Origin of the sequence: Rathayibacter sp. AY2B5 (genome assembly GCF_002931645.1) — a bacterium.
Taxonomy (GTDB): Bacteria; Actinomycetota; Actinomycetes; order Actinomycetales; family Microbacteriaceae; genus Rathayibacter.
The window spans coordinates 1-54,392 of the sequence record NZ_PSUE01000021.1; the positions used below are offsets into that span (position 1 = coordinate 1).

Genomic DNA, 54,392 nt, shown 5'->3' on the forward strand with positions numbered 1-54,392 from the left:
GCGGTCGGGACCGGGGGCGGGGCCTCGCCGCGCCGCGGCCCCGCCCCCGGTCCCGACCGCTCGACGCTGGGAACCGGCCGAGCGCCGTTGCCGACCGTTACGATCGAGATATATCGTGACTCTCGTCCACTCGCGATGTATCGCGTTTCAGAAAGGCACCCCGGTGCAGGAGGAGGAGCTCATGTCCCTCGAAAAATGGCTCGTACAGGCCGGCGAGACGAAGGTCATCGACCTCGACGTCGTCCGCTCGGTCAAGGTCGCCCTCGTCGGCGGCCAGATCGACGTCATCGCCCACGACGAGCCGACCGCCCGCGTGGAGGTCCACAGCGTCGACGGCCGCCCGCTCAAGGTCTCGATGGACGGCGACCGCCTCGAGATCGACCACGTCCAGCTCCGCTGGGACACCATCGTCGACGTCGTGAAGGGCCTCGGCCGCCGCGGCGACCGCGCCGACATCAGCCTCCTCGTCCCCCGCGGCGTCGACCTCAAGTTCGACACCGTCTCGGCCGACGGCCTGGTCTCGGGTCTCCACAGCGACGCCCGCGTCTCGACGGTCGGCGGCGACATCGTCGTCGACGGCCTGCACGGCGACATCGAGGTGAACACCGTCCACGGCGAGCTCTCGGTCCGCAGCCACACCGGCCGCGTCACCGCGCGCACCGTCTCCGGCGACGTCACCGCGACCGGCGAGCTCACCCGCTTCACCGTCGACGGCGTCTCGGGCAGCGTGTTCGTCGACGCCGAGGGCACCCCCGACCGGATCCAGGCCAACACCGTCAGCGGCGACCTCACGATCCGCGTCGACGAGGGCCTCGGCGCCCGCTACCGCATCAACACCGTCTCGGGCACGCTCCAGCTCGACGGCTCCGTCGTCAAGGGCACCTTCGGCCGGGGCTTCACCTCGACCACGGGCTCGCTCGACTCGAAGTGGGTCGACGTCGCCGCCAACTCCGTCTCGGGAGACGTGGTCGTCGTCCGCCGGTCCGTCGCCGCGTCCTCCGCCTCGGTGGGCGAGGGCTGGGGCTCCCCCGGCGCCGGCCCCGCCGACGGCCGCCGCCCGATGGACGGGAGCTCGCTGTGAGCCCCGTCTTCGCGCACGGCCGCCTGCGCCTCTACCTGCTCAATCTCCTCGCCGAGTCGCCGCGTCACGGCTACGAGCTGATCCAGGCGCTCAGCGAGCGCTTCGGCGGCACCTACGCGCCCAGCGCCGGCACGGTCTACCCGCGCCTCGCGAAGCTCGAGGAGGAGGGACTCGTCACGAAGGAGGCCGACGGCCGCAAGACCGTCTACTCCATCACCGACGCCGGCCGCGCCGAGCTCGCGAACCGCGCGACCGACCTGGGCGACATCGAGGAGGAGCTCACCGACTCCGTCCGCCGGCTCGCCGACGAGGTCCGCCTCGGCGTCGCGGAGGCGATGAAGAGCCTCCGCGCCGACCTGGCCAGCGCCGCCCGCGACTCGCGGGAGCCCGGACGCCGACCGGAGCACTCCGCCGAGGAGCCGCGCCCGCAGGACACGTCCGGCACCCCCTCCGAGCAGCCCGCGCCGGAGCAGACCGCGCCGGAGCAGACCGCGCCGGTCTCGCCCGACGCGCGCACCGCCTCGCGGATCGCCCTGCGCGACGCCGAGGTGCTGCTCACCGAGTTCCGCGACGAGCTGCGCGCGGAGCTGCGCACCGCCGCCTCCTCGGGATCCGTGACGACCGCGAGCGTCGACGCCCTGCGCGCCGCGCTCGACGAGGCCCGCGCCTCGGTCCGCTCCACCCTGGGCTGAGCCCGGACACCTCAGCGCCGGGAGGGCGGGGATCCCGCCCGGGGTCCCCGCCCTCCTGGCGCTACTGCCGCCCGACCGCCAGCGCCTCCTCCTCCACGTCTAGGAACGCCAGAGCGCTCACCACCGCCGGCTCCTGGTACCGCCCCTCGGAGCGCGCGCGGAGCACCGCCTCCCGCTCGGCCGCGATCATCACGCGCCGGAGCCGGTTGTAGGCCTGCGGGAGTGGCTCCACGCCCTCGCCCTCCGGCGGGTTCTCCAGGGCGTCGGCGAGGAACGTCGCGTTCCGCCGCAGCCGGTCGAGAACGCGGTCCTCCACTCCGTCCTGCGGCTCCGCGTCGAGCCGGGCGAGCCCGGCGGCCTGCGCCTCGGCGAGCAGCATCTGCTTCTCGACGTGCTCCTGCATCTCGTTCGGGGCCGGCAGCTTCAGGGCGCGGACGAGCCGCGGGAGCGCGAGCCCCTCGACGAGCGTCCCCGCCACCACGATGAAGGCGAGGAACTGCAGGAACGCGCGCTGCGGCGTCTCCGCGGGCAGGAGGAACGCGGCGGCGAGGGTGACCACGCCGCGGATGCCCGCGAACGACACCCCGATCGCGGTCGGCCAGGTCCACCCGCGCTGCTGCAGCCGGCGCGGACCGTGCCGGAACAGCAGCGTCGTCATGCACATCCAGGCCACGCGGCTCCCGACCAGCGCCGCGAGCACGGCCGCGCCGATGCCGACCGTCTGCCAGACCCCGATGCCCGAGTCGGCCGTCGCCTCCACCACCGACGACAGGCTCAGCCCGATGAAGAGGAACACCGCGTTCTCGAGCAGGAACTGGATCGTCCGCCAGTTGAGCGACTCCGCGATCCGCGCCTGCGCCGACTGGATGACCGGCGCCCGGTAGCCCAGGTAGAGCCCCGCGACCACGACCGCCAGCACCCCGGAGCCGTGCAGCAGCTGCGCCGGGATGAACGCGACGTAGGGCGTCACCAGCGAGAGGCTCGTGTCCAGGACGGACGACTGCACCTGCTTGCGCACGAACCCGAGCAGCACGGCGATGCCGATCCCGACCCCGCCGCCCACCGCCACGGCCAGCACGAAGTCGAGCGCGATGCGCCCGGGAGTGACCGTGCTGACGATCGCCAGGAGGGAGGCGTTCAGCGCCACCAGCGCGGTCGCGTCGTTGAGGAGGCTCTCGCCCTCGAGCACCGTGAGCATGCGCCGCGGCAGGCGGAGCCGCCCCGCGATCGCCGTGACCGCCACCGCGTCCGTGGGCGCCACGATCGCGCCGAACGCGAGGGCCGCGGCGACCGTGATCGCCGGGACGACCATCCAGGCCACCGCGCCGACCACCGCGACCGTGAAGACGACGAGCCCGACCGACAGCAGGAGGATGCTGTCGCCACGAGCGCGGACGTCGAGGACGGAGGTGCGGATCGCCGCCGCGTAGAGCAGCGGCGGCAGGATCCCGAACAGCACCACGTCCGGCTCGACCACCACCTCCGGGATCCCGGGGACGAAGGAGGCGAGAGCCCCGACGGCGACGAGCGCCACGGGAGCGGACCAGTTCACCCGCCCCGACACCCCGGTGACCAGGACGGTCACCACCACGAACGAGACGATCCAGACGATCGCGACGACGGGCTCCTCCATCGCGTCACTCCTCCCGGGCGTCCGCGCGCCACGGCCCCATTGTGGCCGCCCGGAGAGCAGCCCGGACAGCCGCCGGGAGGGTGCGGCTAGCGGCCGGCCTCGTGGATGTCGCGCGCCTTGGTGACCTTCGCCGGGTCCACCGGGTTCATGCCGAGGACGATCTTGCCGCGCGAGTGGCGCTTCTCGAGGTCGTCGAAGGCGTCCTGCACCTGGTCGAAGGGGTAGAAGCCCGAGACGAGCACCCGCAGCTTCTGCTCGCCGACGAGGCCGACCAGCTCGCCGAGGATCTCGGTGTCGCGCTGGGCGGTCTCGGCGTCGGGCCAGACGGCGCGCAGCTCGATCTCCTTGCGGTCGTCGCTGGAGTGGAAGCGGCCCGCCGCGATGCCGAGCTCGTCGGCGAGGGCGTCGTTCTCCCCGCCGAAGTTGTCGAGGAACACCGTGACCCCGCCGGGCGCCGCGGCCCGGATGCGGTCGGCGATCCCGTCGCCGTAGACCACCGGCTTCACGCCGATCTGGCGGAGGTAGTCGAAGTTGCGCTCGCCGCAGGTGCCGATCACCGTCGCGCCGCGGAGCTTCGCCAGCTGGATCTCGAGACTGCCCACTCCTCCGGCCGCCGCGGAGACGAGGACGGTGTCGTCGGGTCCCACATGCGTGGCCTCCAGCGCGCGCCACGCGGTCACTCCGGCGAGGAACAGCGCGCCGCCGACCTCCCAGCTCACGGAGGCGGGCTTGGCGACGAGGTTGCGGCGCGGCACCACGACGTGGGTCGCGTGGGAGCCGACGAGCGCGTGGCCGACCACGTCGCTGCGGAGCTTGATGTCGGTGACGCCCTCACCGAGGGCGACGACGACGCCCGAGAAGTCGGTGCCCTGGCGCATCGGGAAGGCCGCGGAGTGGTCGGAGTCGAACTGGCCCTGCCGGATGAACGCCTCCATGTGGTTCACCCCGGCGGAGAGCACCTCGACCAGCACCTCGCCCGCCCCGGGCTTCGGCCGCTCGACCTCGGCGATCTCGAGGACGTCCGCGTCGCCGAAACGGCTGTACTGGACGACGCGGGCGGCGGTGGGGCTCAGACGGGACATGCGCTCATCATCCGCCCCCGCCGCCCGAAGCCCCTGACCCCCGAACGGGGGCGTGCGACTCAGGAGGGGTCGCTCGGGCAGTACAGCTGGGTGCGCGGACCGGAGCGGTCGATGACGTGCTCGGACATCGGCCGGCCGCAGAGCGGGCACGCCTGCCCCGCCGGCGCCTCCTGCTCGGGCTGGTCGTACGGGCCGAGCGGCGGCGGGCCGATCCAGGGGAACAGCCGCGCGTTGAAGCGCTGGTAGAGGGAGCCGGTCTTCTTCCGCGTCATATCCTTAGTGTACTAACCATCAGGGCACGATGAGAGGATGACGTCGTGGAATCCGACCCGCTCGCCCTCCAGAACCAGGTCTGCTTCTCCCTCGCCGTCGCGGCGCGCACCGTCATCGGGCTGTACCGCCCCGTGCTCGAACCGCTCGGACTCACGCACCCGCAGTACCTCGTGATGCTCGCGCTCTGGGAGCGCAGCCCCCGCTCGCTCGCCGACCTCGGCTCCGCCCTCCGCCTCGAGCCGGCCACGCTCAGCCCGCTCGTGAAGCGCCTGGAGGCGAGCGGCCACGTCACGCGCGCCCGGAGCAGCGACGACGAGCGCCGACTCGACGTCGCGCTGACCCCCTCCGGAGCGGCCCTCCGCGAGCAGGCCCTGCAGGTTCCTCCTCAGATCGTGGAGCGGCTCGACGTCCCCCTCGAGGAGCTCATCGCGCTCCGCGACAGCCTCACCGGCCTGATCGGAGCCGCGACCCGCGACGGCCGCTGACCCCCCGCTCGGGGCGCCGGCCGCGAGCACGCCGGCCGACGCTCCCCGCCGCACCGGGAAACTCCCGGTCACAGCGCGGGATCAGCCTCCGCTCGGCCCGCTCCCGGCCGTCTTGACTGCCCCCTCGCACGGAGTAGTGTCATCGCTCGTGACACACGAGGGCCCCCCGTCCGCCGCGGACGGATCATCGGCCGACGCGACCGAGCTGCGCACCGCCAAGCACTTCTTCATCGGCGAGCCGCTCCCCAGCGACAAGCTCGAGGGACAGCTGCTGCAGAAGCGGCTCGCGCTCCCCATCTTCGCCAGCGACCCGCTCTCCTCCGTGGCCTACGCGCCGCAGGAGCTGCTGATGATCCTGCTGCTCGGCGGGCTCTCCTTCCTCACCTTCGCCCCCTGGGTGGCCGCATGCGTGGTCGTCCTCCTCGTCGTGGTGGTGCTGAGCTACCGCCAGCTGATCCGGGCGTACCCGTCCGGCGGCGGCGACTACGAGGTCGCCCGCACCAATCTGGGCGAGACGGCGGGCCTCACGGTCGCCGCCGCCCTCCTCGTGGACTACGTGCTCACCGTGGCCGTGTCGGTCGCCTCCGGAGTCGACAACATCATCTCCGCAGTACCCGAGCTGGCGCCGCTGCGGGTCGAGCTGGCCATCCTCTTCGTGGTGCTGCTGGCGGCCGTGAACCTCCGCGGCGTCTCGGAGTCGAGCCGCGCCTTCGCCGTCCCGACGTACCTCTTCGTCGCGAGCGTCTTCGTCATGGTCGTCGTCGGCCTGGTCCGCACCGCCTTCGGCGACACCCCGGTCGCGGAGTCGGCGGGCTTCACCGTGCAGGGCGAGCAGCTCACGCAGGCGGCCGTCGTCCTCCTGCTGCTGCGCTCCTTCGCGAGCGGCTGCGCGGCGCTCACGGGTGTCGAGGCCATCTCGAACGGTGTGCCCGCGTTCCGCGCCCCGAAGGTCAAGAACGCCCAGCGCACCCTCGTCGCGATGGGCACGATCGCGATCGTGCTCTTCGTCGGCCTGACCGCCCTCGCCCTGCTCTCGAACGTGCACTACGCCGAGAACGCCTGCCATCTGGTGGGCTTCGCCGACTGCGCCACGACCCCGCAGCGCTCGGTGATCGCGCAGGTCGCCGCCGCCACGTTCGGCAACAACACGATCCTGTTCTTCATCATCCAGGCCGCGACGGCCGCCGTCCTGCTCCTCGCGGCGAACACCGCGTTCAACGGCTTCCCGCTGCTGGGCTCCGTGCTGGCCCGCGACGGCTACGCGCCCAAGTCGCTGAACACCCGCGGCGACCGCCTCATCTACTCCAACGGAGTGATCATCCTGGCGCTCGTCGCCGCGATCATCCTGCTCGTCTACCAGGCCTCGCTCACGAGCCTCGTGCAGCTGTACATCATCGGCGTCTTCGTCTCGTTCACGCTCGGGCAGTCGGGCATGGTCAAGCACTGGGTGCGGATGATCCGCAACGGCGAGGGCTCGCGCACCGTCTACACGAGCCTGGCCATCAACCTGTTCGGCGCGACGCTGACGTTCGCGGTGCTCGTCGTCGTCACGATCACGAAGTTCACCCACGGCGCCTGGCTCGTCTACCTGGTGATGCCGATCCTCGGCGTCCTGATGGCCGGCGTCTACCGCTACTACCGCGACGTCGAGAAGGAGATCGAGGTCGACCCGACCACGACCTTCGGCGCCAACGGCGACCACGCGATCGTGCTGGTGGGCCGGATGAACAAGCCCACGCTGAAGGCGCTCGACTACGCCATCGCGGCGCGGCACGAGACGCTGGAGGCGGTGCACTCCTCCATCGACGACGCGCAGACCGCGCAGCTCAAGGCCGACTGGGCGCAGATGGACATCGAGGTGCCGCTGCGCTGCGTGGCCTCTCCCTATCGCGACATCTCGTACCCGCTGATCAAGTACATCAAGGCCCACCGCCTCGAGCACGGCTCCGAGATCACGACGGTCTACATGCCGCAGTACATCGTCGGGCACTGGTGGGAGGCGTTCCTCCACAACCACAAGTCGCGGCGGATCCGCCAGAAGCTCCTGCTGGTGCACGGAGTGACGGTGGCGCTGGTGCCGTGGCTGCTCGACTCGTCCGAGCTGATCTACGGACGCCGCTCCCGGCCGATCCCCGGCCAGACGCGCCGCGGCGAGCCGGTGCGCCCGGTGACCCGCCGCCCGATCCCGCCCGCGTCCTCGCTCCCCCAGGGAGCCGCCGGCGAGGGCGCTCCGCGCATCCCGCAGCGCCCGGCCGCGCAGAACCGGCCGCGCTCGAAGCGGCGCTGAGGCGGCGGGAGCTGCCGGCAGCGGCCCGGAAACGGGTAGAGGGCCCGCGGCGTGTGCCGCGAGCCCCCGATTTCCCCTTAGTGCCTTCCCCCGAAGGCGGCCCGCCCCAACGGGCCGTGTCCGACGCTATCGGTGGGCTATGCACCGGCGCATCCTCCTCGCGACGGATGCCCGTGCTCCCTTGAGACGACAGGCTCGTCCTCCGCCGTCTCAGACGACGGCCCCGCGCACCCCTCGGCCGGTGAGCCACCAGACCGCCGCGACGGCGACCGCGGCCGCCGCGCCGCCGCCCACGAGCAGGATCGCCGCCCGCACCACGTGCGCCCGGTAGGCGGCGTCGAGCGGATCGATGCTCGCCCCCGCCAGCACGATCCCGGCGGGAACCACCGCGGCCGCGAGCACCACGGCCGCGGCCGCGATGCGCACCGGCTGCCGGCCGTCGGAGCGGAGCTTCCGGGGACGGCGACCGACGTACCAGACCACCGCGCCGATCCCGAGCCCGAGCAGCCCGAGCACACCGCTCGCGTACTGCGCCCACCGGAAGCCGGGGAAGGGCCCGAGCTCCTGTTGCAGCAGCGGGATCGCCGAGACGAAGAGGCCGCCCCGGTGGGTGAAGCCGTCCCACATCACGTGGCTGGCGGCTCCGATGGCGATGCCGGCGGCCGCGAAGACGAGCACGCGGATCCACGCGGCGGCCCCGCGGGGCGGCGAGCGCCGGGGACGCAGGCGCGAGCGGACCAGCGCGGGCGCGAGGTCGCGCCAGGCCGGAGCGACGACCGCGCTCCACAGCGCGAGGCCGAGCATCCCGAGCAGCAGGTCGACGGTGACGACGCCGAGGATGGAGTGGGTGGACTCGCGGGCGACGGCGATCGGGAGGTACATGCCGATGTCCGGGACCATCGCGCCGATGGCCACGGCCGCGGCGGGGATCCGGCCGTTCGAGAACGCGAGCGCGACGACGGCGTGGCTCGGCGTGAAGGGCATGACACGCACGCTATCCCGGCAACGCGACCGGCGAGTGTCCGCGTCGCGAAGCGCGCGTCACCGATCGCGGTCCGGCTCCTGCGCTCCGCTCCGGCTCGTCGGCCTCCCGGGGCCGGCGGTCAGCCCGAGGAACGTGATCCCCAGGACGAGGAACACCGGCCAGACCGGATTCCCGAGGACCGCGAAGACCGCTCCCGCCGCGAGGAACAGCGGACCCGTGACCGCGTTCCAGCGCCGGGACGCCTCCTCCGACGACATCCGACCCGAACCCTTCCCGTCCTGTGCGCGCGCCATCCCTCCACGCTAGATCGCCTCCGCGGAGCCCGCCTCCCCCGTCCGGCGGAGCCGCGCGCTCGGGGAGCTCCGAGCGCGGCGACCGTAGAATCGTCCGGAAGTCCGGCCCTCCGGGCCCAGCGGCGACGGATCGGAGCGGGTGTGCGGAAGGCGTTCGCGATCCTCCGCCTGGCCCTCGCCGGGCTGGGCGCGGTCGGACTCGTCGGCGACTTCTTCTACACCCTGGGCTTCCGCGCGTTCCAGATCGACAACTTCTTCGCCTACTTCACGACGCAGTCGAACATGGCCGGGGTCGTGGTGCTGGGCCTGTCCGGCCTGGTCGCCCTCACGCGCGAGCGGGAGCCGCGCTGGCTCAGCACCGTGCGGGCGCTCGTGCTCACCTACATGGTCGTGTCGGGGATCGTCTTCGGGCTGATCGCGGTCGAGGCCAACAACCGCGGCGTGCGGGTCGACGTGCCCTGGTCGAGCGCGCTCCTGCACTTCGTGATCCCCACGCTCGCGATCCTCGACTGGATCCTCGGACCCGGCCGCCGCCCGGTCGCCTGGCGCGGGGCGCTGACCGTGCTCGGCTTCCCGATCGTCTGGGGCGTCATCACCCTGGTCCGCGGGGCCCTCATCGGCTGGTACCCGTACTTCTTCCTCGACCCCGGCCAGGTCGACGGACCCGTGATGTTCGTGCTCTACGACGTGATCGTGCTGAGCCTGATCTCCGGCATCGCCGCGTTCGTCCTCGCGCTCAGCCGAGTGCGGCCGCTCGGGGCGGCGCACGCGTCGGAGTGGAGGGGCCCGCTGGCGCGGCTCCGCGAGCTCGTCAGCCGGGGACGACGGCGAACGGCTCGAGCGCCGTCTGCGCGAGGGTGACCAGCTCGTCGTCGCTGAGGTCCTGCAGCGAGAGGGCCTGATCCGCTCCGACCAGCCCGACGAGCACCGCCTCGCCGGTCGACGGCTGGAGGTTGAGCCACTCGGTGATGCCCGCCTCGGAGCCGACGAGCGACCAGCGCGCGGGGGCGTCGGCCTCCCAGAACGCCTCGTCGAAGCGCAGCCACAGCGTCTCGACGACACCGGAGCCGAGGGCCGCGACGGCCGCGCGCTGCGCGAACGGGAGCGGCGGGTCGAAGGCGATCGCGTCCGTCTGGAGCACCCCGATCGGCACGGTGACCAGCACCCGGTCGGCTGTGAACGACTCGCCGGTGCCCAGCCGGATGCTGACCCCGGTGTCCGTGTAGCCGATCCCGCTCACCACGGCGCGCAGCGAGACCTCGACGTCGGCGAGCAAGGTGTCGACCAGGGGCGCGAGCCCGTCGGTCAGCAGCGCGTCGCCGGAGTCGTCGCTCAGCTCCTCCGCGGTCGTGGCGGCGGAGGCGTCGCCCAGTCCGTACCAGGAGGAGAGCTCCTCGGGAGCGGCGCCGGTGCGCAGCGCGGTCGTCCCGGCGAGGTGCGCCGCCACGCGGGCGGCGTCGCCGTCGCCGGAGCCCGGTTCGGCCTCGGCGGGATCGGGCGCTCCGGAGCCGGCGAACGACTCGGCGAGCGCCAGATCCTCCGGCTGCTCCGCTCCCCACTCGAGAGCACGGGTCAGGGCGTCGGCACCCGTGGTGCCGGTGTCGAGAGCCGCTCCGTCGGCGTCGCTCGAGCGGACGTCGGCGAGGTCGACCGCGGTTGTGACCACGCCCGCGTCCGCGATGCTCTCGCGCAGGGCGGCTCCCGCGCCGGTGAGGGCCCAGGCTCCGGTCTCGACGGCGATCGGCCAGCCGTCCGGAGTCGCGGTGGCGATGCGGCCGCCGGTGCGCTCGCGTGCCTCGACCACGGTGACGTCGAAGCCCGCGTCGGACAGGCGCCGCGCGGCGACCGCTCCGGCGAGACCGGCCCCGACGATCGCGATCCGCTCGCCCTCGTCGGCGACGGCGCTGATCTCGGCGGCCGCGCGGACCCCGGAGCTCCAGGCGCCCTGGAGCGTGCCGGGCGCCTCCGTGTCGGTGGCCTCGCCCGCGAGGAAGACGCGGTCGAGGACCGCGGTGCCCAGGTCGGTGCGGTGCTGCGGCGTCGCGCCGACGGGCAGGTAGGAGACGGAGCCGAGCGCGTACGGATCCTCGGCCCAGGCGGAGCGCACGAAGGCGGCCGGCGCGGGGACGGCGGTGGTGCTCGGCGTGGGCACGGGGGCCTTCGTGACCGAGCGGGTCGGCGTCGGACGCGACGGCGTGCAGCCCGCGAGGGCCAGGAGCCCGACTCCCGTGGCGGCTCCCGAGAGGAAGAGGCGGCGTCCGATCGTCATCCCGGACATCCTACGTTCTCGGCGTTCGGCCGGGGCGGCGCGGGCGGCGTGGCTGACGCCACCGGGCACGCGGCCCGCTCGGAGGTGCGGGGTGACGGCGGGACGGCGAGCGGATAGCGTCGGGGCAGCGCGGACCGGACCGCGGCGACGGGGGACGCGGCATGGACACGACACGGACGCGGACCGCGACGACGACGGCCGGGGCCCCTCCCCGCAGTCACCTCCACGCGGTGCTGCTCGGCGCACTGGGGATGATCGTGGCCCCGCTGCTCATCGTCCTCGCGACCACGGCCTGGTCCTCCCCCGGTCCCGAGGAGTACGTCCGCATGGCGCTCGGCTCGGTGGTCGCGGCGTGCGTCTCGGTGGTCGGCGCCTGGTGGCTCGCCTTCGAGCGGCGCAGCGCCGGGGCACCCGGTCGCACCTGGTTCTGGGGAATCGCCTGCCTCGTCACGGTCAATGCGGTCTCGACCGTCGGAGCCGCCGCCGACCTCCTCACCGGCCTGATCACGGGCTGAGCGGGTGGACGTCCAGGCGCGGTCACCGCGCTCGCCTCACTCCTCGGCGACCGCGCCGGTGGTCGCGAGTCCCCCCTCGAGCGAGCGGCGGCAGCATCGGCGCCGGTGATCGCCCCGACGAGACGACCGAGCGGCTCCGGCTGTTCCGTCCCGCCGAGAGCGATCTGGACGAGCTGTGGCGGCTGTACTCCGACGAGCGGATCGCGGCGGGCGACCCCCTCCTCCGGCACGGCTCCGTCGAGCAGACCCGGGCGGTGCTCGCCCGCCGGACGGCGCAGTGGGCACGGGACGACCTCAGCAGCTGGGTCGTCCGGCTGCGGAGTCCCGAGGGCGGCGGGGACGGCCCGATCGGGATCGGCGGCTGCACCCTCCTCGCCGACACGGCCTGGAACGTCGCGTTCACCGTCCATCCGGACCACTGGGGCAGGGGGTACGCCCAGGAGGTCGCCTCCGCAGGGATCGCGCGGGCGCGGCGGCTCCGGCCGGAGCTCCCCGTGACCGCGGTCGTCGCGGAACACAACGAGCGATCACACCGCACGGTCGCTCGACTCGGTCTCGACCGGAGGTGGGAGGGCCCTGACGCGCACAGCCCCGACCCCGCGGCTCGCATCGTGCTCTCCTCCGACCGCCTCCTCTCCGAGGACGAGATCGGCCGCCTCACGAGCTGAAGGCGCCGCGTGGCGCGGGTCGCCGCCGGCAGCAGCGGAGCCGAGACGCCTGCGCGAGACCGCGACGTCTCGTTCCGGTGCGCCTCCTGGCCCCATCTTTCTCCCCGGCGGGCGGCGCTGCGCACGAGTGGGTGGCTGGGCGGCGCGGCACTCGCGCCGACCCCTCTCGCGATCGCGCTCAGCGGCCGCCCGCGAGTCGGGGCAGGAAGGGCGCGGAGGTACTCGCCGGACGGAGCATTCGAAGCCCGTCACCGCGAGGGGCGTTAGCGTCGTCGGATGGCGAGCATCACGTACCCCGCGCCCCTCCGCGCCGGAGGCCGGGTGGAGGTGCCCGCGCCCTCGATGGGAGTCCCCGAGCACCTGCACGACCGGCTGCAGGACGCCGCGCGCCGACTCGGCTCGGCGGGATACGACGTCCGGGTCCGGCCGCACGCCCTCCTCGGCGGACTCGTTCCGGCGTCCGCCGCGGATCGGGCCGCCGACCTGCACGACGCCTTCCGGAGCGGGGACGCGGTCCTTCCTCCATGGGGCGGCGAGCTCGCCGTCGAGCTGCTGGAGAGGCTCGACTGGCACGCCCTCGCGGAGGCCCGGCCCTGGTTCGTCGGCTGGTCGGACGTCTCGACGCTGCTCCTGCCCCTGACGACGACGACCGGGCTCGCGACGATCCACGGCGCCAATCTGATGGACGAGCCGTGGGAGCTGCCGGTCGGGTTCCACCGCTGGACGGAGGTCGCCGGCCTCGAGCCCGGGGCCGCGTTCACGCAGCACGCCGCGCCGCGACGCCGGAGCCGTCCGTGGGGTGCGTGGGCGGACGAGCCGCTCGACCGCGATCGGGCCTACGAGGAGCCGACCCGCTGGCGCTCGCTCGACGGGGCAGCGGACGCGGCGATGTCCGGCCGCTTGATCGGCGGATGCCTCGAGACGGTGTCCCTGCTCGCGGGCACGCCCTACGGCGACATTCCGGGCTTCGCTCGCCGGCACGCGCCGGAGGGCACCGTCGTCTATCTGGAGGCGGCCGGGTCCGACTCCGTCTCGGTGCTCCGGATGCTCACCTCCCTCCGCCTCGCGGGCTGGTTCGAGCAGGCGACCGGCGTCCTGATCGGCCGGACCGCGGGCGCGTCCCTGCCGGAGCTGAGCCAGGAGGACGCGGTGCGGCGCGCTCTCGGCGATCTCGGCGTGCCGGTGATCCTCGACGTCGACACCGGGCACCAGCCGCCGCAGATGCCCCTGGTCAACGGCGCGCTCGCCGAGATCGCGCTGAGCGGGCCGACGGCCTCGATCACGCAGCGGCTCGTGCCCTGACGGCGCGTGCGGAGAGATCCCGTCGAGCAGTGCCGCCGCCTCGAGGCAAGGCCGCCGCCGCCCCGGCCCTCCTCCGCCCGCCGAGCGCAAGGCCGAGCGGCGGGGAGGCGCCGAGTGGTAGACCTGGGGGCATGAGCAACGACATCCGCGCACTCGCCGAGGGCGAGAGCTACCTCGCCTTCTTCCAGGGTGGGCCGTTCGACGGCCAGACCGAGAACCGCGTCAGCACCGAGGGGGGCTACGAGAAGGAGGTCGACGTCTACGCCGCCGTCGACGGCCAGGAGACGCACCTCGTCTACAACGCCGTCTCCGCCAAGGAGGTCGGCGAGGCGGTCCACGTGACCTACTCGATCGACACGCCCGACTCCGACCCGATCGAGGACCCGGAGGACCGCGGCGGCGGATTCCAGTAGTCCGCACCACTCTTCGGATGCCGCTCCGGCGTCGCGCTCAGCGCGGCCGGGGCGGCATCCGCATGTGAGGACGCGCCACTCCGGGGACGACGCCTCCCGCCGCTCCTAGGATGATGGTTCCTCACTGTCTCGGCCGATTCAGGTCCGCGTTCCTCGGGAGCCGCCGTGTCCGATCCGCTGATCCGCCCGATGCCCCTCCGCGGCGACTCCGCCCGGTACTGGCTGCGGGCCCGCCACGCCGAGGCCGGGCCCGACCCCGCCTTCGCCGTCACCGGTCAGGAGGCCGCCGCCGAGGGCGTGCTCCTCCGGCGGATCTGGCACACGGCCGGCACGATCGACTTCCGCCCGAGCCCCCGCGCCGACCCGGGGTCGGTGGTGCTCCTGCTCCCGCTCGAGGGCGCGTTCACCGTCACCAGTCGGGAGGAGCGCGAGTTCGTCGGCCGCGGCACCCTCGCGGTGCTGCCCGCCCGATCGGGAGCGACGATCAGCACGAGCGCACCCAGCTCCCGGCTCGTCCTGGTCGTGCGGCCCTCGGGCGACGCGGATCCGCCCGCCGGCCTCACCGTGGTCTCCTCCCCCGCGGCACCGGTGCTGGTCGCCGCCGCGAACGCGGTGCTCGACGCCGGGCTGCCCATGAGCCCCGGGCTGCACACCGCGCTGCGGGGCCTCGCCGCGGCCGTCGTCGCGGAGTGACGGGAGCTGTCAACCCTCCCCGCCCCGGCCATCCGCTCGCAGGGACGTCCTCGAACATCGAGTGACGCCGATCGTCGGCGCCGGAAGGAGCACTCGCCATGGCCGAGATCACCGCCCACCACGGACTCTTCAAGGACACGGACCTGCACGTCGACGACACCGGCGGATCGGGCCGCCCCGTGGTCCTCATCCACGGCTGGCCCCTCTCGGGCGAGTCGTGGAAGGAGCAGGTCCCCGCGTTCGCCGAGGCCGGCTACCGCGTCGTCACCTACGACCGCCGCGGCTTCGGGCGCAGCGACAAGCCGCTCACCGGCTACAGCTACGACACGCTCACCGAGGACCTGCACACCCTCCTCACCGAGCTCGACCTGCAGGACGTCACCCTGGTCGGCTTCTCGATGGGCGGCGGCGAGGTCGCCCGCTACTTCACGAAGTACGGCGCCGATCGCCTGCACAGCGTCGTCTTCGCCTCGGCCGTCCCGCCGTACCTGATGAAGACGGACGACAACCCGGACGGCCCGCTCGAGAAGGCGCAGGCCGCGCAGATGACCGCGGGCCTCACGAAGAGCGAGGACGACTTCTACGACCAGTTCACCACCGACTTCTTCTCGGTCGACGGCGTGCTGAAGGTGACGGAGGAGCAGCGCCAGGAGGCGATCGCTCTGGCGAAGCAGTCGGCCAAGCACGCGGCCCTCGCCTGCATGACCGCGTTCGCGACCACCGACTTCCGCGAGGACCTGCCCAACGTGTCGGTGCCCGCGCTCGTCATCCACGGCGACGGCGACGGCACGGTTCCGTTCGAGGGCTCCGGCGCCCGCACCCACGCGGCGATCCCCGGCTCCGAGCTGCACGTCGTCCACGGCGCCCCGCACGGAGTGACCGTGAGCCACCCGGAGGAGTGGAACCGCGTCGTCCTGGAGTTCCTCGCGAAGTAGCGGCGGCACTCCCGCATGCTGGTCGAGCAGCCCCGCAGGCGCGTATCGAGATCCGCTGAACACAAGCGGATCTCGATACGCGCGCTGCTCGCGCTGCTCGATCAGCGTGAGCGGCCTCTGCCGGTCGAGCAGCCCAGGAGGGGCGTCGGGGCACGGCGAGGTCCGGCGAACGGCCTGCCCAGGTCCGGCGGTAGGAGCGCGTCAGCCGAGGATCGTGTCCACGAGCCGGGTCGTCCGATCGATGAACGCGTCTCGATGCTCTCCTCCGGGGCTCCAGAACGCATCGCCGTGCAGCGTGCGGAAGGAGTTCGCCTCGTAGAGCGCCCGAGCGGCCGATCGCCCCGCCTCGGGGTCGGCGGTCGGGAGCACCTGCGCCACCCGGTCCGCGAAGCGGCGGGACTCCTGGGCGCCCCGCTCGAGCAGCGCGCGATCGCTCGACGAGGCGACCATCACCGCACGGAGGAAGGCCCGGTGCCTGTCGAAGACCGCGGTGACGGCGTCCACGACAGCACGAGCGGATCCGTCGACGGCTCGCAGCCGCTCGTCCTCCGACCGCGCCACGCCCGTCATGCCGTGCTCGTAGACGGCGTGGAACAGGCCGCTCGATCCAGTGGCGCAACGGCACGCTCGCGGAGGGTCCGATCGCGCTCTGCGAGGTGCAGGCCTACGCCCACGAGGCCATGGTCGGTGGAGCGGCGCTGCTCGAGCACCTCGGCCGTGACGGCTCGGAGTGGCGCGAGGCGGCGTCGACGCTGAAGGCGCGCTTCGCGGAGGCGTTCTGGATCGACGACGCCGACGGCGGCTACCCGGCGATCGCGCTCGACGCGGCCGGGCGCCCGGTCGACACGATCACCAGCAACCTCGGCCACCTCCTCGGCACCGGCATCCTCTCCCCCGAGCACGCCGCCCGGGTCGCCGAGCTGCTGGTCTCCCCCGGGCTCGACTCGGGCTTCGGCCTGCGCACCCTGGACACCGGCTCGGGCGGCTACTGGCCGCTGTCGTACCACGGCGGCTCCGTCTGGGCCCACGACACCGCGATCGCCGTCACCGGGCTCGCCCGGGAGGGCTTCGGGGCGGAGGCGACGACCCTCTCGCGCGGACTGATCGCCGCGGCCGAGGGCTTCGGCTACCGGATGCCCGAGCTGCACTCGGGCGACCCCGCCGCCGAGGTGCACGCGCCGGTGCCCTACCCGGCGGCCTGCCGACCGCAGGCCTGGTCGGCGGCCGCCTCCGTCGCCGTGCTGTCGGCGGCGCTGGGGCTCGCCCCCGGAGGCGACACCCTGGTCGTCGCGCCGCTCTCGCCCGCGCTCGCCGGGCCGATCCGCGTGGACGGAATCCGCTACCGCGGCTCTGTGGTGCCGGTGGACTGGGACGGCAGGATCTGAGGCGCCGCGCCGCTCAGGGCAGACCGGCTCAGATCAGGCCGGCTCAGGGCAGGCGCGCTCAGGGCAGGCGCGCCACGACCGCGCGCGCGATGCGCCGGCCCGAGCGGTTCGCCCCGATGGTCGAGGCCGTCGGGCCGTAGCCGGCGAAGAAGACGCGCGGATCCGTCAGCGAGGCTCCGTCGGCGACCGCGATGCCGCCCTCGCGCTCGCGCAGCCCGAGCGGAGCGAGGTGGCGCAGCTCCGGCCGGAAGCCCGTCGCCCAGATGATCGCGTCGGCGCGCGTGAAGGAGCCGTCCGGCCAGCGCACGCCCTCCTCCTCGATCGACGAGAACATCCCCCGCTCGTGCAGGAGCCCGCGCTCGATCCCGGCGACCACCCGGCGGGTGCGCTGCACGCCCGTGCCGCCGACGATGCTCGGGAGGGGCAGCCCGGCGCGGGCGGCGCGGTCCTGCTCGGCCACCGCCTCCACCGCCGACTCCATCGCCAGCTGCTCGCCGTCGTGGTAGACGACCGGTCGCCGCGTCGCCCACGTCAGCGAGCGCGCCACCCGCTCGAGCTCCAGCAGGAAGCCGATCGCCGAGGTGCCGCCGCCGACCACGAGCACCTGCTTCCCGGCGAAGTCCTCGGCGCGGACGTACTCTGTCGGGTCGATCTGCACGCCGCGGAAGCGGTCGCGCCCGGGGTAGTGCGGGACGAAGGGCGATCCCCAGGTGCCGGTCGCGTTGACGAGCAGGCTCGCGCGCTCGACCGCGCGGTCGGACTCGACGACGAGCGGCGACCCCGTGTCGTGCGGCGTCGCACTCGTGACGCGCCGCACCGACTCCGGACGGCGGATCTCGAGACCGAGCTCCTCCTCGTAGCGCCCGTAGTACTCGCGGACCACGTCCCGTGCCGGTCGCCGGTGATCGGCCGTGCGGAACGAGAACCCCATCCGCTCCATGCCCGGGAGATCGTGCACGCGGTGCGCGGAGCCGAGCCGCAGGGCCTCCCAGCGGAACTGCCAGGCCCCGCCGGGCTCCGGACCGCGGTCGAGGACGATCAGGTCGCGCCCGGGGACGAGGCCGAGACGGCGCAGGTAGTAGGCCACGGACAGACCCGCCTGGCCCGCGCCGATCACCACGACGGGACGCGGTGGGGCGACGCTGTCCACGGTGCTCCTGACGCGGTCGAGGATGGGCGGCCGTCCGGCAGATCGAGGCCCGGGGTGGCGTGTCCCCCGTCTGCTAAACTACCGCGTAGATTTCAACTTTCCCTGTCTGCTCTTTTCCCCAGCCGGCTCACTGCCCGTCTGGCCTGTCATCGTGAGGGGGTCACCCATGGGGCGCGGCCGTCAGAAGGCGAAGAACACCAAGATCGCCCGTGAGCTGAAGTCGTTCAGCCCGGCGGTCGATTACAGCGCGCTCGAGCGCGAGCTCAGCCACCCGGACGAGCCGGACTACTCGAAGTGGATCGACGCCGAGGACGACGGCGACGACACGGACCTCGTCGAGGAGCCGCACCAGAAGCGTGCGTGACTCCTCCCGTGAATCGGGGCCGCTCCCTCGGGGCGGCCCCGATTCGCGTGCGGACGGGGATCCGGCGGGTGAGGGACCCGACCTGGAGCGCGGGTCGCTCGGCTGAGCACGTTCTCCCGCTTTCCGCCACTGAGTGCAGAATGTCGGTGCCCCCTGGGACACTGACCGGATGAGCACTTCCCCGTCCGCACGGCTGCCCGTGTGGCAGTCGGAGCGTCGCGGGAACGACCTCGACGAGGCGCGCGACTTCTACGCCGGCTCGTACAACGGCTCCGGCTTCCGGGCCGAACGCTCGGTCGTGCCGTTCGCGTTCCGCTACACGACGACCGGGCCCGGGCCCGTCAGCCTCCACTCCGCCTCCTTCCTGGGCCGGGTGCGCGGCACGGTGGCCCCGAGCGACGTCTACGTCGCCCTCTGGCTGACCGCCGGGCGCGCCTCCCTCGATCTGGGGCGCGACGAGCACCGCCTCGTCGTCGGCCGCCCGGCCATGTTCCCGAGCGGCCGGCCCTTCGGCTTCGAGGCCCTCGAGTACCGCGACGCGCTCGTGCACTTCGAGGCCGCCCACCTCGAGGCGATCGCCGCGGAGCTGCACGGCACCGAGCCCGGCCCGCTGCGGTTCGCCCCTGTGGCGCGCGACACGACCGCCTGGTGGGCGGCGATCCGGCTCCTGCGCGACACCCTCGCCTCCGCGCACGCGCCCACCGTGCTGCAGCGCGACGGCGTCGCCCGCATCGCCGCGCTCGCCGCCCTGCAGACCTTCGCCCACCGCATCGCCCCGCTGCCGGCCGTGCCGCCCTCGGTCAGCGCGCGGCGCCTCCGACGGGCCGTGGAGTTCGTGCAGGCCAACGCCGATCTGCCCCTCGGAGTGGCCGACATCGCCGACGCGGCCGGGCTCACGGTCCGCGGCGTGCAGCTGGCGTTCCAGCGCGCCTTCGGCGAGACCCCGCGGCACTACCTGCGCGACGTCCGCCTCGAGCGCGCGCACGAGGAGCTCGTGTCCGGGTCGGCCGGCTCACTGGTGGTCGGCGACGTCGCCGCCCGCTGGGGGTTCATCAGCGGTGGCCGCTTCGCCCAGCACTACGCGACGCGCTTCGGCGAGCTCCCGAGCGAGACCCTTCGCCGCTAGTCCCGCCGATCCCCGACGGCGGTTCCGCCGAGGGGCGTTCGGGCGTACTGTCCGAGGACCGCCCGCTGCCCCGCGGGCCCGCGTCGATGGAGTCGCGAATGTTCGAACCCGGAGGATCCGCGCGGCCTGTCGCGCGGGTCGGCTACGTCACCGCCGCCCTGCTGGTCGGCGCGATCCTGGTGGGCGGCGCGGTCGGCGCCGCCGTCGCCCTGGTCCTCTACCTGCCCGGCGTCCTCGCCGCCGACGGCCCGCCCGGGCTGGTGAGCTTCGGCCTGCTCATGGGAGCGGCCTCCGGCGCGGGCATCGGAGTCGTCGGAGGCGCGGGAGCGGTCGCCGGCATGGTCGCGGTGCGCGTCGCGAGCCGCCGCGACGGCCCGTTCGTGCTCGGCACCAGCGCGGGCGCCGGTCTCGGCGTGCTGGTCGCCTCCGCGAACCTGCTCGTCAGCCGCGACGCCCCGACCTGGGCGACCGCCCTGCTCGCCACCGCGGCCGCCTGCGCCCTCTGCGCGGCGGGCTCGTGGCTGCTGACCCGGCACGAGCACTCCTGGGAGCGCGCGCACGCCGCACCGCGCTGATCCGCGGCGCCTCCGGGGATCAGCCCGCGTAGGACCCGACCAGGCGGACCGCTCCGCCGTCGACGCCCTTCGCGCCCTGCTCGAAGCCCTCGAACCCGCGCGCGGCGGTCGAGACGCGGCCCGCGACCCACGACGGGACGCCCGAGCGCTCGAGGCGCGCGATCACGCCGTCGGCCGCCTCCGCCGCGACCACGGCGAACATGCCGATGCCGAGGTTCCAGGTGCCCTCGGTGCTCTCGAGCGTCGCGCCGGACATCGCGGCGAGCGCGCGGAACACGTCGGACGGGCTCCAGCTCGCCCGCTCGACCTCGACCCAGGAGCCGCGCGGCAGCACCCGCGCGAGGTTCGCCGCGATCCCGCCGCCGGTGACGTGGCTGATGGAGTGGACGGCCGGGCCGAGCTCGACGTCGTCGAGCAGGTCGAGGAGGGGCCGGGTGTAGAGGCGGGTCGGCTCCAGCAGCACCTCGCCGACCACGCCGCCCAGCTCCTCGGAGCGGTCGGTGAAGCCGATGCCGCGCTCGGCGAGGATGTGGCGCACGAGCGAGTAGCCGTTCGAGTGCAGTCCGGAGGAGGCCATCGCCACCACGACGTCGCCGTCGCGCACGCGGTCGGCGCCGCGCACCTGGTCGGCCTCGATCGCGCCGACCGCCGCGCCCGCCACGTCGTAGTCGTCGGGTCCGAGCAGGCCCGGGTGCTCGGCCGTCTCGCCGCCGACGAGCGCGGTGCCCGTCTCGGAGCAGGCGCGCGCGATGCCGGCGACGATGTCGGCGATGCGGGCCGGGACGACCTTGCCGCACGCGATGTAGTCGGTCATGAAGAAGGGGCGGGCGCCGACCACGACGATGTCGTCGACGACCATGCCGACGAGGTCCTGCCCGATGGTGTCGTGCTTGTCGATCGCCTGGGCGAGCGCGACCTTGGTGCCGACGCCGTCGGTCGAGGTCGCGAGGAGGGGGGCTCGGAAGTCGCGGAGGAAGGAGACGTCGTAGAGGCCCGCGAAGCCGCCGACCCCGCCGAGGACCCGGCTGTCGTGCGTCGCCGACACCGCCGACTTCATCAGCTCGACGGCGAGGTCCCCCGCCGCCGTGTCGACTCCTGCGCGGGCGTAGCTGCTCGTCTCATCACTCACGCGACGACCCTACCGACTGCCCTCTCCCGCCGCGGCGCGGATCCGGATCCGCCGCACCGGCGGCTCCCGCTCCGCGCCCGCGGTCACGCGTCCCAGGCCACGTAGTGCAGCTCGGCGCGGTCGCGGCTGCGGTGGAGGTCGAGGTAGGACCGGGCGATGACCTCGGCCGCCGCGTCCGGGGGGCCGCCGTCGATGAGCGCGGTGATCGCCACGTGGGCGGCGTAGACGCCCCGGGGCTCGAGCGCGGAGTGGAGGTTGAGGACCCAGTTCCGCAGGCCCCCGACGCAGTCGCCCGCATCGACGCCTGCGACCGCTCGATCGAGCTCGGCCGGGATCTCGTCGAGGCCGCCCACCGCGACGGATCCCTCTCCCCCGACTTCACCCACGACGACCTGATGGCCCTGCTCTGGATGGCGGGCACGACCAGCCGCGAGTCCGCGGCTCCGCAGGGCTGGCGCCGCGTCCTGGACCGCAGCCTCGCCGGAGCCTGGACGGCTCCGAGCAGCTGAGCGGCCGCGCGGCTCCCCGACCGACCGCCCGGCCGATCCGCCGGTCGACGCCGCCCTGAGTACCCCCACGACCACGGATCCGCCCACGGCGAACCATTAGGGGATGAGTCCCCCGCGTGCCAGGATGGACCGTCAAACCCCCCTGCTATCCCCTTGGGAGCCCCTCCGGCATGTGCGGAATCGTTGGGATCGTGTCCTCCGGACCGGTCAACCAGTCCATCTACGACAGCCTCTCCCTCCTGCAGCACCGCGGCCAGGACTCGACCGGCATCGCGACCGCCGACGGCAGCACCCTGCACATCAAGAAGGCCGCGGGACAGGTCCGCGAGGCGTTCCGCACCCGCGACATGCGCTCCCTGCTGGGCTCCATGGGCCTCGGCCACGTGCGCTACGCGACGAAGGGCAACGCCGAGCGCGAGGAGGAGGCCCAGCCGTTCTACGTGAACGCGCCGTACGGCATCATCCTCGTCCACAACGGCAACCTCACGAACACGCGCGAGCTCACCGAGGAGCTCTTCCGCATCGACCGCCGCCACCTCAACACCACCTCCGACACGGAGCTGCTGGTCAACGTGCTGGCGAACGAGCTGCAGGCCTCGATGTCGGGCCGCGACCTCGACGCCGACGAGGTGTTCGACGCCGTCGCCCGCGTGCACGAGCGCGTCGAGGGCTCCTACGCCACCATCGCGCTGATCGCCGGCGTCGGGCTGCTGGCGTTCCGCGACCCCTTCGGCATCCGCCCGCTCATCGTCGGCCGCCGCAGCAACACCGGCGCGCCGGACGACTGGGTCGTCGCCTCCGAGTCGCTCGTGCTCGAGGCGCAGGGCTTCGAGATCGTCCGCGACGTCGCTCCCGGCGAGGCGGTCTTCATCACCCCCGACGGCCGGATGGCCAGCCGCCAGTGCGCGAAGGATCCGCGACTCATCCCGTGCTCGTTCGAGTACGTCTACCTCGCCCGCCCCGACTCCGTGATGTCCGGCATCTCGGTCTACGAGGCGCGCCTGCGCCTGGGCGACCGCCTCGCCGACACCATCGCGCAGTACACCCCGGGCGGAGCGATCGACGTCGTCATGCCGATCCCCGACTCCTCCCGCCCCGCCGCGATGCAGGTCGCGCAGAAGCTCGGGATCGAGTACCGCGAGGGCTTCTACAAGAACCGCTACGTCGGCCGGACGTTCATCATGCCCGGGCAGGCGGTCCGCAAGAAGTCGGTGCGTCAGAAGCTCAACGCGATGTCGAGCGAGTTCAAGGGCAAGAACGTCCTGATCGTCGACGACTCGATCGTCCGCGGCACCACCTCCAAGGAGATCGTCGACATGGCCCGCGCGGCCGGCGCGAACACGGTCACCTTCGCGTCCGCCGCGCCTCCCGTGCGCTACCCGCACGTGTACGGGATCAACATGCCCTCGCGCCAGGAGCTCGTGGCCCACAACCGCCGCATCCCCGAGATCTCGGAGGCGATCGGCGCCGACCAGCTGATCTACCAGGAGGTCGCCGACATGAAGGCGGCGATCCTCGAGGGCTCGGACGTCACCGACCTCGAGACCAGCTGCTTCACCGGCGAGTACGTCACGGGCACCGTCACCCCGGAGTACCTCGACTGGGTGGAGCGCACTCAGCTGAGCTGAGCTCTGCACAGCGCCGGGCGCGGCGCAACGGGTGCCGCGGATCCGTGCGCCGCTCCATGATCGGAGGGTGCGCGGCCCCGCGCGCATGCACCCGAGGAGTCCCCCGTGATCTACCGAATCCTGCCGTTCCTGCTCACCTTCGTGGCCAAGAAGATCTCGAAGTCGCAGAAGGCCAAGCGCGCCGCCGCCAAGCGCCCGACGTCCACCCCGAGCAGCAGCCGCCGCTCCTCGTCGCGCCGGGGACGCTGACGCCGCGGTCCCGTCCGCGAGCGCGAGCCGCGGGCGGGACCCTCAGCGCAGGGCGGAGTGCCGCGGCCGCAATGCGGCCCGCCTCCGCCTGCTAGATCCGGTCGGACCCCGTCCGCGGGTCGTCCTCGTCGGACGTCGTCCGCACGTCGGGCAGGGCCTCCTCGGCCACGGGCTCCTCGGCCGCGTCCTCGCGCTCGACGATCCGCTCGGCGGTGGTCCGGACGACCTTCCGGCCGACGACCCGGTCGAGCAGCACCACGACGAGCCCCGCGAGAGCGCCGAACAGCGTCACGAAGAGCAGCAGGCTGAAGCCGAAGACCTGCCCGCGGGAGAAGCCCTGCGTCTCGGGCAGCGCGAAGGTCAGCACGAAGGCCGCGATCGCTCCGAGCCCGACGCCGAGGGTCAGGATGCGCCAGACGCGCGGGGAGCGGCGGACGTCGACCTCTTCGCGGGTGACCTCGGGGCGGGCGGGATCGCTCATGCCTCCATTCTCCCCCGCGCGGGCGAGGGCGAGGCACCGTGATCGCTCAGAGCGCGTGCACGAGCCGGCCCGCCTGGGCGCGCAGCTCGCGGACGACGGTGCGGACCGAGAGCCGCTCCGCCCGGTCGGGCCGCATCAGCGCGACGATGTGCCGCACGGAGTTCACTCCACGGAGCGGCTTCACCACCACTCCCGCGCCGCCCGCCGTGTAGCGCGGGAGCACCGCGATCCCCAGGCCCGCCGCGACGAACGCCTCGGTCACGCGGGTCGACGCGAAGCGCTGCTCCACCCGCACCGCCTCGCCGGACGCGGTCTCGATGTCCTGCATCACGCGCTCGAACGGGAACCCGTCCGGGACGCCGATCCAGGTCTCGCCGACCAGGTCCGCCGCCGAGACCGTCGCCCGGTCCGCCAGGCGGTGCCCGACCGGCAGGCCGATGTCGAGGGGCTCGACCATCAGCTCCGCCATCGCGAGGCCGCGGCCGGCCCAGGCGCTTCTGCCGGTGGGCGAGTGGGCGAGCACGATGTCGAAGTCGGCGGTCAGGTCGGCGAACTCGTCGGTGCCGGGGTCCGCGTCCTCGCACTGCACGACGAGTCCCTCGACGCTGCGGAGCGCGACCAGCGCGTTCGGGAGGAGCATCTGGCCCGCAGTGGGGAAGGTCGCGATGGTGACCTCGCCGATCGGGTTGTTCTTGAACGTCTGCCAGACGGCGTCGGCCCGCTCGAGCGCGATCGCGATCTCGGTGGCGCTCCGGGCGAGCTCGCGTCCCGCCGCCGTGAGCACCACGCCGCGGCCGGAGCGCTCGATCAGCGGCACGCCGGCCTCGCGCTCGAGCACCTTGAGCTGCTGCGAGACCGCGGACGGCGTGCGGTGCGTCGCCTCCGCCACGGCCGTGATCGAGCGGCGCATCGAGAGCTCGCGGAGCAGTTCCAGCCGTCGCACGTCCATGTAGAGAAACTACACGTCAGGGCAAGAACAGTTCGATTGTCCTACGGAACACGGGGCCGGACACTGGACGTTGTACACAGCATCCCGGCGGATGGATCAGAAGCCGCCGCAACGAAAGGCAGAACACTCATGAGCATCGCAATCCTCGTCGTCCTCAGTGGCCTCGCCGCGTGGGGCACGGTGTCGACGGTGCTTGTCGCCAGCCGCGACGGCTACCGTCAGGTCCCCGCGCAGCACTGAGCCCCGCCGCTCCGCGACAGCACCTCATCGCGTTCCGACGCCGTCTCCCGACCGGGAGGCGGCGTTCTCGCGTCTCCGGGGGCTGCTGCCGCTCCTCGGGGAGCGCCCCCCGCCACGGCTCCCGGGGGTCGACCATCGGCTCGCCCGCACACGACGACGGGCCCCCGACCGGAGTCGAGGGCCCGTCGTGCGCGCGGTGCGGCTACTTCGCGGCGGTGCGGCGGCGCAGGCGCGCGACCGTCATGCCCAGACCGAGCAGCAGAGCGGCGATCCCGGCGGCGAACGCGGGGGTCGCGTCCACTCCGGTCTCGGCGAGGTGGTGCGAGCCGGCGACCGGAGCAGTGGTCGGCGTCGGCGCGGGGCCCGTGGTGGGCGGCGTGGTCGGCGCGGGCGTCGGCTCCGTGGTCGGTCCGGGAGTCGGGGTGCCCGCTCCGGCGCCGGCCGCGACGGCGAAGCCGACGCTGATCTCGGTGCCGGTGGTGTCGAGCACGAACGTCGCGGTGTGCGCGCCGCCCGCCAGGCTCTCGTCGATCGGGACCGAGAACGAGGCGCGACCGGTCGAGTCGTCGGTGACGGCCCGGGTCGGGTCGATCGTCGCGGTGCCGACGACGGTGCCGTCGACGCTCGCGGTCACGGTGGTGTCGGCCGCGGCTCCGGTGCTGAACAGGAGCGAGGAGAGGTCGACGGTCATCGTGTCGCCGACCGCGTACTCGCCCGAGTCCGGGACGTTGTCGGTCAGGCCGATCGTGCGCTGCACGGGGTCGGGGCTGACGGTGCCGAGGTCCTGGATGTAGCCGACGAAGGCGTCCAGGTCGATGCGGCCGGAGTCGGCCGTGCCGGTGCCCTCGGTGAAGGTGCTGAAGCCGTCGCCGCCGCTCGCGAGGAAGCTGCTGGTCACGACGGTGAAGGTCGCGGCCGGGTCGATCGGCTCGTTCTGGAAGAACACCTGCGAGATGCGCGAGCCCTCGGGCGCCGTGGCGTCGAAGACGTAGGTGAGGTCCTTCGAGGTGGAGAGGTTCAGCTGCGGGTGGCTGGAGCTGCCCACCCACTGCTCCTCGAGCAGGTCGGAGATCTGCTCGCCGGTCAGCTGCAGGGTCACCAGGGTGTTCGCGAAGGGCTGGGCGTCGGAGGCCTCGGCGTAGGTGACCACGCCGTCCGCGTCGCCGGGCTGGTCCGGAGTCGCGGTGTAGGAGAGGTCGTCGCGCAGGCCGCCCGCGTTCGAGAAGGCGATCTGCGTGCCGAGCTCACGGGTGGCCCAGAGCTGGGCGTCCGAGACGAGGTTGCCGAGGGTCGACTCCGAGCCGCGGTTGGTCGTGGTGCCGTCCGGACGGTAGGCGCGCGAGATGTCCTCGGTGATGGTGCCGACCTTCACGCTGCCCTCGCGGACGGCGACGGCCTGGGCGTCGGCGACGATGGTCTCGACCTCGGGGTCGGGCTCGAAGGCGCCGACGACGATCGTCTTGGCCGGGTCGTCGGAGGCCGGGTCGTCGACGACCTTCGTCAGCGGCACGACCTCGCTGGTGAGCGAGGTGAGCTGCTTGGTCGCCGGGTCGACGGTCAGGGACATGCGGCCGATGTTCTCGGCGTAGCTGCCGGTCTGCGACACGACGGTCGGGAAGGCCCGGCCCGCGTCGATGCCCGCGTCGTACTCCTGGTGGCTGTGGCCCGAGACGATCGCGTCGACGTTCGGGGCGACCGCGTTGACGATCGCGCCGAACTTGGGGTCCGCCTCCGGAGTGTTCAGCTCGGCCGCGTCGGCGTCGGCTCCCTCGTGCAGGAGCAGGACGACCACGTCGGCCTCGTCGTTGGCGGCGTCGCCGTCCTGGAGCTGCGCGGCGACCTCGTTGACGTTCTCGGCGATGGGCTCGATGGAGAGCGTCGAGATCGTGGCGGGGCTGACGAGCTTGCCGAGGTCCTCGGTGATCGCGCCGATGAAGGCGACGGAGACGCCGTCCTGCTCGGTGATCACGTACGGGGAGTAGGCGCGCTCGCCGGTCGCGGTGTCGTAGAGGTTCGCGTTCACGTAGGGGAACGCCGAGGCGTCCACGACGCGGCCGTCGACATCGGCGCGGCCCTGGTCGAACTCGTGGTTGCCCAGGGTGCTGACGTCGAGGCCCATCGCGTTGAGCGAGTCGAGCGTGGGGATGTCGCCCTGCACCTTCGACACGAAGGTCGAGGCGCCGATGTTGTCGCCGGCCGAGACGAACAGCGTGTTCGGGTTGGCGGCGCGGTAGGAGTCGACGGCACCGGCGAGCACGGCGGCTCCGGCGACGGCGCGGTCGGCGGCGAGCCGCCCGTGGAAGTCGTTGATCGAGAGGATGTCGATGGCGACATCGCCCTCGGCCGCCGCGGCGGGCGTGGCGCCGAGGAGGGCCGCTCCGGCGACGGCGCCGACGGCGGTCGCGGAGAGGAGTCGGGTGAGGCCGCGTCGGCCCGGGGAAGTACTGCGCATCGTGAAGGGGACTCCAAGCATCGAGCGGTAAATCCGGAGAGGATTCGTGCCGCGTGAGGGGGTTATTCCCAGACAACCCGACGGCGGAGCCCAGGTCAAACGTTCTGACGACGGCTCGCCGCCGCGTTTACGAGAAGTTAACTCGCCGACGCTCAGCCGACGCGCAGGATGGGGAGGAACGGCGTGAGGTCCGCGCGCACTCCGGAGGCGTGGATCCGCCCGCTCGCGAGACCCTCGCTCCACGGCAGCGAGCCGGTCGCGAGCGGCAGCCAGGTCGCCGCGTCCATCTCGATCACGTTCGGCGGAGTCCCGCGGGTGTGGCCCGGGCCCTCGACGCACTGGGCCGCGCCGAACGGCGGAACGCGCACCTCGACGCTGCGCCCGGGGACGTTCGTCCCGATGATCTGCAGGAGGAACCGCACCGCCGTCGCCGTCGTGTTCCGGTCCGCTCCTCCGGCGAGCGCCGCCCGCACCGCGGACTGCCCGCTCGCCTCGTCGATCCTGCCCTTGGCCATCCACCCATCCTGCCGCCGCCGCTCGCTCCCGGAGGCCTCCGCGGGGCTCCGCCCGGCGTGTCGGCGTCCGCAGCGCCGCCCTGCGGAGGAGGACGTCACAGGGACCAGCCCCGGCGCGGGGCGCCCTATCCTGTCAGGGTGAAGATCCTCGTCCTCGGTTCGGGTGCCCGTGAGCACGCCATCATCACGGCTCTCCTCGCGGAGGAGGAGCACCACGAGATCATCGCGGCGCCCGGCAACGCCGGCATCGCGCGCGACGTCGAGGTCATCCACTTCGACACGAACAGCCCCCGGCTGGTCAGCGACTTCGCCGTGGAGCAGGGCATCGAGCTCGTCGTCATCGGCCCCGAGGCGCCCCTGGTCGCCGGAGTCGCCGACGCGCTGCGCAAGCGCCGCATCCCCACCTTCGGCCCCGACCGGGCCGCCGCCGCACTCGAGGGCTCGAAGACCTTCGCGAAGCGCGTGATGGACATGGCCCGCGTGCCCACCGGCCGCGCGACCCGCGTCTCCACCCTGGTCGACGCCACCCGCGCCATCGACGAGTACGGACTCCCCTCGGTCGTCAAGGCCGACGGCCTCGCCGCGGGCAAGGGCGTCCTGGTGACGGAGTCGCGCAGCGCGGCGATCGCGCACGCCGAGTTCTGGCTGCAGTCCGGCGACGTCCTCATCGAGGAGTTCCTCGCCGGCCAGGAGGTCTCCCTCTTCCTCCTCTCCGACGGCCACGACGTCGTCCCCCTCTCCCCCGCGCAGGACTTCAAGCGCCTGAGCGACGGCGACGAGGGGCCGAACACCGGCGGCATGGGCGCCTACTCCCCGCTCCCCTGGCTCGCCGACCGCTGGGAGAGCGAGCGCGCCTTCGTCGACGAGGTGATCGACACGGTCGCCATCCCGACCATCCGCCAGCTCGAGCGCGAGCGCACCCCCTTCGTCGGACTCCTCTACTGCGGCCTCATCGTGACCGACGCGGGCCTGCGCGTGATCGAGTTCAACGCCCGCTTCGGAGACCCCGAGACCCAGGTCGTCCTCCCCCGCCTCGCCTCCCCGCTGTCCGCGCTGCTGCACGCGGCGGCCACCGGCGCGCTCGCCTCCGTCCCGTGGCCCACGTTCACGGACGAGGTCGCCGTCACCGTCGTCCTCGCGAGCGAGGGCTACCCCGAGAACGCCGTCACCGGACGGACCATCACCGGACTCGACGCGGCGGCGGACGTCCCCGGCGTCACCATCGCCCACGCGGCGACCCAGCTGGTCGACGGGAGCTTCGTCGCCACCGGCGGCCGCGTGCTCAACGTCGTCGCGCGCGGCGCCGACTTCGCCGAGGCGCGGGAGCGGGCGTACCGCGCGCTCGACCTGATCCACCTCGACGGCGGGCTGTATCGGAGCGACATCGCGGCGAAGGTCGCGCAGTAGCGCGACCTCAGCGTGATGTCGGCCACGCCGCTCCCCGCGCGGCGTGGCGCAGTCGGCTGGGAGAGTGGCCGGGTCTCGGGGAGCGATCGGCGCGTCCGACACGCTCGGCACGCGTTCCGGTCGACGCCTCGAGGGTGGCCGGGGTGGGGTGGATCCGCACTCGGACTCGGACCTCCGCGACACGGGCTCGCGGCGGAGGTCGGTCGCCTCGCGGGGGGCGGGTCAGGCCAGGGCGCAGAGGGCCTCGGCGAGGTGGGGGTGCGCGAAGGTGAAGCCGGCGTCCTCGAGGCGGGCGGGCACGACCCAGCGGGACTTGAGCAGGAGCTCGGACTCGGTGCGGAGCAGGAGCGTCGCGGGCTCGAGGACGAAGCGCGGAGCCGGCACGCCGATCCGGCGGCCGACGGCGGCGCGGAGCAACCGCGAGAGCTCGGTGTTGTCGCTCGGATTCGGCGACGCGAGGTTCACCGGCCCGTCGAGGGTCGACTCCTCAAGGAAGCGGATCGACCGGTGGACGTCCTCCACGTGGATCCAGCTGAAGTGCTGACGGCCGCAGGTGCGCCGGTGCTCGTGGTGCACACCGGCCTCGCGGCGCGCGCGCGTCGAGGGCCACGGCCCGTCGAACTGCGGACCGCCGAGGCCGAGCCGCGCCAGCCGCAGCAGGATCGCCGTCGCCGGACCGTCTCCGAGCACGATGGACATCCGCAGCGCCACGCGCCGCACGCCGGGCGTCTCCCCGGCGAAGAACTCCGACTCCCACGCCCGCGCCACGTCGACCGAGAAGCCCTCGCCGAGCACGCCCTCGTCCTCGGTGTTCGCCCGCTCCTCCTCGTGCCGGTAGATCGTGGCCGTGCTCGCGTTCATCCAGACCGGCGGAGGAGTCGCGGCCGCCGCGACCGCCCGGTGCAGCTCCGCGGTGGTCGCCACGCGCGAGCGGAGGATCTTGGCGCGGTTCGCCGCGGTGTACCGGCAGTCGACGCTCTTGCCGGCCAGGTTCACCAGGAGGCGCGCACCGTCGAGGACCCGGGTGATGCCGGCGGTGTCGCCCCAGCGCGCGTCCGGCCCGGAGCGGCCGATCCTCCGCACCGTCCAGCCGTCTGCCGTGAAGCGGCGGGTGAGGTCCGTCCCGAGGAATCCGCTCGCACCGGCGAGGACGACGACGGGGTCAGCGGTGCTGCTCATCGCCCCATCGTGCCGCACGGCGCCGGAGTCACGGGGAGGACTCGTCGCAGGCGCGCTGCCGGTACGCGGAGTGGGTCGAGGCGGGTCTCGATCAGCCGCCGAGCGACCCCGCACCGCGGAGCAGCCGCGCCGCGGCGAGCGCCCCGGCCAGCCGCTCGGCGAACCCCGGCGGCACCTCGGCGGGCAGCGCGTCGACCGGCCACCAGGCCACGTCGTCGCTCTCGTCGCTGACCGTCACGGGAGCGTCCGGATCGGCGATCGCGCCGTAGCCCACGTCCCAGTGTCGGGATCAGCGGCCGAAGCCGTCGCCGAGCGCGTGCCGGTCGAGGTCGAGGGGCAGGACGCCGAGCGGCTGCAGCCGTGCCGCTCCGCTCTCCTCCCGCGCCTCGCGCAGGGCCGCGTCGGCCGTGGAGTCGTCGCCGGGCTCGACATGACCGCCGAGCTGCACCCAGAACCGGCCCTTGCGGTGGAAGCAGAGCAGCACCTGCGCCAGATTCGGCGAGAGCACGAAGCAGCTCGCCGTGACGTGCTCGGGGCCGCCGTCGCGCTCGAGCGCCGGCTCGCCGCGCTGCTCGAGGAACGCCAGGTACTCGTCCCGCAGGTCCGCGAGCGCGCCCGCGTCCCACTCCCGCAGCTCGTCCGCCAGCCGCGTCCCTCGCTCCCCCGTCACGCGAAGGACCCTACCTCCCCTCCGCGAGCTGCCCCTCCGGTGCGCTGCACGGCGTGCGTGGCGTACCGGAGCGGCGTCTCGCGGAGGGAGGAGGGACGGGAGCGTCAGACGGAGAGGCCGGAGAGGCCCTCGCGGTCGACGCGGCGGTGGAAGCGCATGCCGGCGAGACCGCCGAGCAAGGCGCCGACCAGCGCGACGACCAGGGCGGCGAGCGCCGTCACGACCGCCGCGGCCGTGGCGTCGCCGGCGTCCAGGGGGATCGTCGGGAAGCCGCTGACCGCGGAGAGCGCCTGGCTGCCGCCGGTGATCGCCGAGACGATGCCCACGACGATCGCGACGACGACCGCCCAGGCCCACACTCCGACGCCCTGCTTCGCTCCGCTGAAGCGGGCCATGCGGCCTGCCACGTAGCCGCCGCAGTAGTAGGCGACGAGGAGGATGACCAGCAGTGCGATCGCGCCCGCCCAGCCGAACGCGGCGGGGTCGGCCGCGAGGTCGCCGGTGACGTCCTGGGTGCCGATGACGGCGGCCCCGATCGCGGTGACGAGGGCGGTCAGGAGGACGGCGAGTCCGGTGGCGGCGAGCCAGCCGAAGAAGGCGCAGCCGATCTTGAAGCCGCCGAAGCGGTCGCGCTCGCGCTGGTGGATGTCCTTGCGCGCGGCCGCACGGGCCTGCTTCGCCTCGGCAGAGTCGGGGTCGACGGGCGCGCGGTGCTCGGGGGCCGAGTGCGCGGAGTCGGAGCGGTCCGTCGAAGCGGAGCGGTCCGTCGAAGCGGAGCGGTCCGTCGAAGCGGAGCGGTCCGTCGAAGCGGAGCGGTCCGAGGAGGCGGAACGGTCCGGAGTCGCGGAGCGGTCCGTCGCCGCAGCCGCTCCCGTATCCCCCGCGGAGTCGATGCGCGCCGTGCCGCCCGCCGCCGAGCCCTCTGCCCGTCGCGGCAGTCCGCCGTCAGCCGGATCCCTGTCTGTCGTGCTCATGTCGAACCTCCTGGCCGAGCGCCCCGAAGAAGGGCGACACGCTCAGTCAAGACCCAGGGAGCCCTCGGTGTCGCGGGCTTGACGACAGGACGGAGCGGTCCGGGCGTCAACCCCCTGCGCCCCCTCCCTCCCACCCGCTTGCATGGAGGCACCGACCGACGACACGAGAGGGAGAGTCATGACTCCGGAATCCCCCGAGCAGACACCGCCCGGCACCGAGGCCGAGCTGACGCCGAAGGCCGACCACGGCGAGACCAGCTACCGCGGCACCGGCCGCCTCAGCGGCAAGGTCGCCCTCATCACGGGCGGCGACAGCGGCATCGGCAAGGCCGTCGCGATCGCGTTCGCGCGCGAGGGCGCCGACGTCGCGATCTCGTACCTCGACGAGCACGACGACGCCGAGGACACCGCGACGTGGGTCCGGGAGGCCGGCCGCGAGGCGCTGCTCCTCCCCGGCGACCTGCAGGACCCGGCGCACTGCCGCGCCGTCGTCACCGAGACCGTCGAGCGCTTCGGCCACCTCGAGGTGCTCGTCAGCAACGCCGCCTTCCAGATGAGCCGCGAGAGCGTCACCGACATCCCGGACGAGGAGTGGGACCGCACGATCGCGACGAACATCAGCGCCTACTTCCACCTCGTGAAGTCGGCGCTGCCCCACCTGAAGGAGGGCGCGTCGATCATCGCGACGAGCTCGGTGCAGTCCGACCAGCCGTCGTACCAGCTGCTCCCCTACGCCGCCACGAAGTCGGCGATCCTCAGCCTCACCGCCTCGTTCGCGCAGGCGCTCGGCGAGAAGGGCATCCGCGCCAATTCCGTCGCGCCCGGCCCGATCTGGACGCCGCTCATCCCCTCGACCATGCCGGAGGAGGCCGTCGCCGAGTTCGGCGAGCAGGTCCCGCTGGGCCGCCCCGGGCAGCCGGCCGAGGTGGCCCCCGCCTACGTCCTCCTCGCCTCCGGCGAGGCGAGCTACATCAGCGGGTCGACGATCGCCGTCACCGGCGGGAAGCCGATCCTCTGATCACGCTCCAGGGCACCGCTCACCCGCAGGATTCCGCGATAGGTTCCTGCGGGTGAGTGTGCACATCCGCAGCATCGAGACGGCGGTGCCGACCACGGTCCTGCGCCAGTCCGAGGTGCGCGACCTCTTCGCGTCCCAGCCCGCGATGACCCGGCTCGGGTCCCGCCTGATCGGCGCGGCCTTCGACGCGTCCGGGATCGACACCCGCAGCACGGTGGTCGACGAGCTCGACCGGGTCGAGCGGGAGGGTGCGAGCGTCTTCTACAACGCGGGGAGCGGCCTGGTGCTCGACCCGGGGACGGCCGCGCGCAACGCCGTCTACACCGAGCGCGCTCCCGAGCTCTTCACGGAGGCGGCCCGCCGCGCCCTCGCGTCCGCGTCGATGACCGCCGAGGACGTCACCCACGTGGTGACGGTCTCCTGCACCGGCTTCTACGCCCCGGGGCCCGACTACCAGCTGGTCCGCCGCCTCGGCCTCGCGCCCTCGACGCAGCGCTTCCACCTCGGCTTCATGGGCTGCTACGGCGCCTTCCCCGGCCTGCGCGCCGCCCGCCAGTTCTGCGAGGCCGACCCGGAGGCGGTCGTCCTCGTCGTCGCGGTCGAGCTGTGCACCATCCACCTCACGAGCTCCAACGACCCGGAGCAGATCGTCGCGACCTCCGTCTTCGCCGACGGCGGTGCGGCGGCCGTCGTCACCGCCCGCGAGGCCGCGCCCGGCACCCCGGTGCTCGAGCTCGACGCGCTCGCCACGACGCTCACCGACGAGGGCGAGACCGAGATGGCGTGGACGATCGGCGACCACGGCTTCTCGATGCGGCTGAGCACCTACGTGCCCTCGATCATCGGAGCGAACATCGAGGCGGCCGTCGCCCCGCTGCTGGCCGGCGCCGAGGTCGAGCGGAGCGACGTGCAGCGCTGGGCGATCCACCCCGGCGGCCGCAGCATCCTCGACAAGGTGCAGGCCTCACTCGCCCTCAGCGACGAGCAGCTGGCCCCGTCGCGCGAGGTGCTGCGGACCAACGGCAACATGTCGAGCGCGACCGTCCTCTTCATCCTGCGGCGCCTGCTGCACGGCGAGGCGGCCGACGGCGAGCGGATCGGCGCGATGGCGTTCGGGCCCGGACTCACCGTCGAGCTCGCGCTGCTCACCAAGCGGGGCGGGGAGTGACTCCGCGAGCCCCTCTCGCGCCGGACCTGCGCCACCGCGAGGTCTCCGAGCAGGAGCTGATGGACGACCCGGACTGCGACCGGACCCTGCTCGACGCCACCTACGCCCGCTTCGGCACCGTTAACCGGCTGGTCTCGGGGTGGCGCGGCCTCTACCGCTCGCGCCTGCGTCCGCTGCTGCGGCCCGACGAGCCGTTCCGCCTGCTCGACATCGGCTCCGGAGGCGGCGACGTCGCCCGCTCCCTCGCCGGCTGGGCCCGCGAGGACGGCCTCCGCCTGGCGATCACCGCCGTCGATCCGGACGAGCGCGCCTCCGCGTTCGCCACGTCCACGCCCGCGCCGCCCGGAGTCGAGTTCCGCCGCGCGAGCAGCGCCGACCTGGTCGCCGAGGGCGAGCACTTCGACCTGGTGACCTCCAACCACGTGCTGCACCACCTGTCGCCGGAGTCGCTCGCCGACCTGCTCGCCGACAGCGAGCGCCTGGCCCCGCGCGCCCTCCACAACGACATCGAGCGCTCGCGGCTGGCCTACACGGCCTACCTGCTGGCCACACGACCGATCGCGGCCGGCTCGTTCCTCCACTACGACGGGTCGCTGTCGGTGCGGCGCAGCTTCACCGCCGCCGAGCTGCGGGCTGTGGCGCCCGAGGGGTGGCGGGTCGAGCGCGCGGCGCCCTACCGGCTGCTGCTCGCGCGGGGCGAGGTGTGAGGACGCGGCGGAGGGTGAGCGCTTCCGGTCCGCTCTGGCTGCGCGCCGCCGCTGTCAGCTACTCCGCCAACTGCGCCCTCGGCACCGCCGTCGCCACCGGCGCTCTCCGCACGGGCCGCTGGCACTGGATCCATCACGCGCTCTACATCTGCACGTCGACGCTCACCGCTCTGGCCTGGGCGACGCTGCGACGGTCGGACACCCGCGCCGCGTCCGCGCTGGCTCCCGCCGCCGTCCCGCTGGCGGTGATCCCCTTCGCGGGGACGCACGGACGTCGGCACCCGGCGATCGCGCTGGCGGCGGCTCCGTTCGTGCTCGCCGCTCTCGGGCGGACGCGGCGGCCAGCGCGGCGCCGAGGAGTGCTCCAGCGTCTGAGGGCCGGGTCGGCCCTGCGCTGACGCGCCCCGGCTTCTAGCGCGGGGGCTCGACGTCGCGGTCGGGGTCGGAGCGGTACGAGCGCAGCGCCTGCCAGCCGGCGATCGCGAGGATCAGTGCGCCGCAGAGCATCGTCAGCAGGTTCGGCACCGAGAAGCCGCTGCCCACGACCGAGTTGATGCCCGCGCCGAGCACGAACACACCTCCGAGAAGGTAGAAGATGACCCTCGTCTTCACCGTTCCACCGCCTCCCTCGAGCCTGCACAGGACCCTCGATGCTACCGCGCGCGCCCCTGGCCGCCGCCGCTCCCCCCTCTGCGCGATCGATCGGGGCAGGATCGAGGCATGGAGTTCCTCGATGTCGTCCGGCGCCGGAAGACCACCAACGGCGCGTTCCTGCCCGACCCCGTCTCCGAGGAGCACCAGCGGCTCCTGATGGAGGTGGCCGGCCGGGCGCCCTCGCAGCTCAACAGCCAGCCGTGGCGGTTCGTGCTCGTCGAGGAGCGCGAGACGATCGACCGGATCGCCGCGATCAGCGGCGAGAGCATGACCACCGCGATGTCGAACGGCACGTTCTTCGAGCGCTACAAGCCCTACTTCCGCTTCAGCAGCGAGGAGATGGAGCAGCGGCGCGACGGGATGCTGTTCGACAAGCTGCCGGCTCCGCTCCGCCCCTTCACGAAGCAGGTCTTCACGAAGCGCGGGCAGTTCCTGATGAACTCCCTCCGCGTCCCGCAGACGCTCGGCGAGGAGAACCGCCGGCTCGTCGCGGGATCGCCGCTGCTGCTCGGGGTGATGCTCGACCGCTCCGAGTACCGGCCGGGCGAGCTCTCCTCCTTCTACTCGGTGTTCAGCATGGGCGCCGCGATGGAGAACGTCTGGCTGAGCACGGTCGAGCTGGGGATGGGGATCCAGTTCGTGTCGTTCCCGATGGAGGTGCCGGGAGCGTGGGCGCGGATCGAGTCGCTGCTCGCCGTGCCCGACGAGCTGGAGCTGATGGCGGTGTACCGGCTCGGCTACCTGCCTCCGGAGCAGCGGCGGCCGGCGATCGACTGGTCCTCGCACCAGCGGAAGCTTCCGTCGCAGTACGTCTTCCGCGGCACCTGCGCGACTCCGCAGGAGGGGTGGGACGCGCCGGCCGGGCCGTGACGGGATCCTGAGCGGCGCGGCCGGCACCCGGAGGTGCCCGCGCTCGCTCCCGGGCCGGCCCCGGCCGACGGGAGATCCGCGACGGAGCATCGACTCTCGCTACATGCGTCGGCTAACGTGGCGCCCAGCACGCCCGGCAGTGCTACGTCCCGTCCGCGGGACTGTCAATGGGGGTCCGGCGTGTCTTCCGCCCGATTCCCCGCACCGGGGTCCGAGCGGATACCGTCCCCCGAGGAGCCGTCCGCCAGGGCCGGCCCGATGAACGAAGGGGGCCCGTGGCCACGCTCATCTACGGACCGCAGAACCTCGAGATCGAATTCGAGGAGCGCGTCCTCGCGCACCTGAAGGTCGCCGTCCTCTCGAAGCTGCGCCGCAACGAAGCCTTCTCGCTCTCGTGGATGGAGGACGCCTCCACCGGACACGGCCGGAGCTCCGTCTGGCTGCACCCGTCGGTGCCGCTGCACTTCCGCTTCACCGAGGCGCACCAGCCCAAGCTCAACCGCGCGTGGATCGAGCAGATGCTCAGCGTCGCCAGCATGCACGGCGAGCTCTCGGTCCTGCCGGAGCCCGAGGAGCAGCGCCAGGGCTCCTGAGCTCCGCCGCTCCTGGGCCCCGCTGCCCCCTGATCGCACAGCCGTCAACCCCGTCCCCTCTGCGGGGGACGCGAAGTACCGTCGAGAAGACGTCCCCGGAACCATCGGCGGACGTCGACGGACGGAGACGACCATGACGGACACCGCGCGAGCGACCGGCCTGCCCACCCTCACCCCGGTGCGGACGCTCCGCAAGGAGCAGCCGATCGAGCCGCGCCGCGTGCCGGACTCCGTCTCCGTCGGCTCCCAGCCGGTCATCGGCTGCCGGATCGACGTGAGCGGCCGCTCCTTCGTCGTCGAGCTCGACATGGCCGGCATCTTCCTGCGCCAGGTGCGCCGGAGCCTGCGCGAGGGCGAGGGCGGCCTCGTGCTGCTGCGCCACGTCGATGGGATCGAGATGATCCCGTTCTCGCGCGCGACGCCGTTCGACGTCTCGGACATCGTCTGCCCCGAGGGCGTCGAGCCCGCGGACGCCCGCTCGGCCCTGGGGCTCCGCGACCGCTGAGCCGCGACGGGTGGCGTGCTCCGCCCCGCGCCCGCCGCTGAGCGGGATCAGGCGGGGAGCGACGCCTCGATCAGGTCGACGATCCGCGGGTCGTCGGGCTCGACCGTCGGGCGGAACCGGTGGACCGTGCCGTCGGCCGTGATCAGGAACTTCTCGAAGTTCCACTTCACCCGGCCGGCCTTGCCGTTCTCGTCCTCCGCCTTGGTGAGCTCCGCGTAGAGCGGGTGCGCCGAGCGGCCGTTGACGCGGACCTTCTCGAACATCGGGAAGGTGACCCCCCAGGTCGTCGAGCAGTACGCCTTGATCTTGTCCTCGTCGCTCAGCTCCTGGAGGAACTGGTTGCTCGGGAAGCCGAGGACCGTGAATCCGCGCTCCCCGTAGCTCTTCTGCAGGGCCTCGAGCTTCTCGTACTGCGGGGCGAGGCCGCAGCGGGAGGCGACGTTGACGATCAGCCGCACGGGCGGGTAGTCGGCGAGGGTCGACGTGGTGCCGTCGATCGTGGTGAGGGGGATGTCGGCGATCGTGTCGGGCACGGAGGGCTCCTTCGGACGTGGTGCGTCGACGCTACTCCCCGCCGCCGAGGGAACCCCGAGTCGTGGAGGCGGCTCGCTGCGGGTTCCCGCGACGGTCCGGGGTTCCCTCGGCGCGCGCCTGCCTCCACCATGGGGGGATGGCCGCCTCGCAGCAGATCGTCTCGGTCGGCGGGCGGAGGCTGCGGCTGACGAACCTCGACAAGGTCGTCTACCCGGAGACGGGCTTCACCAAGGCCGACGTGCTCTCCTACTACGCCTCCGTCGCCTCCGCGATGCTGCCCCATCTCGCGCGCCGCCCGGTCACCCGGAAGCGCTGGGTCGACGGAGTGGGCACCGCCGAGCATCCGGGCGAGGTCTTCTTCGAGAAGAACCTCCCCTCCTCCGCCCCCTACTGGCTGAGCCGGACCCGGCTCGCGCACTCGTCGCGCGACGTCGAGTACCCGCTGGTCGACGACGTCGCCGGGCTCACCTGGCTGGCGCAGCAGGCGGCGCTCGAGCTGCACGTCCCGCAGTGGCGGGTGGGCTCCGACGGCGAGCGCCGTCCGCCCGACCGCCTCGTGCTCGACCTCGACCCGGGCGAGGGGGCGGGCCTCGCCGAGTGCGCCGAGGTCGCGTTCCTCGCCCGCGACCTGCTGGAGGGGATGGGGCTGGCTCCGCTGCCGGTGACCAGCGGGAGCAAGGGGATCCACCTCTACTGCCCGCTGGACGCCTCCGCCTCCAGCGACCAGATCTCGGCGGTCGCGCACGAGCTGGCGCGCGCGCTCGAGTCGGACCACCGCGACCTCGTCGTCTCGGACATGAAGAAGACCCTGCGCGAGGGCAAGGTCCTCGTCGACTGGAGCCAGAACAGCGCGGCGAAGACGACCATCGCCCCCTACTCCCTCCGCGGGCGCCTCCGGCCGGCGGCCGCCGCGCCCCGCACGTGGGAGGAGCTGGGTGCCGACAACCTGCGCCACCTGTCGCCCGACGAGGTGGTGGAGCGGCTGCGGAGCGACGGAGACCTCCTCCGCCCGCTGCTCGCCGCCCGGGGTGCCGGGCTCGAGCCGACCCCGGAGCGGATGGCGGGCTTCGCCGCGACGGACGCCTCCTCCGACCGCCTGGCGACCTACCGCAGCATGCGCGACGCGTCGAAGACGCCGGAGCCGGTGCCCGAGGCGGGGTCCGCGGGCTCCTCCTCGGGCGACTCCTTCGTCATCCAGGAGCACCACGCGCGGCGCCTGCACTACGACTTCCGGCTCGAGCACGACGGCGTCCTGGTCAGCTGGGCGGTGCCGAAGGGCCCGCCGCTGGAGGGCGACCCCAACCGGCTCGCGGTGCAGACCGAGGACCACCCCCTCGAGTACGCGACCTTCGAGGGAACGATCCCGGCCGGCGAGTACGGCGGCGGCGAGGTGCGCATCTGGGACGAGGGCACCTACGCGCTCGAGAAGTGGCGCGAGGGGAAGGAGGTGATCGCGGTGCTGACCGGCCGCCCCGACGGCGGGCTCGGCGGCGAGCCCCGTCGCTACGCCCTGCTGCACACGGGCTCGAGGGAGGGCGCCGAGAAGAACTGGCTCCTGCACCTGATGGCGCCGGGTCCCGCTCACGGGCACGGGACGCAGCGACGGGGCAGAGCGGCAGCGTCCGCCGCGTCGCCCGCTCCCCGCCCCGCACCCTCCGCAGACCGCCCGGCCGAGGACTCCGCTCCGCGCCGCCACCGCCCCATGCTCGCCACGGCCGGACGCCGCGGCGACGTGGACCCCGGGGCCGCGATCGAGATGAAGTGGGACGGCTACCGCGCTCTCGTGCGGGTGCAGGGCGGCACCGCGACCCTCACGAGCCGCAACGGCAACGACCTGACCGCGGCGTTCCCCGACCTGCTCGCCCCGCTCGCCGAGGCCGCCGCCGACGCCGTGCTCGACGGCGAGATCGTCGCCCTCGACGCTCGCGGGCGCCCCGACTTCGGCGCCCTGCAGACCCGCGGCGGGCTGACGAAGCCGCGCGAGATCGAGGCGGCCGCCCGGTCCACTCCGGTGCACCTGATGGTCTTCGACCTGCTCGAGCGCGCAGGAGAGGACCTGACCGGGAGCGACTACGACACCCGTCGCTCGGCACTGGTCGAGCTCGTCGACGAGAACGAGCGCGTGCACGTCCCGTCCGTGTTCGACGGCGACCTGGAGGAGGCGATGGTCACCAGCCGCACCCTCGGCCTCGAGGGCGTGGTCGCCAAGCGCCGCGACTCGCGCTACCAGGAGGGCAGCCGCTCGCGCGACTGGATCAAGCTCACCCACCACCGGCTGCAGGAGGTCGTGATCGTGGGCTGGCGCGAGGGCGAGGGCGGCCTGCAGGGGTCGGTCGGGGCGCTGCTGACCGCGATCCCCGGCGAGGACGGGCTCGCGTACTCCGGCCGTGTGGGCACCGGCTTCAGCGACCGCGAGCGCCGCGGACTGGTCGACCGCCTGGCCGAGCACGCCACCGAGGAGCCCGCCGTCTCCGTCCCTCCGCTCGAGTCGCGCGGCGTGCACTGGGTGTCGCCCGTCCTGGTCGGCGAGGTCCGCTACCGCGAGCGCACCGCCTCCGGCACCCTCCGCCAGCCGGTCTGGCGCGGCTGGCGCGCCGACAAGGCCGCCGCGGACGTCCGCGTGGAGGAGCCGGGCAGCTGATCCTCCGGTCTTCCCACGGAGATGCCCGGGAACGCGGCGCGCGCCGGCGATCCGCTGCGCCCCCGGCACCTCAGTCCAGGCGCACCCCGCGCAGCAGGAGGAGGGTCGCGCCGACCGCGGCACCGGTGCCGATGAGGACACCGCCCGCTCCGGCCGCTGCCGCGAGGACGCCGAGGAGGCTGGGCAGGGCGATCAGCCCGAGGCGGTTCCCGGCCAGGCGCAGCGCGAGGGCGCGGCCGTGGCGGTCGGCGGGGGTGCGCTCGATCAGCCACGACATCGTGATGGGCTGGCCGATCCCGAGGCCCAGGCCGAGGGCGGCGACCGCGACGAAGAGGAGCACGGTCGGCGCGGGCAGGGCGACCAGCACCAGGCAGAGCGCCGAGATCAGGATGCCGCCCACCATCACCCGGGTGCGCCCGAGCCGGGCGGTGGCCGCGCCGAGGAGGAGCCGCGAGGCCATCGACGCGAGTGCGCGCACGGTGAGCAGGGCTCCGACGACGCCGGCCGGGAGCCCGCGCTCGGCGCCGAGGGCGGGGAGGTAGACGACGGTCAGGTCGACGGCGGCGACGACGGTCGCGCTGGTCAGCAGGGCGCGCGCGAGGCCCGGCACCCGGAGGAGACCGAGCGTCGAGCCCGGAGCCGCAGCCCCCTCCGCCGCGGGTCCGCGCGGGGACGGGCTGCGGATCCCCGCCGTCGAGACCAGCAGCAGCACCGCGAGGATCCCGCCCACGAGGAACAGCGGCGCCGGGTCGGGCCGCACCGAGCCGCCCGCGAGCACCGGGATGAACGCGGGCCCGATCGCCTGCCCGAGCGACGCGGCGAACGTGTAGTAGCCGAAGCGGCTGTCGAGCCGCGTCCCTCCGGTGCCGCCCGCGACGACGGTCTGCTGCCCGACCACGCAGCCCAGGTGCCCCGCGCCGAGCAGGGCGATGCCGAGGAGCAGCCCCGCGACGCTCCCGCCCGCCAGGAGCAGCACCGCGGCCGCTCCCACCGCGACGAGCGAGCCGACGGCCATCACGGCCCGGGCGCCGACCCGGTCGACCAGCCCGCCCACCGGCAGCGCGATCAGCAGCGGCACCAGCGCGAACGAGGCGCCGAGCGCCCCGAGCGCCCAGGCCGGCACGTCGAGCCGGATCGCCTGGTAGACGGCGGCCGGCCGGAGCAGGAACGCGACGGCCTGGATGAGCACGGCGTGCGCGAGCAGGGACGGAGTCGCCAGGCGGTTCCGCACGCGCGCTCCTTCCCGCGGCGCTCGGCCGAGCACCCGCTCCCCCATCCTCCTCCCGGTGCCGCCGCCGAGTCGCCCGGAAAGGATCGTCCTGTCCCCTCGAGAACGGGCCTTCTCGTGCGACTCAGCCCTGCGGCGGCGGCGGCGAGGGGAGCGCGTGCGCGGGCAGGGTGCCGAGGCGGTGCCGGCCGCGGAGGAGGAACCAGGCCAGGCCGATCCCGACGACCGCGGCGATCACGACGACCGCGCTCCAGCGCAGCTCCTCCCCGTAGACCTCGACGCGCGGCCACGCGAGGTCGACCGTCATCGCCGCGCCCCAGAGCACCGCGACGACGTTCACCGGCAGGCCCGCGCGGCCGAGCGAGAAGCGCCCGGGCGCGGCTGCGGGCCACCGGCCGCGGAGCCGGGCGATCAGCAGCGGCACCGTCACCAGCAGGTAGGCGAGGTAGATCAGGATGACCGCCACGCTCGTCACGGCCGTGAAGATCGCCGGCGTCCCGATGTTCACGACCAGGATCAGCACCGCGAGCACCCCCACGACCAGCGCCGGCGCCACCGGTGTCCCGCGCCGCGGGTCGACGCGGGCGAGCACGCGGCTGCCGGGCAGGGCGTTGTCGCGGGCCATCGCGAAGATCAGTCGGATGGCCGCCGTGTGCACCGCCAGCGCGCACACCGTGATCGCGACGACCACGCAGAGCAGGAGGACCGATCCGAGGGGGCCGCCGAGCACCTGCAGCACGATCCGCTGCAGCCCGCCCGACGCCTGCCCGAGCGCCGGGTCGGCGAGGTCGGGCGCCGAGAGGATCCCCAGCAGCAGGATGAGGCCGCCGAGGACGAAGGAGGCGGTCACCGCCCGCAGGATCGCCGTCGGCGCGGTCCGGCGCGGATCGACCGTCTCCTCGCCGAGCGAACCCGCGGTGTCGAACCCGTACATCACGTACGCCGACGCGATCGCGGCGATGAGGAACGCGCCGGCGTACCCGCCCGGCGTGCTCCCGCCGTAGCCGCTGGTGTCGAGCAGCACGGTCGGCGGATGCACCACGTTCACCGCGAGCACCGCCACCAGCAGCACCGCCGCGACGAGCTCGATCAGCACGCCGACGCTGTTGATCCGGGCCATCAGCCGCACGCCGCGCGCGTTGACCGCGGTGGTGAACGCGATCAGCAGTCCTCCCCAGACCACCGCGCTCACCCCCGCGGAGCCGCCGAGCTGGAATCCGCTCCAGATCTGCGGGAGCGTCGTCTGGTACGCCAGCACGACGGCCGCGAGCGTGACCACGGACGCGGTGGCCATCAGCCAGCCCGCCAGCCAGCTCACCGTCGGCCCGGCGAGGCGCTTGCTCCAGTTGTAGACGGAGCCCGCGACCGGGTAGCGGGCGGCGAGCTCGGCGAAGCACAGCGCGACCATGAGCTGCCCGGTGAACACGATCGGCCAGGACCACCAGTAGGCGGGACCGCCGAGCGCGAAGCCGAAGGAGAAGAGCTGGAACGTGCCGGTCAGGATCGAGATGTAGCTCACGCCCGCGGCGAAGCTGCCGAAGCGGCCGATGCCGCGGGTGAGGGAGGGGCGGTACCCGAACTCAGCGGTCCCGTCGTCGACGTCCTCGGTGGTGCTCATCGGGCTCCCCCTCGCGGGCGCGCTCGTCGCACCGAGGTCAGGATGCCAGCCGCCGCCCGGCCGCACGACTCCCCCGTCGCGGGCGTCCGTCAGCGGGTGCTCAGCGCTCGCCCCGCTCCCGGTGCACAGGACTCGGGCGGCCCCCGCGGACGGGAGCGGCGTCAGCCGTGCGCCGCGAGCCGGGTGCGCTGGGGCACCAGGAGCTCGAGCAGCTCCTCGACCCCGTCGACCCGCTGCGGCTCGACCGGGTGCCCGGGTCCGCACGGCTTGTAGGCGGGCGGATCCACGTTCAGGACGTGCCCGACGGGCCGCCCCTTCTCCCAGACCGTGAGGAGGAAGGCGCCGTCCCGCTCGTCGGGGGCGCCGATCTCGAAGACCCGGCCGCGCACGATGGCGCACTGCGGCTCCTTGCGCGCGAGGCGCACCCAGAAGGGATGGTCTCCGGTCATGGTGTCCGTCCTCCCCGGCCGACCCGCGGCCGTGCCCGTAGCGGTCGACCGGTGATCGTGTCGTCGGCGACCCGCAGGGCCACGGTACGTCCGCCTCCCCTCAGCCGATCAGGGGGTTCACTGCGGAGCCTCGCAGTGGTAGCGGACGCCGGTCGCGCCCGGACGCGCACGACGGGGAACCACTCACTGCTCGTAGGAGTCCTCGTAGTCGGCACCACTGGTCAGCTCGCCGTCGCCGGGTTGCACGGGATGCTCGCCGGTGAGCGCGTCGATCCGCGCGCGCAGCCGTGCCACCTCCGCCGCGTTGTCCGGTTCGGGCAGGTCGCTCGGCGTGGTCTCGACGATGAGGGCGGCCGCGGCGTTCACGAGGAAGGTGGCGTCGACCGTCCCGCCGTCGGCGCCGATCCCCGTGTACTCGACGGTGTCGGCCGCGCCCTTCGAGGCGAGGGCGACGGCGTATTCGACGAGTGCGTCGGCCGCCTCGTCCCCCACCAGGATCGTCTTGTCGGCGAAGAGGATGTGCTTCATGCCGCCCATGCTCGGCAACGCCGGCTGCGTGGAGGGAGGAGGTTGACAGAGGACCGCCGCTGACGGAAGACCTGGACAGATCGAGCAGAGAATGGCAGACCCGGGTTGTCGGATCCGTCCGGTCTGCGGAAGGGTGGAGGCAACGGCGGGCGTCTGCCTGCCGGAGATCAGGGGCTGGAGACGCCGATGGGGAAGCTGCACTACGACGGGACCGTCGAGATCGACTTCGAGGACCGCGTGCTCGCGCACCTGCAGATCGTCATCACCGCGAAGCTGCGCCGCAACGAGTCGTTCCTGCTCAGCTGGCGCGACGACCACAGCATGGGCGACGGCCGCAGCGCGATCTGGATCCACCCCTCCCACGCGCTCCGCTACAAGTACTTCGGCGGCCGGATGCCCCGCATCAACCCCGCCTGGATCTCCGCGCTCACCGACCTCGCGAACTCCGCGGGCGGGCTGTACGTGATCTCGGAGCCCGCCGAACCGGTGCGTCCTCCGGCGAAGGGCGACCAGCTGTGAAGCGCATCGACCTGATCTACAACGGCACCGCCTACACGGTCAACAACAGGAGCCTCGAGGAGTTCCGCGCCGAGGTCGAGGCCGCCCTCGCCTCCCCGACCCCGCAGTGGCTGACCGTCAACTACGGCGAGGGTCGCGCGAACCCGGCGCTCCTCCTCATCACGCCGTACACCCCGCTGTCGATCATCACGAACGACTTCGACGAGCTCAACGCAGAGTACGAGTAGCGGCGGACCTCCGAGAGGTCAACCACGTCGTCCGGTCGATCCGCGCCCCGTACCGTCGGGCAGGACCTCGTCGACGTCGTGCGCGGACCCCGCACGGCGACACCCGATCGACACCTCCCGCGCCTCGGCGCACGACAACGGCCGCGGACACCCGGCCAGGAGCCGTGATGACAGATCCCGCCTTCGCCGTCCTCGACGACCTCATCGCCGCCCTCGAGCGTCCCGGCTCGATCGACTCCGGCCTGAGCCGCTCCGTCGCCGTGCAGGCCGCCGTCCTCCGGCTCCCGTCGCCCCGCACCATGCACCGTCCGCGCCCGACGAGCCGCTTCACGGGCCGTCGCCTCGTGCGCCCGGGCAGCGCAGCCAGGCGGGCTCCCGCGCGTCACCGCGTCGTGGTCCCCGCCGGTCCGGCGGAGCGTCGCTCCGAGCGGAGCCGACGGCTAAAATGGGGGCGGTGACCGACTCCGACGCTCTCTGCGACCCGTATCTGCGCGGGTATCCGATCGACGGCGTCGCGATCTCCACGCTCGGCAGCCCCTTCGGCGGCGAGACCGTCGCCGCGAGCGACAGCACCGCGAGCCGGCTGGACGAGATCCAGATCGACCTCGGCGAGGGCCCGTGCTGGGAGGCGATCCGCGCTGCCGGCCCCGTCTCGGTGCCGGACACCGGCGCGGAGGAGCGCTGGCCGCTCTTCACCGAGGCGATCGGCCCCACGGCGGTGCGCGCGGTCTTCGCCTTCCCGCTCTCGATCGCGGGGCTCTCGATCGGCGCGGTCGACCTCTACTCCCGCCGCCCCACGTCGCTCAGCGACTCCCTCCTCGGCCGGATCAGCGCCTCGACCACCGCGACGGCGCTGCTGGTGCTTGCCGCGGTGCTGCGCGACAACGAGGTCGAGGAGAGCACGAATCCGCGCTCGCGACGCGTGGTGCACCAGGCGACCGGCATGATCATCGCGCGCTACGGCAGCACGGCCGAGGAGGCGCAGCTGCTGTTGCGCGCCCACGCCTTCGCCCAGCAGCGCTCCGTCGTCGATGTCGCCTCCGGCATCGTGGCCCGGCACGACGGGTTCCCCGACCGCCCTCTCACCGCCCAGGACGACACATGGTGACGAACTCCCGCGAGCGCAGCGTCATCCAGACGTTCGTCGCCCTCTCCGACACACTGGTCGACGACTACGACGTCGTCGACTTCACCCAGACCCTCGTGGAGAGCAGCGCGACCCTCTTCGACGCCGTCTCGGCGGGGCTCGTCCTCGCCGACTCCACCGGCTCCCTCGAGGTGCTCGCCTCCACGGACGAGGACACCCGGCTGATCGAGCTGCTCCAGCTCGACAGCGGGTCGGGCCCGTGCATCCAGTGCTTCGAGACCGGGCGGCCGGTGATCGTCGAGGACGCCCGCGCCGTGGGCGAGGAGTGGGCGGAGTTCCGGACGCTGGCGGTCGAGCTCGACGTGCTCTCGGCGCACTGCGTGCCGATGCGGTCGGCGGGGACGACGATCGGCTCCCTCAACCTCTTCCAGGCCCGGCCGGGGCGGCTCGATCCGGACGACATCGCGGTCGTGCAGGCGTTCGCCGACGTCGCGACGATCGGGATCCTGCACCAGCGCGCGCTCCAGCAGAGCACGGTCACTCAGGAGCAGCTGCAGCACGCCCTCGACAGCCGGGTGCTGATCGAGCAGGCGAAGGGGATCCTCGCCTACGCCCACCGCACCACGGTCGAGCAGGCCTTCGAGGTGCTGCGGGTCCGCGCGCGAGCGACGTCGACCCCGATCACGACGCTCGCCCAGGAGATCATCCGCGACTACCGGCGCTGACGCTCCGCGCGCGCGGAGCAGGAGCGGGGCGGATCCGCGCCGGCGGCGCCGCGGCTCAGAGCTCAGTACTCGTTCTCGAGCTCCCACGTCGCGCGGGGGTCGACGTCCGAGGCGGGCACCGGTCCGCCCGCACTGTCGAGCGCGTCGAGGCGCTCGAGGATCTCGGTGCTCGACTCCGCCGCTGCGCTACCGGCCCCTGCGACCACCAGGGGGACGCCGAGCCCGACGGTGAGCGTCACGACGGAGGAGGGGGCCGAGTCGTCGGCGACGCTGACCGTGCTCATCCGGTGCCGCTGCGCGAGCGCGAGCGAGTAGCGGACGACGGCGTCGGCGGTCGCGTCGTCGAGGGAGAGGGAGCCACCGGTGTGGAAGAGCGTCGTCATGGTCAAGTCCTCGCAGGGCAGGCGGATGGGCATGGTTCCGTCACCGGGGGCCAGGATGCGGTGGGCTCACGCTACGCCCTGGGCGCTCGGGGGTGCAGGTCTTGCGCCGAGGCGTGCCCCTGGCGCATGGTTCGCTCCCGACGCCGGAGCAATTCCCCCATGGCTCTGAGGCGGCTCACACGTTAACGTGAACACACGCGTCGGTCCCCTCGGCTCGACGCATCCCTCCCCTGAAGGAAAGGTCTCGACGATGAGACGACGCTCCCCGGAGCCCCCTGCCGCCGCGCCTCGGCGCCGCGTGCGATCCCTCTTCCTCTCCGCTCTCGCCTGCACGAGCGTCGCCCTCACCGGCGCTCTCGTCCCCGTCTCGGCGCAGGCCGTCGACGTCCCGGCGCCCACCGCGCACTACGACATGTCGCACGCCGGCTCGGCCCTGCTCGACATCTCGGGCAACGGACGCAACGCCACCCTGACCGGCCTCACCGACGCGTCCTTCGCGAACGCCAGCGGCGACCAGGTCGCCCGGTTCAAGAACGACGGCTACGCGAGCCTCCCCCAGGGCCTGGTCACCGGAGCCGACAACGCCTTCGCCGTCGAGTACACGGTGAAGACGCAGACCACCGCCAACCAGTTCGGCTGGGTCATCGGCGACGGCGTCGGCCCGTGGAACACCACGCAGCTCGGCAACCACGTCTTCGTGAACCCGCGCAACCCCGACGGCTCGCCCAGCGGACAGGTCCTCGCGGGCATCCGCGTCAAGGAGCCCACCAGCAACGGCGAGACCCGCATGCCGTTCGGCGGCACGCTGAACCCCGGGTTCACGACCCTCACGCTCGTCGGCACCGGCACGGGGTCGAGCACCGTGCTGACCCTCTACCGCGACGGCACGCAGATCTCGACGGCGAACACCACGAAGTCGATGGCGAGCATCGTGCCGACCGGGTCCACTCTCGGCTACCTCGGCCGCTCGCTCTACTCCGGCGACGCGCTCGTGACCGCCGACGTCACCGACGTGAAGTTCTGGGACACCTCCCTCACCGCCGAGCAGGTCGCCTCGAGCATGCCGACCGCCACGGCGAAGGCGTCCGCGACCTCCGCCCTGCTGCGCTCGGACATCCAGCCCGTCCTGCTGGCCGGCAACCCGTCGCTGACCCAGGTCTCCTCGAACCTGACGCTACCCGCCTCCAGCAGCGGCGTCCCGCTCACCTGGACCTCCTCGAACAGCGCGGTCGTCTCGGCCACCGGCGTCGTCTCGCGCTCGATCGCGCAGAACACCCCGGTCACCCTGACGGCGACCACCGCCCAGGGCGCGACGATCGCCTTCGAGGTGGTCGTGCTCGCCCCGAGCATCAACGACGACCTCGACGCGCTGAAGCTCGCCACGCGCACCACCGAGAACCTCCCCCTCGCAGTGAAGGGCGCCCGTAACGGCACCGACATCACCTGGACCTCCTCGGACCCGGCCCTCGTCACTCCGACGAACACCTCCTACGCGGCTCCGGCGGTCGGCGCGGCCGACCCCTACCGCGGCGGCGGCGTCGTCACCCGGCCGGCCTACGGCTCCGGAGACAGGACCGTCACCCTCACCGCGACGGCCACCCTCAACGGCGTCGCCGAGACGCGCGCCTTCACGCTGACGGTCGCCGAGCTCGGCCGCACCGCTCCCGACGCGGGCTACGCCTCGGCGTACTTCAAGTCGGACGGCGACGAGAAGATCTACCAGGCCGCGACCTCGGGCAACGACTTCTTCACCTTCTCGCCGGTCAACGGCGGGAAGGCGGTCATCACCTCGACGACCGACACGAAGGGCCTGCGCGACCCGTTCATCCTCCGCTCGCACAACGGCGACAAGTACTACATGGTCGCCACCGACCTCTGCATCTCCTGCGGCACCGGCTGGGGCGACGCCCAGTCCAAGGGCAGCCTGAAGATCGAGGTCTGGGAGTCGACCGACCTGGTGCAGTGGACCCGCACCAACGGCGCCGACACCGGCATCACGGTGAACCAGCCGGCCGCCGGAATGACCTGGGCGCCCGAGGCGTACTGGGACGACGCCCTGCAGTCCTACGTCGTGTTCTTCTCCTCGCGCCTCTACTCCGACGCGACGAAGACCAACAACGACAAGCTCTACTCCCGCGTCTTCTCCGTGATCACCCGCGACTTCCGCACCTTCACCGCTCCTCCCGCCACCTGGCAGGACACCGGCTACGCGCGGATCGACTCGACGATCACGAAGATCGGCGACTACTACTACCGCTTCACCAAGAACGAGGAGGGCGGCGCCGCCGGCACCCTCGAGGCCGGAAAGGACATCTTCCTCGAGAAGTCGAAGGTCCTGACCGCCGGGACGACCTCCTCGAACTGGAGTGCCGACCCGAACACCACCTGGCAGCTCACCGACACCCGGATGACCTCGCTCGAGACCGGCCAGGCCGGTGAGGGACCCGAGATCATCAAGCTGAACGCGGGCGACCCGAACGACACCACCGGCGCGGGCGACGGCTACGCGTTCCTCGTCGACAACTACGGCGACGGCGGCTACAAGGCCTTCATCACCTCCGGAGCGGCCATCGCCGGCAGCTCGCAGACGAACCGCCTCTCGCAGTCGGCCGACTGGAACGTCTCGCCCAAGAGCCGCGCCGGCCTCCCGGCCAGCCCGCGGCACGGTGCGTTCGTGAGCGTCCCGCAGACGGTCCTCACCGCCATGAAGAACTGGACCGGCGTCACCGCCGTCGACTCCACCACGATCCTCACCGCCGACGGCCGCACGGTCACGGCGACGGTCGCGGCGGCCGACAGGGGCGATGTCGTCGGCTCGGTCACCTTCACCGGCGGCTCGTGGACCTCGACCGTCCCGCTCTCCGGCGGCTCGGCGAGCGTCTCGGTCCCGGCGGATGTGACCGGCGTCACGGCCTCCTACACCGGGTACGCGGACAAGCTGGTGCGCACGTCGGTCTCGGCCGTCGTCCCGCTGGACACCCTCGAGCTCGTCCCCGCCGTCGCCACGCGCTGCGTCGCCGGCAAGATCGTGCTCACCGCGACCGTGAAGAACACCGACACCGCTGCCGCGGACGTCACGATCACCTCGGCCTACGGCTCGAAGTCGTTCACCGCGGTCGCTCCCGCCTCGTCCGCCTCCGCCGCCTTCACCACCCGCCTGGCCTCGATGCCGGCCGGCACGGTGACGGTGACCGGATCGGCGACCGGCCAGCCCGCGTTCACCGCGACGGTCCCCGTGGCCGCCGCGCGCTGCTGACGCACTGACGACGAAGGGCCCCCTCCTGCGCTCGCGCGGAAGGGGGCCCTTCGTCGTTCCCGGGTCAGACGGTGGGAGCGAGCAGGTCCGCGTGGTGGGCGGCCGCCACGTTCGGGTGGGCCCGGAGCCGGTAGCGCAGCGCGTTCTCGCCGTAGGTCTCGAGGATCGGCGCGTTCGTCGGGTCGACCGAGAGGCCGGACTTGAGCTCCTCGGGCAGCGGGAGCGAGGGCATGGTGGCCGAGAGCGCGGGATTGAAGAAGAACGGGATCGAGATCCGGTCCGTTCCGATCAGCGGCGAGATCACGCGGTGCAGCGTGGCCTTGAGGTAGCCGCCCGTGGCGAGCTCCAGCATCTCGCCGATGTTGACGACGAACGCGCCCTCCATCGCGGGTGCCTCGATCCACGAGCCGTCGTGCTCGACCTGCAGGCCGCCCTTGCCGGGCTCGACCAGCAGCAGCGTCAGCACGCCGCCGTCGCGGTGCGCGCCCACGCCCTGCTTGGGCTCCGGGTCGGAGGTGCCCGGGTAGCGGACGACCTTCACCAGCGAGAACGGCCGCTCGGCGAACGCCTCGTCGAACACGTCCTCCGGAGCGTCGAGCGCGACGGCCCAGGTGCGCAGCAGCCGGATCGCGACCGCGGCGAGCTCCGCGTGCCAGCGCTCGAAGACCTCGCGGAACTCCGGCAGCGCCTCGGGCCAGAGGTTCGGCCCCTCGAGGCGCTCGTAGTCGGCGACGCCGGGCCCGGCGGGAACGGCCGGTCGGTCGATGCCGATGTCGACCTGCTCGCGGTAGTCGACGTCGCCGTTGGTGAGCTCGGCGCCGAAGCGGGTGTAGCCGCGGAACTGCGGGCTGAGGGTGTTCTCGATCGCGAGCTTCTCCTCCTCCGGCAGGTCGAAGAAGCGGCGGGAGACGGCGACGACGTCGTCGAGGAGGTCCTGGGGCACGCCGTGGCCGACGAGGTAGAAGAATCCCACGTCGTGCGTGGTCTCCCGGAGGTCGCGGCGGAAGGCGGCGGCCTCCGCCTCCCCCTGGTCGAGGCGGGACAGGTCGAGGATCGGCAGGGAATCGGTCATGCACCGACTCTCGCGCACGAACCTGCACAGCAGTCGATTGTTACGACAACCAAAACGGCGGGCCCCGCCACGGCGCGGAAGAGGGTTCTTCCGCGCCGCGACCGGGCCCGCCGTGAGCGCCGAGTGTTACGGCGTGGGCATGCCGCCGTTGACGTGCAGCGTCTCGCCGACGACGTAGCTCGACTCCGGGGAGGCGAGGAACACGTAGGCGGGAGCGAGCTCGGCCGGCTGACCCCAGCGTCCGAGCGGCGTCTGCGAGCCGACCTCGGGCAGCTTGTCGGACGGCTGGCCGCCCGCGGTCTGCAGCGGCGTCCAGATCGGGCCCGGGGCGACGACGTTCACGCGGATCCCCTTGGGCGCGAGCTGCTGCGCGAGCGCCTTCGAGAACGTGTTGATCGTGGCCTTCGTGCTGGCGTAGTCGACCAGCATCGGCGACGGCTGGTAGGCCTGGATCGACGAGGTGCTGATGATCGCGGAGCCCGGGGCGAGGTGCGGCACGGCCGCCTTCGTCATCCAGAACATCGCGTAGACGTTGGTCTTGAAGGTCTCGTCGAACTGCTCGTCCGAGAGCTCGAGGAAGTCCTCGACGTGCTGCTGCTTGCCCGCGTTGTTGACGAGGATGTCGAGTCCGCCCAGGCCCTCGACGGCCTTCGCGACGGCGCCCACCGCGAAGTCGTGGTCGGTGATGTCACCGGGGATGGCGACGGCGGTGCGTCCGGCCTCCTCGATCAGCGCGACGACCTTCTTCGCGTCCGACTCCTCCTCGGGGAGGTAGACGATCGCGACGTCGGCGCCCTCGCGGGCGTAGGCGATGGCGACGGCCGCGCCGATGCCCGAGTCGCCTCCGGTGACGAGCGCCCTGCGCCCGGTCAGGCGGCCGGAGCCGCGGTAGGTCGACTCGCCGCGGTCGGCGGGGTCGTCCATCTTCGAGTCGAGGCCGGAGCCCTCCTGGTACTGGGCCTCCGTGTCGATGTCGGCGAACATCGCGGTCGGGTCTTGGAACGTGTACTGGTCGTTCTGCGGAGTCTGGTCGTTCTGCGAAGTCATGTCTCGACGCTAGGTGCGCGGGATCGGCGACCGCGCGTGCTTGACAGCCCCGATCCGCCAGGACACAGGAGGTCTTCAGGAGCCGCGGAGCCCCCCGGATCGGGGAGAATGGTGCGGTGACCCGCGACGACTCCCTGTCCTTCGACACCACGGTGCCGCTGCCCGGCTGGCAGCACGCCTATTCCGGCAAGGTGCGCGACCTCTACACCCCCGACGACGCCGACCCCGTGCTCGGCGCCGACCGCATGCTCGTCGTCGCCAGCGACCGGGTCAGCGCGTACGACGCGGTCCTCGAGCCCGGGATCCCCGGCAAGGGCGAGCTGCTGACCACGCTCTCCCTCTGGTGGTTCGCGCAGCTCTCCGACGTCCCCAACCATCTGATCCCCGGCGACATCCCCGAGGCGGTCCGCGGCCGGTCGATGCTGGTGAAGACGCTCGACATGTTCCCGATCGAGTGCGTCGTGCGCGGCTACCTCTCCGGCAGCGGCTGGAAGGAGTACCGGGAGACGGGCTCCGTCTGCGGCGTCCCGCTCCCCGAGGGCCTCCACGACGGCGACGCGCTCCCCGAGCCGATCTACACCCCCGCGTGGAAGGCCCCGCAGGGCGAGCACGACGAGAACATCACCTTCGAGCGCACGGTCGAGATCGTCGGGGAGGAGGCCGCGGAGGCGCTGCGCACCCTCTCGCTCGCCGTCTTCCGCGAGGCGTCCACCATCGCCCTGGCCCGCGGCGTGCTGCTGGCCGACACGAAGTTCGAGTTCGGGGTCGACCGCGGGACCGGAGTCGTCACCCTCGGCGACGAGGTCCTCACGAGCGACTCCTCCCGCTACTGGGACGCCGACGACTACGACGCCGGCATCCGCGGCCGCTCGTTCGACAAGCAGATCGTGCGCGACTGGCTCTCCGACAACTGGGACGGCCAGGGCCTCCCGCCGACCCTCCCGTCCGAGATCGTCGAACGCACGGCCGCGCGCT

General features: G+C 73.1%; 60 protein-coding genes (1 of these 60 running past the window's edge). 33 read left to right on the top strand and 27 right to left on the bottom strand.

What is annotated here, in order from left to right; genetic code table 11:
* The first annotated feature begins 181 nt into the window (after positions 1-181).
* Both C5C30_RS12775 and C5C30_RS12780 read left to right on the top strand, forming a co-directional pair.
* On the top strand, positions 182-1,081 hold the full coding sequence (locus C5C30_RS12775) for a hypothetical protein (RefSeq protein ID WP_258063310.1): 900 nt from the start codon (positions 182-184) through the stop codon (positions 1,079-1,081).
* Positions 1,078-1,773, top strand: a complete 696-nt coding sequence (locus C5C30_RS12780) for a PadR family transcriptional regulator (protein WP_104223747.1) — start codon at positions 1,078-1,080, stop codon at positions 1,771-1,773. The genes C5C30_RS12775 and C5C30_RS12780 overlap by 4 nt, the downstream gene beginning before the upstream one ends.
* A 61-nt stretch (positions 1,774-1,834) precedes the next feature.
* On the opposite strand, the gene C5C30_RS12785 is transcribed toward C5C30_RS12780, so the two are convergent.
* The 3 genes from C5C30_RS12785 to C5C30_RS12795 form a co-directional block, all read right to left on the bottom strand.
* Positions 1,835-3,406: a sodium:proton antiporter gene (locus C5C30_RS12785; protein ID WP_104247408.1), complete on the bottom strand. Its 1,572-nt coding sequence runs from the start codon at positions 3,404-3,406 to the stop codon at positions 1,835-1,837.
* Positions 3,407-3,492: 86 nt separating this feature from the next.
* Positions 3,493-4,488 carry an NADP-dependent oxidoreductase gene (locus C5C30_RS12790; protein WP_104238704.1) on the bottom strand — a complete coding sequence of 332 codons (996 nt, stop codon included), beginning with the start codon at positions 4,486-4,488 and terminating at the stop codon, positions 3,493-3,495.
* 59 nt (positions 4,489-4,547) lie between these two features.
* The gene (locus C5C30_RS12795) at positions 4,548-4,760 is read right to left on the bottom strand and encodes a hypothetical protein (RefSeq protein WP_104223750.1); all 213 of its coding nucleotides are present in this window, start codon (positions 4,758-4,760) and stop codon (positions 4,548-4,550) included.
* 45 nt (positions 4,761-4,805) lie between these two features.
* Between C5C30_RS12795 and C5C30_RS12800 the strand changes: the two genes are divergently transcribed.
* Positions 4,806-5,246, top strand: a complete 441-nt coding sequence (locus C5C30_RS12800; RefSeq protein WP_104333881.1) for a MarR family winged helix-turn-helix transcriptional regulator — start codon at positions 4,806-4,808, stop codon at positions 5,244-5,246.
* Positions 5,247-5,394: 148 nt separating this feature from the next.
* Entirely contained in the window at positions 5,395-7,533 is a 2,139-nt protein-coding gene (locus C5C30_RS12805) for an APC family permease (protein WP_374952928.1), read from the top strand.
* 210 nt (positions 7,534-7,743) lie between these two features.
* Here C5C30_RS12805 and C5C30_RS12810 read toward each other — a convergent pair whose 3' ends face one another.
* Together C5C30_RS12810 and C5C30_RS12815 are read right to left on the bottom strand one after the other, a co-directional pair.
* Positions 7,744-8,517: a DUF4184 family protein gene (locus tag C5C30_RS12810; RefSeq protein ID WP_104333882.1), complete on the bottom strand. Its 774-nt coding sequence runs from the start codon at positions 8,515-8,517 to the stop codon at positions 7,744-7,746.
* A gap of 57 nt (positions 8,518-8,574) precedes the next feature.
* The gene (locus C5C30_RS12815; protein WP_146076574.1) at positions 8,575-8,811 is read right to left on the bottom strand and encodes a hypothetical protein; all 237 of its coding nucleotides are present in this window, start codon (positions 8,809-8,811) and stop codon (positions 8,575-8,577) included.
* A 141-nt stretch (positions 8,812-8,952) separates the two neighbouring features.
* On the opposite strand from C5C30_RS12815, the gene C5C30_RS12820 reads away from it, so the two are divergent.
* On the top strand, positions 8,953-9,672 hold the full coding sequence (locus C5C30_RS12820; RefSeq protein ID WP_104333883.1) for a Pr6Pr family membrane protein: 720 nt from the start codon (positions 8,953-8,955) through the stop codon (positions 9,670-9,672).
* Here C5C30_RS12820 and C5C30_RS12825 read toward each other — a convergent pair.
* Positions 9,623-11,080 carry an NAD(P)/FAD-dependent oxidoreductase gene (locus C5C30_RS12825; RefSeq protein WP_181068386.1) on the bottom strand — a complete coding sequence of 486 codons (1,458 nt, stop codon included), beginning with the start codon at positions 11,078-11,080 and terminating at the stop codon, positions 9,623-9,625. The genes C5C30_RS12820 and C5C30_RS12825 overlap by 50 nt on opposite strands.
* A gap of 161 nt (positions 11,081-11,241) precedes the next feature.
* Between C5C30_RS12825 and C5C30_RS18090 the strand changes: the two genes are divergently transcribed.
* The 6 genes from C5C30_RS18090 (at position 11,242) to C5C30_RS12850 (ending at position 15,606) form a co-directional block, all read left to right on the top strand.
* Positions 11,242-11,595: a hypothetical protein gene (locus C5C30_RS18090; RefSeq protein WP_258065943.1), complete on the top strand. Its 354-nt coding sequence runs from the start codon at positions 11,242-11,244 to the stop codon at positions 11,593-11,595.
* A gap of 140 nt (positions 11,596-11,735) precedes the next feature.
* Positions 11,736-12,263, top strand: a complete 528-nt coding sequence (locus tag C5C30_RS12830) for a GNAT family N-acetyltransferase (RefSeq protein ID WP_258065949.1) — start codon at positions 11,736-11,738, stop codon at positions 12,261-12,263.
* A 276-nt stretch (positions 12,264-12,539) separates the two neighbouring features.
* On the top strand, positions 12,540-13,565 hold the full coding sequence (locus C5C30_RS12835; protein WP_104333885.1) for a S66 peptidase family protein: 1,026 nt from the start codon (positions 12,540-12,542) through the stop codon (positions 13,563-13,565).
* A 131-nt stretch (positions 13,566-13,696) separates the two neighbouring features.
* The gene (locus C5C30_RS12840; RefSeq protein WP_104223758.1) at positions 13,697-13,978 is read left to right on the top strand and encodes an oligoribonuclease; all 282 of its coding nucleotides are present in this window, start codon (positions 13,697-13,699) and stop codon (positions 13,976-13,978) included.
* Positions 13,979-14,143: 165 nt separating this feature from the next.
* Positions 14,144-14,671: a hypothetical protein gene (locus C5C30_RS12845; protein WP_104263095.1), complete on the top strand. Its 528-nt coding sequence runs from the start codon at positions 14,144-14,146 to the stop codon at positions 14,669-14,671.
* A gap of 98 nt (positions 14,672-14,769) precedes the next feature.
* Positions 14,770-15,606, top strand: coding sequence for an alpha/beta fold hydrolase (locus C5C30_RS12850; protein ID WP_104223760.1), 837 nt, complete (start codon positions 14,770-14,772; stop codon positions 15,604-15,606).
* A 201-nt stretch (positions 15,607-15,807) separates the two neighbouring features.
* Here the strand turns inward: C5C30_RS12850 and C5C30_RS12855 are convergent, their stop codons facing one another.
* A complete protein-coding gene (locus tag C5C30_RS12855; RefSeq protein WP_104333886.1) occupies positions 15,808-16,176 on the bottom strand; it encodes a hypothetical protein in 369 nt (122 codons plus the stop codon).
* A gap of 86 nt (positions 16,177-16,262) precedes the next feature.
* Here C5C30_RS12855 and C5C30_RS12860 point away from each other — a divergent pair, with 86 nt between their 5' ends.
* Positions 16,263-16,991, top strand: a complete 729-nt coding sequence (locus C5C30_RS12860; protein ID WP_374955307.1) for an amylo-alpha-1,6-glucosidase — start codon at positions 16,263-16,265, stop codon at positions 16,989-16,991.
* Between the two features lie 58 nt (positions 16,992-17,049).
* Here C5C30_RS12860 and C5C30_RS12865 read toward each other — a convergent pair whose 3' ends face one another.
* Positions 17,050-18,141: an FAD-dependent oxidoreductase gene (locus C5C30_RS12865; RefSeq protein ID WP_104233838.1), complete on the bottom strand. Its 1,092-nt coding sequence runs from the start codon at positions 18,139-18,141 to the stop codon at positions 17,050-17,052.
* 166 nt (positions 18,142-18,307) lie between these two features.
* Here C5C30_RS12865 and C5C30_RS12870 point away from each other — a divergent pair, with 166 nt between their 5' ends.
* The 3 genes from C5C30_RS12870 (at position 18,308) to C5C30_RS12880 (ending at position 20,206) form a co-directional block, all read left to right on the top strand.
* Complete coding sequence (locus C5C30_RS12870; protein ID WP_097167615.1) at positions 18,308-18,505, top strand: DUF3073 domain-containing protein; 198 nt, start codon at positions 18,308-18,310, stop codon at positions 18,503-18,505.
* A 169-nt stretch (positions 18,506-18,674) separates the two neighbouring features.
* A complete protein-coding gene (locus tag C5C30_RS12875; protein WP_146081544.1) occupies positions 18,675-19,631 on the top strand; it encodes a helix-turn-helix transcriptional regulator in 957 nt (318 codons plus the stop codon).
* 98 nt (positions 19,632-19,729) lie between these two features.
* Entirely contained in the window at positions 19,730-20,206 is a 477-nt protein-coding gene (locus tag C5C30_RS12880; protein WP_104226816.1) for a hypothetical protein, read from the top strand.
* Between the two features lie 19 nt (positions 20,207-20,225).
* Here the strand turns inward: C5C30_RS12880 and purM are convergent, their stop codons facing one another.
* The gene (gene purM / locus C5C30_RS12885; RefSeq protein WP_104288439.1) at positions 20,226-21,335 is read right to left on the bottom strand and encodes a phosphoribosylformylglycinamidine cyclo-ligase; all 1,110 of its coding nucleotides are present in this window, start codon (positions 21,333-21,335) and stop codon (positions 20,226-20,228) included.
* A gap of 83 nt (positions 21,336-21,418) precedes the next feature.
* Positions 21,419-21,721 carry a hypothetical protein gene (locus tag C5C30_RS12890; RefSeq protein ID WP_146081545.1) on the bottom strand — a complete coding sequence of 101 codons (303 nt, stop codon included), beginning with the start codon at positions 21,719-21,721 and terminating at the stop codon, positions 21,419-21,421.
* Between the two features lie 293 nt (positions 21,722-22,014).
* On the opposite strand from C5C30_RS12890, the gene purF reads away from it, so the two are divergent.
* Positions 22,015-23,472, top strand: coding sequence for an amidophosphoribosyltransferase (gene purF, locus C5C30_RS12895; protein WP_104223766.1), 1,458 nt, complete (start codon positions 22,015-22,017; stop codon positions 23,470-23,472).
* Between the two features lie 105 nt (positions 23,473-23,577).
* Entirely contained in the window at positions 23,578-23,721 is a 144-nt protein-coding gene (locus tag C5C30_RS17745; RefSeq protein WP_159940146.1) for a hypothetical protein, read from the top strand.
* 91 nt (positions 23,722-23,812) lie between these two features.
* Here C5C30_RS17745 and C5C30_RS12900 read toward each other — a convergent pair whose 3' ends face one another.
* The 4 genes from C5C30_RS12900 to C5C30_RS12915 form a co-directional block, all read right to left on the bottom strand.
* The gene (locus C5C30_RS12900) at positions 23,813-24,202 is read right to left on the bottom strand and encodes a hypothetical protein (protein ID WP_104333889.1); all 390 of its coding nucleotides are present in this window, start codon (positions 24,200-24,202) and stop codon (positions 23,813-23,815) included.
* A 46-nt stretch (positions 24,203-24,248) separates the two neighbouring features.
* On the bottom strand, positions 24,249-25,151 hold the full coding sequence (locus C5C30_RS12905) for a LysR family transcriptional regulator (RefSeq protein WP_104257884.1): 903 nt from the start codon (positions 25,149-25,151) through the stop codon (positions 24,249-24,251).
* 442 nt (positions 25,152-25,593) lie between these two features.
* A complete protein-coding gene (locus tag C5C30_RS12910) occupies positions 25,594-27,843 on the bottom strand; it encodes a bifunctional UDP-sugar hydrolase/5'-nucleotidase (protein ID WP_181131579.1) in 2,250 nt (749 codons plus the stop codon).
* 152 nt (positions 27,844-27,995) lie between these two features.
* Positions 27,996-28,358 carry a sterol carrier family protein gene (locus C5C30_RS12915; RefSeq protein WP_104333891.1) on the bottom strand — a complete coding sequence of 121 codons (363 nt, stop codon included), beginning with the start codon at positions 28,356-28,358 and terminating at the stop codon, positions 27,996-27,998.
* Positions 28,359-28,496: 138 nt separating this feature from the next.
* Here C5C30_RS12915 and purD point away from each other — a divergent pair, with 138 nt between their 5' ends.
* On the top strand, positions 28,497-29,765 hold the full coding sequence (gene purD / locus C5C30_RS12920) for a phosphoribosylamine--glycine ligase (protein ID WP_104333892.1): 1,269 nt from the start codon (positions 28,497-28,499) through the stop codon (positions 29,763-29,765).
* 222 nt (positions 29,766-29,987) lie between these two features.
* Here purD and C5C30_RS12925 read toward each other — a convergent pair whose 3' ends face one another.
* The 4 genes from C5C30_RS12925 to C5C30_RS12935 form a co-directional block, all read right to left on the bottom strand.
* On the bottom strand, positions 29,988-30,944 hold the full coding sequence (locus C5C30_RS12925; RefSeq protein WP_104333893.1) for an epimerase: 957 nt from the start codon (positions 30,942-30,944) through the stop codon (positions 29,988-29,990).
* 91 nt (positions 30,945-31,035) lie between these two features.
* Positions 31,036-31,218 (bottom strand): hypothetical protein, encoded by a 183-nt coding sequence (locus tag C5C30_RS18095; RefSeq protein WP_258065944.1) that lies wholly within the window; start codon positions 31,216-31,218, stop codon positions 31,036-31,038.
* A 15-nt stretch (positions 31,219-31,233) separates the two neighbouring features.
* Entirely contained in the window at positions 31,234-31,614 is a 381-nt protein-coding gene (locus C5C30_RS18100) for an NUDIX domain-containing protein (protein WP_258065945.1), read from the bottom strand.
* A gap of 104 nt (positions 31,615-31,718) precedes the next feature.
* Positions 31,719-32,588 (bottom strand): hypothetical protein, encoded by an 870-nt coding sequence (locus C5C30_RS12935; protein ID WP_181131581.1) that lies wholly within the window; start codon positions 32,586-32,588, stop codon positions 31,719-31,721.
* Between the two features lie 178 nt (positions 32,589-32,766).
* Between C5C30_RS12935 and C5C30_RS12940 the strand changes: the two genes are divergently transcribed.
* Genes C5C30_RS12940 through C5C30_RS12955 form a run of 4 tightly spaced genes read left to right on the top strand, consistent with a single transcriptional unit; the run spans position 32,767 to position 35,879 of the window.
* On the top strand, positions 32,767-33,606 hold the full coding sequence (locus C5C30_RS12940; protein WP_104333894.1) for an SDR family oxidoreductase: 840 nt from the start codon (positions 32,767-32,769) through the stop codon (positions 33,604-33,606).
* A gap of 52 nt (positions 33,607-33,658) precedes the next feature.
* Positions 33,659-34,774, top strand: coding sequence for a type III polyketide synthase (locus C5C30_RS12945; RefSeq protein WP_104333895.1), 1,116 nt, complete (start codon positions 33,659-33,661; stop codon positions 34,772-34,774).
* A complete protein-coding gene (locus C5C30_RS12950; RefSeq protein ID WP_258060494.1) occupies positions 34,771-35,481 on the top strand; it encodes a class I SAM-dependent methyltransferase in 711 nt (236 codons plus the stop codon). The genes C5C30_RS12945 and C5C30_RS12950 overlap by 4 nt, the downstream gene beginning before the upstream one ends.
* A 14-nt stretch (positions 35,482-35,495) precedes the next feature.
* The gene (locus tag C5C30_RS12955) at positions 35,496-35,879 is read left to right on the top strand and encodes a hypothetical protein (RefSeq protein ID WP_104247377.1); all 384 of its coding nucleotides are present in this window, start codon (positions 35,496-35,498) and stop codon (positions 35,877-35,879) included.
* A gap of 13 nt (positions 35,880-35,892) precedes the next feature.
* Here the strand turns inward: C5C30_RS12955 and C5C30_RS12960 are convergent, their stop codons facing one another.
* Positions 35,893-36,093, bottom strand: coding sequence for a hypothetical protein (locus C5C30_RS12960; protein WP_104223776.1), 201 nt, complete (start codon positions 36,091-36,093; stop codon positions 35,893-35,895).
* Between the two features lie 108 nt (positions 36,094-36,201).
* Here C5C30_RS12960 and C5C30_RS12965 point away from each other — a divergent pair, with 108 nt between their 5' ends.
* The 3 genes from C5C30_RS12965 to C5C30_RS12975 all read left to right on the top strand — a co-directional run bounded on the left by C5C30_RS12965 (position 36,202) and on the right by C5C30_RS12975 (position 38,103).
* Entirely contained in the window at positions 36,202-37,005 is an 804-nt protein-coding gene (locus C5C30_RS12965; protein ID WP_104256039.1) for a nitroreductase family protein, read from the top strand.
* Between the two features lie 275 nt (positions 37,006-37,280).
* Positions 37,281-37,598, top strand: a complete 318-nt coding sequence (locus C5C30_RS12970) for a hypothetical protein (RefSeq protein ID WP_244229547.1) — start codon at positions 37,281-37,283, stop codon at positions 37,596-37,598.
* Between the two features lie 133 nt (positions 37,599-37,731).
* Positions 37,732-38,103, top strand: coding sequence for a hypothetical protein (locus C5C30_RS12975; RefSeq protein ID WP_104223778.1), 372 nt, complete (start codon positions 37,732-37,734; stop codon positions 38,101-38,103).
* 47 nt (positions 38,104-38,150) lie between these two features.
* Here C5C30_RS12975 and C5C30_RS12980 read toward each other — a convergent pair whose 3' ends face one another.
* Positions 38,151-38,636 carry a glutathione peroxidase gene (locus C5C30_RS12980; RefSeq protein ID WP_244229546.1) on the bottom strand — a complete coding sequence of 162 codons (486 nt, stop codon included), beginning with the start codon at positions 38,634-38,636 and terminating at the stop codon, positions 38,151-38,153.
* A 137-nt stretch (positions 38,637-38,773) separates the two neighbouring features.
* Here C5C30_RS12980 and C5C30_RS12985 point away from each other — a divergent pair, with 137 nt between their 5' ends.
* The gene (locus C5C30_RS12985; RefSeq protein ID WP_104333896.1) at positions 38,774-41,278 is read left to right on the top strand and encodes an ATP-dependent DNA ligase; all 2,505 of its coding nucleotides are present in this window, start codon (positions 38,774-38,776) and stop codon (positions 41,276-41,278) included.
* Positions 41,279-41,348: 70 nt separating this feature from the next.
* Here the strand turns inward: C5C30_RS12985 and C5C30_RS12990 are convergent, their stop codons facing one another.
* The 4 genes from C5C30_RS12990 to C5C30_RS13005 all read right to left on the bottom strand — a co-directional run bounded on the left by C5C30_RS12990 (position 41,349) and on the right by C5C30_RS13005 (position 45,101).
* Positions 41,349-42,509 (bottom strand): MFS transporter, encoded by a 1,161-nt coding sequence (locus C5C30_RS12990; protein ID WP_159940156.1) that lies wholly within the window; start codon positions 42,507-42,509, stop codon positions 41,349-41,351.
* 121 nt (positions 42,510-42,630) lie between these two features.
* The gene (locus C5C30_RS12995; protein WP_104333897.1) at positions 42,631-44,124 is read right to left on the bottom strand and encodes an APC family permease; all 1,494 of its coding nucleotides are present in this window, start codon (positions 44,122-44,124) and stop codon (positions 42,631-42,633) included.
* A 161-nt stretch (positions 44,125-44,285) separates the two neighbouring features.
* Entirely contained in the window at positions 44,286-44,573 is a 288-nt protein-coding gene (locus tag C5C30_RS13000) for a hypothetical protein (RefSeq protein ID WP_104223782.1), read from the bottom strand.
* Between the two features lie 183 nt (positions 44,574-44,756).
* Entirely contained in the window at positions 44,757-45,101 is a 345-nt protein-coding gene (locus C5C30_RS13005) for a hypothetical protein (RefSeq protein ID WP_104260837.1), read from the bottom strand.
* Positions 45,102-45,287: 186 nt separating this feature from the next.
* Here C5C30_RS13005 and C5C30_RS13010 point away from each other — a divergent pair, with 186 nt between their 5' ends.
* The 5 genes from C5C30_RS13010 (at position 45,288) to C5C30_RS13025 (ending at position 47,659) form a co-directional block, all read left to right on the top strand.
* A complete protein-coding gene (locus C5C30_RS13010) occupies positions 45,288-45,620 on the top strand; it encodes an ATP-dependent DNA ligase (protein WP_104223784.1) in 333 nt (110 codons plus the stop codon).
* Positions 45,617-45,847, top strand: coding sequence for a hypothetical protein (locus C5C30_RS17380; RefSeq protein WP_146081546.1), 231 nt, complete (start codon positions 45,617-45,619; stop codon positions 45,845-45,847). Before C5C30_RS13010 ends, C5C30_RS17380 begins: the two co-directional genes overlap by 4 nt.
* 167 nt (positions 45,848-46,014) lie before the next feature.
* Positions 46,015-46,305: a hypothetical protein gene (locus tag C5C30_RS13015; protein WP_104333898.1), complete on the top strand. Its 291-nt coding sequence runs from the start codon at positions 46,015-46,017 to the stop codon at positions 46,303-46,305.
* Entirely contained in the window at positions 46,302-46,955 is a 654-nt protein-coding gene (locus tag C5C30_RS13020) for a GAF and ANTAR domain-containing protein (RefSeq protein WP_104351715.1), read from the top strand. Before C5C30_RS13015 ends, C5C30_RS13020 begins: the two co-directional genes overlap by 4 nt.
* Positions 46,949-47,659 carry a GAF and ANTAR domain-containing protein gene (locus C5C30_RS13025; RefSeq protein ID WP_104239019.1) on the top strand — a complete coding sequence of 237 codons (711 nt, stop codon included), beginning with the start codon at positions 46,949-46,951 and terminating at the stop codon, positions 47,657-47,659. The genes C5C30_RS13020 and C5C30_RS13025 overlap by 7 nt, the downstream gene beginning before the upstream one ends.
* A gap of 62 nt (positions 47,660-47,721) precedes the next feature.
* Here C5C30_RS13025 and C5C30_RS13030 read toward each other — a convergent pair whose 3' ends face one another.
* Positions 47,722-48,042, bottom strand: coding sequence for a hypothetical protein (locus C5C30_RS13030; RefSeq protein WP_104223789.1), 321 nt, complete (start codon positions 48,040-48,042; stop codon positions 47,722-47,724).
* A gap of 298 nt (positions 48,043-48,340) precedes the next feature.
* Here C5C30_RS13030 and C5C30_RS13035 point away from each other — a divergent pair, with 298 nt between their 5' ends.
* The gene (locus C5C30_RS13035) at positions 48,341-51,298 is read left to right on the top strand and encodes an immunoglobulin-like domain-containing protein (protein ID WP_258065946.1); all 2,958 of its coding nucleotides are present in this window, start codon (positions 48,341-48,343) and stop codon (positions 51,296-51,298) included.
* A gap of 64 nt (positions 51,299-51,362) precedes the next feature.
* On the opposite strand, the gene C5C30_RS13040 is transcribed toward C5C30_RS13035, so the two are convergent.
* Both C5C30_RS13040 and C5C30_RS13045 read right to left on the bottom strand, forming a co-directional pair.
* Entirely contained in the window at positions 51,363-52,370 is a 1,008-nt protein-coding gene (locus C5C30_RS13040; protein WP_104223790.1) for an isopenicillin N synthase family oxygenase, read from the bottom strand.
* A 126-nt stretch (positions 52,371-52,496) separates the two neighbouring features.
* On the bottom strand, positions 52,497-53,417 hold the full coding sequence (locus tag C5C30_RS13045) for a glucose 1-dehydrogenase (protein WP_104233811.1): 921 nt from the start codon (positions 53,415-53,417) through the stop codon (positions 52,497-52,499).
* A 116-nt stretch (positions 53,418-53,533) separates the two neighbouring features.
* Here C5C30_RS13045 and C5C30_RS13050 point away from each other — a divergent pair, with 116 nt between their 5' ends.
* On the top strand, positions 53,534-54,392 hold the 5' portion of the coding sequence (locus C5C30_RS13050; RefSeq protein WP_258065947.1) for a phosphoribosylaminoimidazolesuccinocarboxamide synthase. 32 nt of this gene lie beyond the right edge of the window; 859 of the gene's 891 nt are visible here — the first part of the coding sequence; the start codon lies at positions 53,534-53,536; its stop codon lies off the right edge, out of view.

Excerpts from the sequence above, each read along its gene's own strand:
- C5C30_RS12815 (WP_146076574.1), bottom strand. The coding sequence starts at position 8,811 with ATGGCGCGCGCACAGGACGGGAAGGGTTCGGGTCGGATGTCGTCGGAG.
- C5C30_RS12925 (WP_104333893.1), bottom strand. The coding sequence starts at position 30,944 with ATGAGCAGCACCGCTGACCCCGTCGTCGTCCTCGCCGGTGCGAGCGGA.
- C5C30_RS12855 (WP_104333886.1), bottom strand. The coding sequence starts at position 16,176 with ATGACGGGCGTGGCGCGGTCGGAGGACGAGCGGCTGCGAGCCGTCGAC.
- C5C30_RS12850 (WP_104223760.1), top strand. The coding sequence starts at position 14,770 with ATGGCCGAGATCACCGCCCACCACGGACTCTTCAAGGACACGGACCTG.
- C5C30_RS12835 (WP_104333885.1), top strand. The coding sequence starts at position 12,540 with ATGGCGAGCATCACGTACCCCGCGCCCCTCCGCGCCGGAGGCCGGGTG.
- C5C30_RS12915 (WP_104333891.1), bottom strand. The coding sequence starts at position 28,358 with ATGGCCAAGGGCAGGATCGACGAGGCGAGCGGGCAGTCCGCGGTGCGG.
- C5C30_RS12810 (WP_104333882.1), bottom strand. The coding sequence starts at position 8,517 with ATGCCCTTCACGCCGAGCCACGCCGTCGTCGCGCTCGCGTTCTCGAAC.
- C5C30_RS12935 (WP_181131581.1), bottom strand. The coding sequence starts at position 32,588 with ATGAGCACGACAGACAGGGATCCGGCTGACGGCGGACTGCCGCGACGG.
- C5C30_RS13010 (WP_104223784.1), top strand. The coding sequence starts at position 45,288 with ATGGGGAAGCTGCACTACGACGGGACCGTCGAGATCGACTTCGAGGAC.
- C5C30_RS12775 (WP_258063310.1), top strand. The coding sequence starts at position 182 with ATGTCCCTCGAAAAATGGCTCGTACAGGCCGGCGAGACGAAGGTCATC.
- C5C30_RS13005 (WP_104260837.1), bottom strand. The coding sequence starts at position 45,101 with ATGAAGCACATCCTCTTCGCCGACAAGACGATCCTGGTGGGGGACGAG.
- C5C30_RS12975 (WP_104223778.1), top strand. The coding sequence starts at position 37,732 with ATGACGGACACCGCGCGAGCGACCGGCCTGCCCACCCTCACCCCGGTG.
- C5C30_RS13040 (WP_104223790.1), bottom strand. The coding sequence starts at position 52,370 with ATGACCGATTCCCTGCCGATCCTCGACCTGTCCCGCCTCGACCAGGGG.
- C5C30_RS12910 (WP_181131579.1), bottom strand. The coding sequence starts at position 27,843 with ATGCGCAGTACTTCCCCGGGCCGACGCGGCCTCACCCGACTCCTCTCC.
- C5C30_RS12840 (WP_104223758.1), top strand. The coding sequence starts at position 13,697 with ATGAGCAACGACATCCGCGCACTCGCCGAGGGCGAGAGCTACCTCGCC.
- C5C30_RS12900 (WP_104333889.1), bottom strand. The coding sequence starts at position 24,202 with ATGAGCGATCCCGCCCGCCCCGAGGTCACCCGCGAAGAGGTCGACGTC.
- C5C30_RS12905 (WP_104257884.1), bottom strand. The coding sequence starts at position 25,151 with ATGGACGTGCGACGGCTGGAACTGCTCCGCGAGCTCTCGATGCGCCGC.
- C5C30_RS13000 (WP_104223782.1), bottom strand. The coding sequence starts at position 44,573 with ATGACCGGAGACCATCCCTTCTGGGTGCGCCTCGCGCGCAAGGAGCCG.
- C5C30_RS12785 (WP_104247408.1), bottom strand. The coding sequence starts at position 3,406 with ATGGAGGAGCCCGTCGTCGCGATCGTCTGGATCGTCTCGTTCGTGGTG.
- C5C30_RS12870 (WP_097167615.1), top strand. The coding sequence starts at position 18,308 with ATGGGGCGCGGCCGTCAGAAGGCGAAGAACACCAAGATCGCCCGTGAG.
- C5C30_RS12795 (WP_104223750.1), bottom strand. The coding sequence starts at position 4,760 with ATGACGCGGAAGAAGACCGGCTCCCTCTACCAGCGCTTCAACGCGCGG.
- C5C30_RS12965 (WP_104256039.1), top strand. The coding sequence starts at position 36,202 with ATGGAGTTCCTCGATGTCGTCCGGCGCCGGAAGACCACCAACGGCGCG.
- C5C30_RS12995 (WP_104333897.1), bottom strand. The coding sequence starts at position 44,124 with ATGAGCACCACCGAGGACGTCGACGACGGGACCGCTGAGTTCGGGTAC.
- C5C30_RS12985 (WP_104333896.1), top strand. The coding sequence starts at position 38,774 with ATGGCCGCCTCGCAGCAGATCGTCTCGGTCGGCGGGCGGAGGCTGCGG.
- C5C30_RS12790 (WP_104238704.1), bottom strand. The coding sequence starts at position 4,488 with ATGTCCCGTCTGAGCCCCACCGCCGCCCGCGTCGTCCAGTACAGCCGT.
- purF (WP_104223766.1), top strand. The coding sequence starts at position 22,015 with ATGTGCGGAATCGTTGGGATCGTGTCCTCCGGACCGGTCAACCAGTCC.
- C5C30_RS12940 (WP_104333894.1), top strand. The coding sequence starts at position 32,767 with ATGACTCCGGAATCCCCCGAGCAGACACCGCCCGGCACCGAGGCCGAG.
- C5C30_RS13030 (WP_104223789.1), bottom strand. The coding sequence starts at position 48,042 with ATGACGACGCTCTTCCACACCGGTGGCTCCCTCTCCCTCGACGACGCG.
- C5C30_RS13015 (WP_104333898.1), top strand. The coding sequence starts at position 46,015 with ATGACAGATCCCGCCTTCGCCGTCCTCGACGACCTCATCGCCGCCCTC.
- C5C30_RS13025 (WP_104239019.1), top strand. The coding sequence starts at position 46,949 with ATGGTGACGAACTCCCGCGAGCGCAGCGTCATCCAGACGTTCGTCGCC.
- C5C30_RS12880 (WP_104226816.1), top strand. The coding sequence starts at position 19,730 with ATGTTCGAACCCGGAGGATCCGCGCGGCCTGTCGCGCGGGTCGGCTAC.
- C5C30_RS13045 (WP_104233811.1), bottom strand. The coding sequence starts at position 53,417 with ATGACTTCGCAGAACGACCAGACTCCGCAGAACGACCAGTACACGTTC.
- C5C30_RS12825 (WP_181068386.1), bottom strand. The coding sequence starts at position 11,080 with ATGACGATCGGACGCCGCCTCTTCCTCTCGGGAGCCGCCACGGGAGTC.
- C5C30_RS18090 (WP_258065943.1), top strand. The coding sequence starts at position 11,242 with ATGGACACGACACGGACGCGGACCGCGACGACGACGGCCGGGGCCCCT.
- C5C30_RS12875 (WP_146081544.1), top strand. The coding sequence starts at position 18,675 with ATGAGCACTTCCCCGTCCGCACGGCTGCCCGTGTGGCAGTCGGAGCGT.